Origin of the sequence: Herbidospora cretacea (assembly GCF_001570605.1) — a bacterium.
GTDB classification, from domain to species: domain Bacteria; phylum Actinomycetota; class Actinomycetes; order Streptosporangiales; family Streptosporangiaceae; genus Herbidospora; species Herbidospora cretacea.
Genome location: NZ_BBXG01000009.1, coordinates 1 through 57,671 on the forward strand (window position 1 = coordinate 1; position 57,671 = coordinate 57,671).

The window sequence follows — 57,671 nt, forward strand, 5'->3', positions numbered from 1 at the left end:
CTCAGTGAGCCGGCGAGGTCGGGGAGGAAGGCGTCGGGGCGTGCCTCGGCTAGGACCCGGTAGATGCCAGTAGCCTCATCAGCTGCCTCCAATGCCTGCTCCCGGTCGCCCAGTTGAGCAAGAGATACTGCCAAGTTTCCTTGCCTGCGTGCCCGGTCCTCGGGAGGGGCGTCACCGGGCAACATCTTGTAGATCCTGCGAGAAACAACGGCATCAGCGGCGGCCAAGGCCACAGTCGGATAGGGGATTGCTGCATCGATCTCTTGGAGCTTGTCCAGAGACGACGGAGCGTGATCCAGCGCAGTGGCCAGCAGGTCGCCTACGATGATCCCCGTTTGGAGTGCCACAGCAATCGCCGGGAGCGCGAGGTTGTCCAAATCAGCGGCGAGCATCTCTGAGATGATTTCTTCAGCCTGATCATGATGGGTGGTCGCACGAGCCAAGACCGTCAATGCGTTCGCTGCCTGGCGCGGTTCCAGATCGGTAGAACACGCGCGGCGGAGTAGCGCCGAATCTGCAAGCTGAGTGGCGCAATGGTGTTCTGCCAGCAGGTCCGGCCGCACCGGTTCCAGCCACATCCCCGCCCGCCCTGGATAAAGCTCCCGCAGCCAGCGTCCAACACGCCCGAGGCGCTCCAGATTGGCATCAGCCAAATCCGGAACACGCCTAAGCGTTTGGCTCACCACTTCCTCGTCAGGACCGCCAAGCAACGCTACGACTGCCACAAGGTGCTCAATTGTGGTCAGCGCTAATTCCAGCTTGGCCCGCTCGGCGCTGGCGGCCCACAACTTTCCTTCGTGAGCCAGCAATGACGACAGCACGCCAAGATCAATGACCGCCCGAACCCCCGGGGCTTTGGTGATACTCGCCCGGCTGTCGAGCACTGCCACGAGCGCAGCGGCATGCAGAACTAGTACTTCGGGTGAAGAACCTTCTATCACTGTGAACGACACCTGCGGCGGGTCGATCTGAAGGAGCCGCGCGAAACGGGGCACGGCGTCAGCGGCTACTTGCACCGGATCTTGGTTAGGATCCAATTCCGGGGCAAGATCCATCACGGTCGTGGCGGCCACCAAATCCCGGACCGCCACGGATGACTTCTTACCGAGCAGATTCCACCATTCCCCGGCCTGCCGAGCCACCAGCAGGACCCGTACCTCACCTGCGGCATCATCCGCGATCAGCGCGGCCATATCCGCGAGCAACGACTCCAGTTCGGCGAGGGTCTCGGCGTAATCCACCACCAGCAGCGTTGGTTCCCCCACGTCCACCGTTGCCGCCAACGCGGCCCGCTCCCGGCCTGAAGCCACCAAGACCGTTTTCCACGATGCTGCCCGACTGTCTTCGGAAAACTCCAAAGCCAACCGGGTCTTGCCCACCCCCCCAGAACCGGTCAGCAGCCGAACTGGGCACCCACCGTCAGCCTCACGCCACGCCCTTAGCCCATCCAGTTCCCTCCGCCGACCCAAAAAGGGCACCACCCCACGTTCCGGCCGCAGCAACCCTGTAAGACTCTCGTCTGAGGCAGGCAGTTCCCGTGTGCCTAGCAACTCAGCGCGTTTGTTCTCCTCCGTGGACTCCGCCTCGCTCTTCTGAACCTGCAGAGTTTCCCGCTTCTCCCAGGCGCGGTCCAGAGCAAGGCCGGCGACGGCGCTCACCACTGCGGTAGCCACCCCCACCACGCCCGCTGCGGCGGTATCGGCCGCGAGGACCCCAGCCACGGCAGCACCCGCCGTGCCGCCAACACCAGCCAGCATCAGCAGCAGCCAGCCGCGCCGAGGACGTCGAGGTCTACGCATGCCACCATGCTCAACGCAACTCGCGATGTGGCATGCAACGACACCACTAGGGCCACACAACTGTTATCAACCGGTCACTGTAAGCAAGAATTGGTCTAACCGAATCAGTGCACATGGCCAGGGCAATACAGTTCCACAGCGTCCCCGAGTTGCCTACTCGAAGCGCAGCGACCCAACGCGATATCCACGCGATGATCAGCCATCGAGGTGGTGATAAGGATGACGAATCCCCAGGCCAGGCCGGATCTCCTGTTGAGTGCAGTGGTGGTCTTGAAAACCGCTAGGGGCGGTGACGTTCCTCGTGGGTTCGAATCCCACGCTCTCCGCTTTGCTTGGAAAACGTGGTCTGACCTGGCCTTATGGGTGTCGGGTGCCTGGTGATCATTTCCTTGATGTGCAGCTGTGTGCTGCCTGATGCGGCTCTATGTCGTTGATCGCGACCTATACGCGGCATGATCTTGGTGGTGTTTTCCCGTCCGGGGGTGAATCCGAGCCGTCTGCTGTCCCGGCTCAGTGAAGGTGGCACGGCCGTGGTGCTGTGAGCTGGACACGTGCCAGGTTCACTGAGCCGACAGGTTCCAATGGCTCAGTGAACCTGGCCCCCGTAGAACCTCAGGCCTAAGGTTCAGCGACAAGAGCACGGTCTCACCCGCCTTAGCGGCGCCAGCGCCACCTCCTCTCAGCCGTCGTGCCGCATTGAGTGAGCCGGTGCCACTTTCACTGAGCCGGCACATCCGGAACGGCCGCACGGTCGTTTTCGGCCGCCGACTGGTCGGGAAATTCGGACCGCTAATGACAAACATCCCAAGTGGGGGTTTATCGGTAAAGTGCTGAAATGTGCGGGCGGTATCGGAGAAGCTGTACAGCTGGTCTGATACATCCCAAGGGAAATGTCCATGACTATCACTGATAGAGCGTTCTATGTGGGTCCACCGCAGGAGCCCGACAAATACCGGCTGATTTCCCAGGTCGGTAGCGGGGGCGAGGCGGTGTTGTGGCACGCGATGACGTCCGTGTCCGGCGAGTGGGAACCGGTCGCGGTCAAAATCCTCAACCACGACAAGCAGGTGGACGTCTGGCGGCGCCGGTGGGATGACCAGGTGGAACTGCTGCGACTGATCCAGCATCCCTCCGTGGTCGGAGTCCATCAGCAGTTCCAGGGGGCCGCCATGCATCGGCCCGGTACGGCCGCGCCGGGCGACCGGCAGCAGCTCTACCTGGTGATGAATTGGGTGGAGGGCAGGCCTCTCGCCGAATGGCGCGCCCTGCACCAGCAGCCTGAAACGTTCTTCCAAGGGCTCCGGCACCTCATGCAGGTGGCCGACGTGCTGGCCTGGCTGCACCGGGGCGACGCGACGCCGTCCCGCCGGCCGGTCATCCACGCCGACCTGACGCCATCCAACATCATCATCGACACGAACGGGCAGGCCGTCCTCGTCGATTTCGGCCTGGTACGCGTCGCGCAGCAGACCAATCAGGTGGCGGAGGGCACACGCGGCTACTGGGCGCCGGAGGTCCTGCGCGAAGGACGGTACGCGCCCGCCTCCGACCGCTACAGCTTCGGCGCGCTGACCTTCTTCGTCCTCACCGGAGAACATCCGCCCGAGGACTACGCGGAGATCCGGGACCGCCTCTCCCGCGTCCCCCTGGTGACGGCGGTGCCCGCGCACCTCGACCATCTCATGCGCATGTTCGACCCGAATCCGGACGCACGTCCTTCGCCTGACGAATGGATCCGCCGCCTCCGGCTCCACAGCACAACCACCTCGGGCCTGGCCGACGCCGCCCTGCCACCACCCCGCCCACCGGCGCGTTCACTCGACCCGCGCCGTCGCGAGTGGTGGGTCGTCGGGGCGATGGCGGCGGCGCTGCTCCTGGGCGCCCTCACGCTGTACCTGTCCGGACTTGGCGATCAGGGCGCGGGCGGACAACCGGCCGCGGCGACCACGAAAGACCCAGCTCCCAGCGCGACCCCGACGGCGACCCCGAGCCTGAGCCCGAAGCCGTCACCCGTGCCGGTGGCGGCTCCCACCGAGATGCCGGACCTCGTCGGCCAGCCGGCGGAGGAGTCCGCGGCCTTCCTCCGCGAGATGGGAATCAAGGTCACTCTGGTCCGCAAGTGGGACGAGGCGGCCGAGGACGAGGCCGTCATCGGCCAGCTTCCGAAAGCCGGCAGAAAACTGCCGACAGTGGTTCGCCTGACCACAGCGCAACGCCCGATCGTGAACTACCTCAGCGCGATCAATCCCATCGATGGTGACAGTCCGGTTTATACAACCGCATATATCGGTGACAAGTCATTCCCGCAGAGTGCCGTGTTCGGTTCCTGCACCATCCAGGACTGGATGACCTTGGGAACCGAATGGCGGAACTCAACCGAATATGACCTCAACCAGGCCTATGTGGAGTTCCGCGCGACCATCGGGATCGGTTCCGCCGGCAAGGACGTCAGCGCCAAATTCCAAGTCATCGTCGACGGAGTCATCCGGAAGGCGGTCGTCGTGGCCTACGGCCAGAGCATGGACATCGTCGTTCCGCTCACCGGAGCGCAACGGCTGATCCTCAGATCCGACTGCAACGACGACGATGACCCGGCGGCGCAGCTCTGGGGTGACGCGCGCCTTCTCAAGAAGCCCTGATGGGAAGCGCTTCCCTACCGGCAGGCGGCCATGACCGCTGAGATGAGGACATCCCCTCCAACCGAAGGAGCGCCGTTGTCCGGCACGATCACCGAAGCGTCCACCGTCACCTGTGGTCTGCGGCGTGGTGACGGTCACCTGATGGCCGTCACCGCCGACGGGCTCGTTCTCGGCCGCACCGCCGCCGACCCGGGCCGTCTGCCCGACCCGCTCGTGTCCGCCCGCCACGCGCGGGTGATCCACACGCCGCACGGCCTCCAGATCGAGGACCTGGGCAGCACCAACGGAACCTGGGTCAACGGGCAGCGCATCGTTGTGCGGCTCCTTCGCGATGGGGACATCCTGCGGCTCGGCCGGACGCTGCTGACCGCTGTCGTGCCCAAGCCCGGCGAGACGGCTCTTCCGGCCGACGCCGACAGCTGCCTCTGGCTGCTGGCCCGCTGGGAGCGGCTGCGTGCCCACGCCCCAGGCGACGACTACCTCGACCGGCTGGCCCGAGACACCGGGGTGCCCAGAAGACGGCTGGCCGAGGTGCGGAACATGCGCAACGCCATCGCCCACGCTGACGGCACCTTGCCCGCCCAGCGGGTGGCGTCGGCCCTCCGGCTGGTCAGCGAGGCCGAGAGGGCGTTGCGGGCATGACAGAGGTACGGGTCAGAGCGGCCGGGCGGCTGATCCACCTGCCCTGCGACCGCAGTCTCACCTTCGGCCGTGACCGGGGCTGCGACGTCTGCCTCGACCCGGCCGATCGCGGCATCAGCCGGGTCGCGGGATCCATCGAGCACCAGGCGGGCACCTGGTGGGTCGTCAACCACAGTGCCAAGCGGGCGTTGCACGTCGTGGACGAGACCCGGCTCGCCCTTCCGCTCCCGGTCAACGCCGAAGGCTGGCCGCTGAGCAGGCAGGCGATCGGGGGCCGGCGGATCACCGTGCTGGTGGCGGGCGAGCTCTGGACTCATGAACTGGTCGTGGAGCCCGTCGGGACCCAACACACCGACACGGCCTCGCGGAAGTCGGCCGATCCCCGCTCGACGATCTCCCACGTGCCGACGCTGACTGAGAACCGCCGGGCCGCTCTCGTGGCTTTGGCCAGCGGTTATCTCCGGCCGCATCCCGACTACGACCCCCGTCCCCTCGGCTACGAAGACGCGGCGGCACTGCTGGGGATCAAAGGCACCCAGCTGAGGAAGCGCATCGAGCAGATTCGGGGCCAGTTGACCGACGCCGGGGTGACGGGGCTCGACTCCGTCGACGCGCGCCGGGCTCTGTGTGAGTGGAGCCTGGCCATGAGGTTGATCAGCCCGGCCGACCTGAGCCTGCTCCCACCCGCGTGACCTTCACCCCGCCGAGCTGACGGTTCGGAGGCCTCGCGGGGGCATGTCCTTCAACCGCTTGTAGAGCGCGCCGGTGTCAGTAGTACGGGGGGCCGGGGGAAGGCTCGGCCGGGTCGGGTGTCCGGGTTTCTTAGCCCGGTGGCTTTGCGTTCCTTACCCGGGCGCGGTTGATCCTGGAGCCAGCCATCGCAGTGGGTGCGCGGCGCTGCCCGCCGATCCGGTCGCCGCCTGGCGGGATTAGCTGTACGCCCTGGACCTGGCCGAACACGGCGAATTCACAGCGACGGATGGAAGGACAATAGAGGGCGGCTGCTACGCCGCGTCGACCGGCACGGCACTACCGGTCCCTCATTGACCGGCGAATCGGTCAACGTCATCGTCGGCGAGCTGGCCATCCGTGCCGACATTGCTAACGCCGACACCGTACTGCCCACAGCCTGCGCTGGCGGTGCGACCGTCGCCTATGCTGCAGGCGTCCCCGTTTTGGTCATCGCCGTACACGGCCGCTGGGCACCCAACTCCCCGGTCATCCTCAGCTATATCCGTGCGGTGGACTGCTGGCGTGACAACGCGATGCGCAACGTCGGCCTCTGACCAGCGCACCAGCGTCAGGCCAAAGCCTCGCACCTATGAGGCGCCATCTCATTGACCGCCAGCCCGGGAAGTAGCCCCAACTGGGTCACGTCCCCGTTTGATCGAGGCGCTTCGCGGTTATTTGGTGCCACTTCCACTGAGCCGTGCCAAATTCACTGAGCCGGGACATCTGCGCAGGAACACTCCCGGAACGCGGCTTGATGGTGATCACACGAAAAAGCCCCCGGCCGATGTGGCCGAGGGCTAGGTGGAGCTTTGCCGGCGGTCAGCCTGCCAGCGCGGCACCGATCCGGCGGTTGGCGGATTCGGCGCCGCCGTCGACGCACTTCGCGTACACCTTGAGCAGGACGTCGACTCCGTGTCCAGCCCGTTCGGCGACGTCGGGCGGTGCCACACCGGCGTTGAGCCAGAGGCTCACCGCAGCGTGGCGGAGGTCGTAGGGGCGCCCGGCCAAAGGTGAGGCGACCTGTTCCGGGCTCAAGGCGAGGGCTCGGGCCGCCTTCCACGCTTCGCAGTAGGTGCCGATCGAGATGATCCCGCCGGTGAGGGTCCGGAAGAGGCGGCCGTCGTGGTTGGTGCCGAACTCGTCGATGTGCTCGTGCAGGATCGTCACGAGCTCCGGAGGGATGGGAACCGGGCGGCCTTCGTTCTTAGCTCGGTGCTTGAGCCCTCGGTCATCGTGACCTTCCCCGCTGTCCGTCCAGCGCTTGTTGGACTGCGGCTTGGACTTGGCGACGATCAGAAGGCCCCAGCCCTCCTCCGGAAGGTTGCAGTCCACCTTCCGCAAGGCCAGCGCTTCGGCCGGACGTAGGCCCGCGTAGTAGAGGCAGGCGAAGAACCCTTTCAAATGGCGCCCGCGCTTGACGAGGCCGACGTAGGTGACCGCCGTTAGAAGTTCCTTCGCCTGGGTGGGGTTCACGACGACGCGGCGGTCGACGACCTCACGGACTTTGGGTGGCTTCCACGCCTTAACCCTGTCAACCGGGTTGGATGCCAGGATTTCGAGCTCTACGGCGTACTGCAGGAGGTTGTAGAAGACAGATCGCTTGCGGGCGATGGTCGTCGCTCCGGCGGCGGTTCCGTCCAGCCGAAGGGTGATGGCGTCCAAACCCAGGCGAGTGACCCGGGGCTTGGCCAATTCGTCCATGGGGAGTGAATGCTTCTCCAGCCAGTCAATCGCCGACTTGATCTCTGGCGGGCGCGATTCGGTTCTGGCAGCAGGCGGGAGTGCGTACTGCCGCAAGGCGCTCCGGAGAACGGCGGTTTCCGGGTTGTCCGTCGCGTCTACTTTGACGAGGGCGGGGATCACTGTCGCCAGCGCATCCGTCATGCTGTCCCGCGTCTTCGCGGCAGCGTGAGGCCATTTCATGTCGACGTACGCGAGGGCGAAATCGTAGAAGGTCTTCTGCTTCTCCACCTTCAGCATCGAGACCGGAAGGCCCGTTTCGACGTCGAACGCCTCGCCGCGCTTGGCAGCCTGCCTCAGGTCGGACAGGAAGCTTTCCGCCAGAGCCTTGGTCTTGAAGCTGGTCGACTTGACCTGACCACCGACCTTTCTCCGGACTCTGTACGAGGGGCCGTTCTTGGTTTCGTGCCGCGTGATGTCCCAGAAGCGGACCTCATAGGAGAGGTTCACGAGACCTCCCGCAGGGAGTCCAGCCAGGTGGCGAGTTCGCTGCGGTAGACGCGGATCTCGCCGTTGGGCAGCTTGAGGCCGCGCGGGGCCTGCCCGGTCTCTCGCCAGCGGTAGAACGTCCGGCGGGAGACTCCGCCGAGCGCGTCGAGGATCTGCGGCACCGTGAGGAGCTCGTCGTGGCGGCTCACAGGGCACCGCCGACGATGGCTCGGGTGAGAGCCTGCTCGGCCAGGCTGAGCCCCTTCCCGGCATATGACCAGTCGCCGATGACGGCGACGGCGTCTTCCGGGAAGAGGGGGAGCCGGCCGGTGGTGATGGCCTCGCCGCGTCGGTGTTCCTCGCGGGCGGCCCGCAGCGCGCCGAGGGTGGTGGAGTAGCGGCGGCTCTTGGTGGAGAAGTGGCCGCGGAAACCGAGCATGTGGGCCCAGCGGTCGAGCTTCAGGTCGGCCAGGTCGTCGAGGGTGGCCAGGCGGAAGCATTCGGCGATGTGGCGGCGGGCGTGCTCCGAGATGGGCAAGGCGGCGAGGTTCTCCAGCGGCTGGATGCGCCGGTCGAGGGTGCCAGTGCTCTCGGCGGATTTGGTGGCGTACTTGGCGATGTAGCCCGCCACGGCCTGGTCGGTGAGGTCGCCGGTCAGCGTGATGGGGCGGATGTCGAGCTGCTTACCCCAGGTCAGAGTTCGCTCGGGCAAATCGTCGATGGCAGGGACGGTCACCGAGACGACACCGGCCGCGTGGTGGATGGCGTCCGTGAGCAGCGCGACTGTGGCCCAAGCCGGAGGCGGCGAGGCGGGTCCATCCGTTCCGTCGGGGCGGACGACGGCGTGAAAGTGCACTACGCCCCGGTGCTGATACTCGGCGACTTTGGCGAAGGAGATCGTGAGGACCTGGCGCAGTTCCTTGTTCGAGAGGCCCGACAGCTTGGCGACGCGACGGCGCAGCGCTTCCGTGAACCGGCGCCAGAGCTCGGGGGCCAGCGCGTTGAACAGCACGGCCTCGGTGTAGCCGTAGCAGTCGAAGCAGAAGGGCTCGCCGAGCCGCGTGTCGTTAACGGAATGCTTGGCCGGGCACGTCATCTTGACCCCGTGAGTGCAGTTTGGTGCCGCTCGACGGACGCGGCAGCGCGGTGTCTTCGTCTTCTTCGCGCCCCGGTTGTGGACGATGCCGAAGGACGGCGCGGTCAGCGTGACGAGCAAGCTCGGGTGGGTGATGACCGAGGCCGGTACGCCTTTGCCGCCGACCAGGCCGGCGCGCACCAACTGGTAGGTGTCGGCGCGATAGATCTCCGCGCAGGCGGGGCAACGGGTGGCGCGGCGGGTCTTGCAGGGGACGTTCAGCACGCCACCGAGTTCGGTACGCGTGGTGTAGCGGTGCAGGACGCCGCCGGTGGCCTGGTCGATGTGCTCGACGTGGCCGCGCAGCCGGATGGGCTGGCGGCAGCCGCCGGTGCCACGGATCTGGGAGGCCCAGCGATCGAAGCTGGGGTCGTCCAGCCGGGCGATAATCCCGGCTATCAGGTGCGCGTTGGTGTTCTGAGGCAAGATGGGGCCGTCCTCTCCAGTGTTGCTGGGTGGATGGCCCCCGGCCTGGCGCGGATCTTGGTGGATGTGTGGCCAGGCGGGGGGCGTTGTGCTTACGCGCCGAGGTCGAATCCGGTGCCGCGGCAGTGGGGACAGCTTTCGCCGTCCCCGTTGACGCCGGTCCCGTTGCAGGCGCAGCAGAGACAGCCGGTCACGGCTTGTTCTTGTGGTCCCGGGGGATGAGCTTCAGGTACACCCGGTAGGGGCGGCACCGGGTCTCCGGCGCATGGCAGATCTTGATGGGCATGGTCTAGGACTCCTGAGTCCGGTACGGCGCGGCGGTGCTGCAGATCGCCACCGCCCTCCACTCGACGGGACCGAAGTTCCGGCTGGTGGCGTAGTGGCCCCGCTCGAAGGTGATGGGCGTTTCGAACTGCGCGGCGTAGTCGTCGATCTCCGCCTTCATCACCTCGTCGGCCGCCCGGGTCGCGAAGGTGTAGACCGTGACGTCGGCCAGCACCGGTATGGCGGGGCGGGCCTCCATGAAGTCGGCCAGGGCGCGCAGGCCGGCGATCATCTCGGTGCGCTGGTCGTTGATCATCTGGTTCCCTTCAGCGTGCGGAACAGGTCGGTTGCGAGCTGGGCGGAGACACCCAGCCGGGCTTGGAGCGTCGTGGGGCTGATGGCCTCGCCGTGCTTGGCGCGGTGTTCGTCGGCCAGTCGCTGTGCGTAGGCGACGAGCGCGGTAGACGGGCCAGGAGCGGGTTCGGCCGTGCCGGAGGCGCGGCGTTCGAGCATGGAGATCGCGATGAGGAAGGCGACGGCTGGTGTCGCTGCGGTGAGCCAGCCCCAGACAGTCGGGTAAGCCTGGTGCAGATTGGCGGCCAGTGACAGGGTGATCCCGCCGGTCATGACCACGACAGGCCAGGACACCCGGCCGGTCGTGGTTCGGCCGGTCCGCTTGTCCCGTTGGCGTTCACGGGCGGCCATGACGCACGTCAGGTCGATGCAGATCGCGATGGCCCACGCCATCCAGCCGGTCTGGCCGTTCTCCAGGGCCGTTCGGCGGATGTGACTGAACGACCCGGCGCCCGCTATGAGCGCGAGGACGACGACCGGCCCGGAGTCGAGCAGCCAGCGAACGACGCGGGACACCGATTTCCTCCTTCCGAGATCGAGCCATCAGATCCGGGATGCGCGCGCCGGCCAGAACCGCACCCCAGCTCGGAGCCATGTGCGCCCATCGCTGGGTCGCTTCTTCCGCGGTCTCGTTGGCGACGAGTGAGGAGCGGGACCGGTACCACTGGCCGTTCTCGTGCGCGGCGATGGCGACGCCAGGGCTGGCGGCGGGAATCATGCGGGCCGAGTCGAGCGCGGCCGGGTCGAGGTCGCCCAGCGCCATGACGGCCGTCTCGGGGTCGTTGACGCGGTGGCAGACCCGTCCTGAACACTGGGCGCGAAGGGCGGTGACGCCCGTGCCGAGGTCGGAGCCGATGCGCTGGCCGCAGCACACGAGGTAGATGCCAAACGCCCGGCCGAGCTGAGCCACGCGCAGGAGCGCGGTGGAGATCGCGGCGACCTCGTCCTTCTCGCTCTTGTCGGCCATGAGGTAGAGCTCGGCCAGCTCGTCGATGAGGATGACGACCGGGAGCGGCTGCAGGTCGGGGTGTAACTGCCAGATGTTGCGCGCCCCGGCCGCGCGGCACATGTCCATCCGGCGCTGCATCAAGGTGCCGACCTCGGTGAGCAGGCTGAGGCACTCCGGCCGAGACGTGGCCAGGGCGGACAACCGCGGGCTGTACGGGGCGAACTCGACGCCGCCCTTGAGGTCGAAGCCGACCAGGGCGACCGGTTGCGGAGCCAGCCCGACGATGAGGGCGTTGGCCAGGTTCGACTTTCCGGACTGGGTCGCCCCGGCGACCATCCAGTGCGGCACCGTCTTAAAGTCGATGACCCAGGGACGGCCGGTCTCCAGGCAGCCGACCGTGACCTGGAGCAGTTCGGCGGGGTCCGCCGGGGCGGCGACGTTCACCAGCGGATCGCGGATCGTGACCGACAGGACAACCCGGCCCGGCCGGGGTGAGCTGACCCGGACGCCGTGCACGCGCCAGGAGTGGGCCAGCCGTTCGGCGACCTTGCTGTAGTCCTGCGGGACCTGCCCTTCGAGGGTGCGGATGGTGACCCGCCAGCCGTGCCGGGTGGGCATCGGCCACCACATCCACGGCTTGGCGTCCAAGCCCACCCGACGCCAGCGGCGATTCACCTGAACCGTGCCCGTCTCCAGCACCAGGCGCGGCACTCGCAGGAACCGGGGCCGCTGGCGTCTCTTGGTCAGGCCGCAGCCCAGGGCGATCTTCCGCCAGGTCAGTCGTACCCGGATCGAGGTCAGCAGGTAGCCGATCACGAGCCAGAACGAGGCGGTGTAGAAGTGACGCCAGGCCCAAAGCCCGGCCGCCGAAGCAGCCAGGGCGATGAGCGCGACGTGCAGCTCGTCAGACACGCACGTCCTCCCCGACGGGGAGGAGCGCGGCGGCGCGGTAGGAGATCCCCCACCGGCCATCGAAGTCCCACAGGTAGCCGACCAGGCCGACCGGGTTGATCTGCTGGCCGGCGACCACGGGCGGTTCACCGCTGATGCCGATCTTCATCAGCTCAAGCCGCCCGGCGTCGTCTTCCACCGAGACGGTGACCTCGTAGACGACCTGGCCGGTCTTGTCGAGCTTGATCTCGCCGGTCTCGCGGTTCAGAAGGCGGGGCTTGGGGTTCTTCACGCAGGTGAGCGTGAGGCGGGTCGGGTCGACCGGGATCGGGATGGTGCGCATGTGCTTCCTCCTCTGAGATTTTCTTAGAACACATAGAACGCTTGGTATTCTAAGTTGTCAAGGGATTCTTTGGCGGCCTGGTTGGCAGGCCGGTCGCGCTGTGCTGGACTGAGGGGATCACCTCATGAAGGGCAGGCCATGGTCGAGAAGACCGGGCGTCCGGGCTATCTCCAGATCGCCGACGACCTCCGGAGCCAGATCCAGTCAGGCAAGCTGGCACCCGGTGCCGCGCTGCCCTCGACGGCGGAACTCGGCGCCCGTTACGACGTCTCGGCGAGCGTCGTGAAATCGGCCATCTCCGTACTTCGCACGGAGAAGCTGATCATCGGTCAGCAGGGCAAGGGCGTGTTCGTCCGGGAGCAACTGCCGGCCGCGCCGTCCGAGGCGTCTTCGGATGGGGAGTCCGAGCTCCTGCGGCAGCTCGTCATGATGCGCGAGGCGGTCCAGGACCTCGGGCAGCGGGTTGCGGATCTTGAGAAGATCGTTTTGTCAGAGCGGAAAGGATCCGACTGATCCGGCAGAGAAGCCCGTCGAGATCTGACCGTATTGCCTGTAGTTCCTGAATGACCTCATTGTCGTCCATTTCCTGTGCCCTCAACTCTCGAACCGGCATCTCGGTGGCGCACAGGAAGTTCATCAGTGCCGACCGCATTCGGGTATCACGCGCGTTTAGCTAAACTCTTTCACTGGTAGTTGCGCACCGATTACACAGGGTCTTCACTCGTTCTAAGTACACGTCACTAGGTGCGCGACACCAGGCGCGACCCTCCTCGTGACCCATAAGGATGCAATGAAGGCAAACCGGCCAGGCTGGACCCCCGCGCGGCTGCGCGAACACCGTGAAGCCCACGGCCTCAGCCTCGAAGCGGCTGGAGAAAAACTCCGCGAAGTCGCTGAAAGGAACGAACTCGGCACGTTAGCCGCGAACTTCCAGACGCTCTGGTCACATGAGAGCGGCGCCGTATATCCCAGCCCCGCATATCGCCGGGCCTACTGCCTCATGTACCAGGCAACCGAATCAGTGCTGGGATTCCGGCGCCCACTCCCAGGTGAACGGCACCAGAGCCCGATCTCTGTCCTTCCCCGCTCCACGGACCCTGCCATCGACGCCCAGACCGCCTCTGTCATCGAACAGACCTTGGTCCAGCTCTCCGCCCGGCTCTCCCCACCCGGCCATGAGCTGGACATGCTCCGTCAACGGGTTGTCGACGCGTGGCACCGCTGTCCCAGTCCGCGGCCGATCCTCATCCTGATCGGCGGACACTCCGGCTCCGGCAGGACAGAGTTCGCACGATTCCTGGCCGATGTCACCGGCTGGGCGCTGCTCGACAAGGACACACTGACTCGCGCGCTCACCGAACGTCTGCTGACCACCCTCGGGGGCGACCCCCACGACCGGCACAGCGACCTCTACCTCACCGAGGTGCGCCCCCTGGAATACCGATGCCTCATGGACGCGGCCTTCGACAACATCGCAGTCGGGACCTCAACCGTCCTGTCGGCCAACCTCGTCGCCGAACTCCACGACGACGCGTGGCTATCCCGGCTGACCAACCGCTGCGCCGCCAAGGGCGTCGACGTCGCGGCAGCATGGGTGACCTGCGACCCCGACACGATGCGCGAGTACATCGAACACCGAGCAGCCCCACGCGATGCCTGGAAACTGACCAACTGGGACAGCTACACCGCTGCGCTCAAGCTCAACAACAGTCCTGGCGCGCACCTCACGCTCGACAACACCCTCTTCGCCGCCATCAGCCTCGCTGATCAGACCCGTGAGGCGCTCAAGCAGATCCTCACGTGAGCGATCTCTGCTGCAACTGCCCCAACGCCGCTGATGCGGTTCGATGAAGGTCGCATGAGCGATGTGGCCCTGGTAAGCCGTCCCGCCCTATCGACTGTTCTCCGCCGCCTCTGGTCACGATCGTTTCCGTTACGGCTTCGCCTGGCCGGCCATCCGAGCAACTCCTACCTACGTCTGTCCTCGCTCATGGCCCTATCGAACCACGGACGCCCAGGCTGCTGGATGAGAACTTTCTCTACGTAATCAAGCCGGCCCGCCTGCGGCGGTCCGGCGCGCGTCGGGCGGCCGCGGGCCGCGCTGCGGCTCTTCGGCCGGTCGCGGCCCGCGCCGCCCACGCGCCGACCGCATCGGGACCGCGTCATTGGAGAGTCCCTTCGGTCTGACCCCGTGACAGCATCGTGCGTTCAGAGGTCGTCCCTCTGCATAGACAAGGAACGACGAGCAAAACCGCCCTAAAGGGGCGTTGACTACGGTCCGGGCCGGAAGTGGAATCGAGTTATGAACCTTCGGATTAAAAGACGAATTTCTTAGTGCCATTTAGTTCCGTAGGCTATCTATTTCTATCATCCGGTCCGGGTTTGCCGCCGCCAAAATGCCCGACGATGATGCACAATGTTGTCCCGTATCGAAGCCCATGAGCAACCACCGAGCAACCATCAGCTACCCTGTCCGGCTTTACTGAAACGCGATCGCGTGCTCTCTACCTTGTATCCTACGCTAAAGTGTCCGAGTTACCGGGCAAGGCGGAATAATCTTTGAGGCCCACAGTAACGGGCGCGTCCCTGTCGTGCGCCGCCGGGAAGTCGGCTTCGGCTACTCATCCTCTACCTGCAGTACTACAAGACGGCCGGACCTCACCGCAGCATCGGACAGTTGTCCTCATCGCAAGCCAAACCGGACTGCCAACCCCAATCGACCTGGCCAACCATCGAGTCATGCAGAGCCATCCTCGGCGGCCGCATGCACCCGTGTCAGATAGCTGGCCGACACCACCAAGAACCGGCAGGCCAGACATCGAATCTTATTATTGAGCCCCACAGGCACAATGCCCTGCGCGAGTACAAACAGTTCTACAACCGGTATCGGACCCATCAAGCCCTCGCCCAAGCCGCCCCGCTACGTCCCGGAGCCGATCATTGATCCCGAGCGAATCGCGAGCTTGACCATCCGCCAGCGAGACTGGCTCGGCGGAATCCCTCCACGAATACTCACATGCCGCTTGAGCTGCATGGATGAGGTTTTCGGCAGGTGCAGTCTCCTTCAAGACCTTGAGAGCGCCTTGGAGTGTTCGGCGCTGCCGGTCAAGGTCAATCTTGCTCCGCCCGTCGAGCCCGAACTCGCTGACGAACGCGGTTCCCGCGATGAGCGAACGAATGATCATCAATCTGGCACAGGCGCGTGAATGAATTCACGCGCTGTGAACATCAAGGTCGTCTACGTGCACGGGGAACGCCGCGACGCCGTTGTCTACAGCACTGCGCCTGCCGATTATTCCATCCGTCCTGGTCACGACCTTGCAGGCAGGCTTCGACTCCTGACGAGGAGTAGTGCGGCAGGATGACTGGCGCTTTTTGGGAGGGCAGACCTTTGTGCGCCATTGATCGGCATAAGGTTGATCAAGAGGGTAAACACAACAGCGCTCGCGCCGCAGCTAAGCAAGCCGGGCATGCGCGGGTCCGGTCCCATGGAATCAGCTTTCCGGCCTGTGCCTGATGTAGCAGTATCCTAGCTATCTCACTTCTTTCCGAGGCCGGAAGTCAAGAGAGTTGCTCAGCGCCCGGGTGCCCATGAACCTAAATAGACTAAGCGCTTTTCCAGAAATCCTGCGCGTAACGGGGCGTGGGGTGCGGAAACTCTGCCGTAGTGGTTGACCTGGGGGTTCATGGCTCGAGCATGATGAGGTCTCGGGCATCCTGCTGACGGTGTTGTGGTCCTTTCTCTACCTCTTCCTCGGGGTGTCTTTCAGCTTCTGATCCTGCTGGGCCGGAGTGATCGGGCCAAGGCGATCGAGATCGTGGTGCTTCGCCATCAGGTCGACGTGCTGCGTCGTCAGGTGAGCCAGCCCGAGCTTCAGCCTGGAGATCGGGTCGTGCTCGCGGCCCTGTCGCGGCTGCTTCCCCGCTCCTCGTGGGATGTCTCCTTCGTCACCCCCGCGACGTTGCTGCGCTGGCACCGTGCCCTGGTGACGCGCCGGTGGACCTACCCGTCCAGATGATCTACCTGGAGGTGGTGGCAGGCTTACACTGATCATGAGTAGTTAAGTGCACATGAGTTTGCTGTGGGAATTCGTTCGCGCCCATCAGACCCTGGTGGCAGGTGCCTTCGCTGGGGTAAGCGCTGGAATCGCCGGGCTAGTCCTGATCGGTACTAGGCATGACCGGCGGGAGCGGCGGGACCTTGTCTCGGCCGACCGGTTCGAGGCGGCAGAGAAGGTCTTGATGAAGGCCTCGGAGATGGCCCTAGCGGCCAGACGCGGCGTTCATCCTCACGAGGATTGCGCCCTGCACGATCACATCCTGGGATTGGTCCGCCGCCTGCGGCAGCATCCGCGAGGCAAGGCGCTGGCACGCGCGTTGGAGAAGGTTCACCACACGATGGACATGCCTCACAGTGCCGCCGAGCTTGATCTGGACAGGTACGCCGAGCTGCTGTCCCGGCAGACCGGGCCCAGAAGCTAGTGGATATATGCCGGCCGGGCGTCGGGAGGAGTAAGCGGGCGGTGCGCTGCTGCACCTGAACCCCGAAAGAACCGCGCCCTGGCGGCGCTACCGCCCAGAAGATTCGCATCGGATACCGGGTTGAGGAACCCCAGGCAAACCGATTCGATTGGTCCCACTTCCTGAGATTCGAATCCGTGCGGCCGTCGGGACTCGGCGCCGAATCCACCTGCGCGGGGCCGATCGCTCTGGCATCCTGATGGGCTCGTCTTCTAGCGAGCCCCGATGCTCGGGCTTTCCCAGCGAACAGGAGCTTGCACCATGGCGATCCGCTACGACGACATGCACGAAATCACCGGTGCACTGATGATCGCGGTGCTAGAGGAACTGACCGTTGCCGGGCAGGCGCCCGTGTTCGCTGAGTACGTCGGTCAGGACGGTTGGTCGCGGAGTAGCCAAGAGACGCTGATGGTGATTCGACGCCAGCGATGGCGGCACCCCATGGCGCTGTCCAGCCCGTACTGGTGGGAGCAACTTCCCCAGATGCGGGCTTTCCGCACCGTGCTGGCCAGTCATCCCGAGTTGTCCAGCAGAGTTGACACTCTGATCGGGTTCGACTTCTCGGCCCAGAGGCGGGACCTGCAGCAACTCCTGATCGTGGACTTGCTGACGCCGCTGGTGGAGGCGGCCCGTGACTACGTCTTCGACCGTACGGTCTTCGACGTGGCTTACGAGCGGGTGGAGGCAGGTCTCCTCGCGGAGAATGTTCGGTGGTCGCAGATTGTGCCGCTTCTCGGCTTCGACATGGCGCAGCGGCTTCAGGTCGACCTGGGGGACGGGTTGGTCATCCGGCTGATGACCGACGTCGAACTGTCGGCGGCTGTCCAAGCTGGCCTGCCTGACCAGGCGAGCTTCGGGACCCTGAGCCGCGAGGTGTCGCGGCTGTATCAGTGCGCCGTGATCAAGGTGACCACCTACCCGATTCGCGCAGGAGAGACGGTTGATCACGTCGTTAGACCAGCGTCTATCGCTGATGACGCGTCGCGAGTCCAGATCGCCCTGCGGTTGGTCTGCGGGGGGTCGGTCACCACAGGCCGGCTGCTGGAGATGCAGCATCCCGATGACTTCCCCGCCACTCATGGGTATTCGGTTTCGCGTAGTTGGAGTGACGCGCCTGACCTGGACCGGCCAACCCTCCTTCTCGATCCGGTCCAGGTCACAGCGGTACAGCGGATGATGGTGATGCTCGCCGATCCGGCGATCACGGGTAACCGGCCGCTTCAGCTGGCGATCCGTCGGCTGATGTGGGGGGGTTCTCGCGATCAACCTGAAGATCGCCTTATCGATCTGACGATCGCCGCAGAGGCACTGTTTATCCACGGTAAAGGGAGTGGCGGAAAAGGGGGCAAGAGTGCGCCGATTGCTGCGGGTGCGGAAGCGCTGCTCGCTGGAGACCACGAGCTTGGCGTACCTGCCGCTGAAATTTCCTCGTTTGTCACCCACGCGTACAAGCGCCGAAATCATGAAGTCCATGCAGACCCCGGCACCTTCTGGCCGCTCAACCTTCTCGACGGCTCCCAGGCGCCGGACCTTCGATCTATGGTTAACGATCTAGAGCGATTGATATGTCGCGCCGTGGCTTTGACGATCCACCGGTCAGCCACTTCTCTCCAGCTTTCACCGTGACGTATTCCCGCAGGCAACACTTCGGCGGTCGGCGGGTCAGGTGCTCGGCGAGCAGACACAGGCCTCCCCATCCCACATCGACGCACGTCGCGGTTGCGGTGATCGTCATGGCCGCGTGCTGGTGGTAGATGACCGAGGTGCCGGGCTGCGGCCTTGAACCGCGTCGGCAGAACCCATCGATGTTCTCAAGGACGAATGCTCGCGGTGTCCAGGCGTCGGTGCAGCATCGATATCAAGGTCAGCACGTCGAGGGCGTCTGATCTAGAGGTGGCCCAGAGGACCTTTGGCGCGTGAGCGGTTGGATTGCGAAAGGTACTGAACAGGCCCTTCATCAGCATCACCAAGCCGTTCTGTTCCGATCGTTCCCACTCGGTCGCCAACGTGTTAAAAGCAATACGCGGACCTTGTCCGATAGAGCACGTCTTGTCCACAAGGCTAGAGCCGTCGCCGTGCTCACCGGTTAGAGTTCGCAGCTTGTCAGCCACACTCTTTGAAGCCTCTAGTACAGCGTGAAAGTAGTTACGCTGCAGCAACTCAGCACGGCAAAAGTGCAGAACGTCAGGATGGACGTTGCGTCGGTTCAACTCTGCACGTAGGTCATCTGCACGCTGCTGCGCTTCTGCCACGGTGGTGGCGGCCGTGGTACGAGCGACCTTGCCGTCGTCCCGGACTTTGTAGCCGCTGTAGAGAAGACTTTCGTTGACTGCGGTTCGCACTTGTTCGAAGGCAGGGCCAGATGTGAAACGAACCGGTCGCATCACCTCGCCAACGAGGCGCAGCATGGCGTTGCCATCCCCTTGCCGGTTCTGTCGATCGGCGACAGCGTTGAACAACCGCTTCCACTTGGTTTGCCCCTCACTGTTGGGGGGTTCGGTGACTTTGAGTGGAGCGATGAGGTTGGGGATCTGCGTTCCCGTTACCGCATCGGCCAGTGCTTTGCAGATCTGCTCTACCGAAGCGGCAGGGAATGGCGCGGGAGGGGGGTGTGCTGTCTGAGACATGGCATCCATGGTCCTCGTATGCTCCATGGAACGCTACCGATTTGCTCGGGCTGTATTTTGTTGCTCAGGCTAACGTGCTCGCTGTGTTACTTCTAAAGCTCTGATGATCTGATCTTGTTCGGGCGTCGTGACCCCGGGGATTGCACCTTCGGCCAGTTCCTTGAATCGGCCAAAGGCCCAGCGTTGCAGTTCATCGTCGGCTTGTCCTTCTGGCGGTGACAGGATTCCGTTGAGCGTATGCGCTGCGGTGCGAGTGCGGACGCCCGCGCGTATCCACGCGAGTACCTCCGGGGTATCAGCTCCAGAGCGGATGGCGAGTGGCAGTAGGTTCAGCGCTCGCATGCTCTCGTCCGGCAGGTTCCACAGGCTGTCTGGCTCGTGTTCATTGCCGTTAGTGACGATAGCTACCAGGGAGCCGGCAATGAGCGAAAGTCCAAAGCGGAAACCATTGCTGACGATAGCAATGACTCGTGGTAGCGGATCTAGTACACCACGGCGACTGTTATTTTTCACTGCCGCGGGATGAGTCTCGATAGCTACGTCAATTAAAGGCTTTCCAGCCATCCATGCCTTAAGTGTCCGACTGTATGCTTTCCAGCCAACCTGGCGATCGGAAGAACTGGTCTCATAAATATCGGCAAGGCGGCTGGATCCATAAGAATTCTTCGGCAGGATGCGTTCGAGTTGTTCGGGGGGAAGCGTATTGAGTACGTGGAGCAAGAGGTCTGCCCAAAGGGAAATCTTGTTAGGGGTTGGGCCTTCCGCGAGTCGCGCTCGTAGCTCTATATAGATCGATACTGTCTCGGGCAGCGGAAGACCAGATTGATGAGCTGCGAGTGACAGCCAAGATGGCACGCCAGCGCGCTGGATGTAGTCCTGCCCGGCTGCCTCAATGGAACCGGCGATTTCCTCAGCACGAGAGCGGGCGTTTGCTCGATGTGCCGCCCATGTCTTGCCGATGATGCCTTGTGCATCACTCTCGTTGCCCCCTGCGAATGACAGGAAGCTGAAGGCAACCTGTTCTGCGCTGGACATCGCCTCTACGCCGAAGTCGTCGGACAGCGCATTGGTTATAAGCCCGTCCAGTGAACTTCGGAGAGCGGAAGATGCATCCTCGTCTTGCAGGAACTCGGCTTGACGGACCGCCCGTCTGGCATCTTCGGCGGAATCTAGCACTACAAGTTTATTCGGCACCACTATCGCCATGGACCTTGGTGCAACGTGCGCCCTGCCCGCTCGACCGATGGCATTCAGCAGCTGGGAGCGGGCTCGGTTCTTCTTCTGCTGCTCGTCGGCCTGGTCGTCGTAGCCAATGTCAGTGCCGCCAATAATGACAGCAGTTGCTGGCATATTAAGCCCTTGTGCCATTGTGCCAGTCGCGAACATGGCGGTAGCGATGTTCTTGTCGAAGGCGATTTCGCTGGCTCGTTGTTCTTCGCTGAGTAGTGCACTGGTATGGACTGCAACGCCCTTCCTCAGCGCGGGCCTCAAGGCGGACTCTGTGCCCAATTCTAGTTCCGCAAGGACAAGGAAGGCCTCGACTGTTTCACCAAGAGCGAGTGATGCGTCTCTGAAGCCAGGTATTTCGATTGCCGCCAAGAAGCTGTCGTGCTTGCTGCGGGGAAGGAAAGCCAATACCTTTTCGCCCTCTTCCCCAAGTTGCTGTGCGATTGCAGTGGTAGCCGGCCTGCAATATCCTTTGCTGTCGAATGTTTTCGCACGACGAATTTTCAGAGGAAAACGAATGTCGGTGCTCACTACACAGTAATCTTCTTTGATGGTGCTCCGCCAGGCTCCCTGGAGCCCGGCAAGCAGGTCCACTGGTGCCAAGAATCGCTCGTTCTTGCGGTGCGGTCCGTAGCCTGCGAGGCGCGCATACGCTTCGGCGGCGGCAGTGTTACGGCGTTGCCGATCGACTCCGGCTATCGCCCGCAGCGTTCTCGTTGGCCGCCACGGCGCGTCCACCACGATGGAAGGTGAAAGTGTGGCGGCCTGGAGCCATGTGGCAAGTTCATCAGGGTTCGACACAAGTGCCGACATCAGCATTATCCGGGCCTGGGGAGCACGGTTCATCACTTCGGCGAGAACGAGTTCGGCGATCATTCCACGGCCATTGAGCTCGCCAAGAAGATGGGCCTCATCGAGGACGCACATTGCTAGTTGGTGGAATGCTTCGGGGTTCTGTCTCAGCGCCAACGAGCACTTTTCCGGCGTCATCACCAGCACCTGACGATTGTCAATCTCGGTGAAGGATTCGCCGGTAAGTTGAGTATATTCAGCGCCACCGACGAACTCGCGAACAGCAGTCGGGCCGAATACATCTGCGGTGTGCCTGCGGATCTGCCCCACGAGCGCGTTGGTGGGGGCAAGGTAGAGCACCCATCCTCTGCACAACGCCTGGCCGACAGCCAGTTCCGCTACTGATGACTTCCCTGAGCCGGTGGGCACCGAGACCACGGCATGCGCGCTGGGTCCGGGTAGGGCTTGGTCCGCATAGCTTTGGGCTGCAGGCCACAGAAGCGGTCTGGACGCGGCGCGTTTACGCTGATAGGCGACAAAGCGCCCATCGTCGTCTGGTGGTGGCGGCACGTTCCGTAGTGCGCGACTGGCGGTGCCTTCGCAGGCTGTTGCCAGTAGTAGGAGCAGATGGTGCAAGTCGGGGTGAGCCGCAGGTCTTGCCCGATCGCTTGAGCGATCCTCCAACTGTCCGGCCAGTGTCCGCAACGCGGCGCCGGATTCAGGGTTGTCCTGTCGACCAAACGTTAGCCAGTCCAGATGCTCGGCTACATGAGTGCCGATTCGTCGCCAGATCTCGTGCCGGACAGCGGTTCTCAACGGGGCCAGAGGGTCCGCTGTAGGCGGTTCGCGTTCGGTGGGGGTATTGGCGAGGCGAAGCAGGTTGAGGATCTTATCCAGGGCCCACTGGCTGATCTGGCGCTCCGGATCTTCGAGAGCGTCTGGCGGCTCACCCAGCTCACTGATAGCTAAGGCGGCGTTAGCGTCATAGCCGGCGATGAGGTAGAGCAGTCCCGACTCAATCTGCTCGAACCGCCGCACGGACCCAAAGATCCAGTACTGCTCCTCCTGTTCTGTGGACGGCTCAAGCTCGTGCGCAACCATGATCGCTTCAGCGGCGACGAATCCACACGCCTGAACAGTGCCGAACTCCAATTCCGGTCGCAGGATGGCATGTACCTCCAACGCGGTCGCTAGTCGGCGCAAGTCGTCAGCAAGAGTGACATCGGCCTGGCGGTCAATACCGAGGCGGGAGTCTTTCGCTTCCAGCCACGCGAGGGTCAGCATGCGGCGGATCTCAGCAACCGTAAGGCCTTCGACAGACGGCAGCGCCTGCAGCAGGACCTCGATACCACGGTTGAACATCAGACAACCACCTCCTCCACCGCGGCCCGCATCGCGTCTGCCACCGCGTCGAAGAACGCGTGAAACCCGGACAGCCTCACCACGATCACCCTGCGGCGTTCCAATGGCTGACCGAGCTTGGCAAGCGTCGGCCGTTCGCGGAGGAAGTCATATTCGTCTTGGTACACGATCATGGGGAGGTAGGAGGCGTTGTCCGTCCACAAGGCGTCTTTTACCTGGTCCTGGAGGTGGGAGGGCAGCACGTACCGGAATGCACTCAGCTTGGCCCTCAAATCTGGGCCGTGCACGCCCCGCTCGACCTCGACAAACAGCTTGATAGCCTCACCAAGATTCTTGCTGGCGTATGAGCAGGTCGTCTTGTTCTCACCGATCGCCACGCCCAGAACGTCCGCTTGGACGTACATCCCCACCGAGTCCAGACCTTGACGAGTGGGCGTTTGATGAACCTCCGCCAGGGCGCAGATCTGGCCGTCCACGCACGTTGTCTTGTGACGAGCGCTCAGCATCAACAGAGCGTGACCGACGCCTTCCCCCATCCAGGCATTGCGACGCATATCCCGGAACAACTCGTCCTCTTCGGTCGGAAAATCGTTCGATTTTCCGATCAGCGACAGGACCGTGCGACGCATCTCCTCACGTCGGTCAACACCGCGCGCGAGCAACTGCTCTGACAACTGAGCATCAATACCTACAGCCCCGGCAAGAGCCCCGACGAGATAACGACCAAAGGCGGCTGGTGCCGATGACTGCTCAACCCCGGTAACTGTAACGACGACATGGCTGGGACCACGCACGGCTGGCGAGAACTGGACGACCTGCCCAAGGTGATCAAGGGCCGCCTCCAAGATGTCAATGGGCGCCACGACCTGGACACTCACGGACATTGCCTCCCCTCACTTCAACCCCATCCGGGACAGGGCGCCGGCACGCGATTGACCGCGCTCTGCTGTTCAGGGGTCGCGTATACGTTGGGGAGCCGAACGACCGCAAGATCTCACGCTATTGCATCGCTCCAGCCCTGCCGACAGGTTTCGCCCAAACTGCCCACTTTTCTGCATGTCGGCCGATGAGGGACTGTAAGACACACACGACAACGACGAACGGCTCTGTCTCTCTTTCGGTGGTGGCGGAGCGTTAGGCCAAGAGGATGCGGTGGCGGAGCAGCGCGAAGCCGGCCCGGCCGTGCATCTGGCGCATGATGCGTTTGGTTTTGGTGTTGACGCCTTCGGTGCCGCCGTTGTGGAAAGGCAGGGTGACGGCCGCGCGGACGGCGTCACGGTCCTGGTCGAGGCCGCGATGAAGGCGTGCAGGTGAGGAAGATCGCAGGCCTTGGCGGTGGCGATCCACGCATCAAGACGGTCGGCGTTGCCCTCGTGTGGCCGCAGCAGATCGGCGAAGCGGCGCACGAGTTCGGCCAGGTCGATCATCTGCGGGCAGGCGGTGGTGAGGTCGTCCAGCAGGCGGCGGTGCTCGTCGTTGAGGTCGCCGGGCCGGGTGAGCAGGAGCCGGGTCAGGCGGCGGGGTGAGATGGGCGGTCGGTCGGCTTCGACCCGTCCCTGGGTGATGTAGCGGTAGAGAAGGTTGAAGCTGCCCGGGTAGCCCAGGGCCTTGATCTCGTTGAACAGATGCGAGACGGGGACGGCGGGATCGGCCGATCGGCGGCGCCGTAGATGGTCGCGGTAGGGGTCGACGAGGGTGGGCCGGTATTGCGGGGCGCGTTGCAGGCGTTCGGGTTCGCCTGCGCGGGCGTAGCGTTTGACGGTGTTGAGGGAGATGTTCAGGCGGCGGGCGCATTCCAGCAGGCCGACGCCTTTGCCGAGCAGGTCATGGATGTGATGCCAGCGCTCGCGGGTGGTGGTGGCGCGCCGGCCGTCCTGCAGGGGCGGTCCGGCCGTGGCCCAGCAGGAACTGTGTGCGGCCACTTCTTTCCCGGCGGCCTGGCCGAGGTTGTGCCACAGATGCCAGCGGTCGCTGACCTGGACGGCGTCCGGCAGCGCGCGGCGCACGGCCTCGGCGTAGGCGCCTGAGCCGTCCCGGCACACCACCTGCACCCCGGGATGGGCACGAAGCCAGGCCTCCAAGACATCGGCGGTGCGGCCAGGCAGAACATCAACGCGCCGGCGTGTCTCGGCGTCGATGAGCACGGTGGCGTATCGGTGACGCCGGCGCAGAGCGAAGTCATCCACGCCGAGCACCCGCGGCACCCGGGGCTGAGGTGTGGGCAGACGCAGCAGAAGGCGCAGCGCGGTGTGCCGGGACAGGACGACGGCCAGCGCGGATAAGGCGCGCACGCCGGCTCGTCCGGCCAGTTCACGGACCACCGCACCGATCTGCGAGGTCAGACGTGGTGTGCGCCGCTGGTAACGCTCCAGCACACCGGGCAGTTGTTCACGGAAGGTCCGGCGGCAGCCGCGCGTCGGGCAGACCAGGCGGCGGATCCGCACCACCACCAGCACCTGGCGTGCGTCGACCGGGACATCGGCAACGGTCCGGTCGTGATAGGCGTGGACTTGCGTTGTCGCAGCTCCGCACGCCGAGCAGGCGACCGGCCTGTCCGGGGTCTGCGCCCGCACTCGGATCCGCTCGCCCTCGTCCACGACGTTCTTCACCACCAGTGGCGACAATCCCGAGAACACCACGCCGACCAGCTCATCAAGATCAATCACGACTCACTGTGACGCAGCCAGACGTTTCGTCACCACCGAATCTGCGACAGAGCCGTTCAGGAGTGGACAGACCCCCGCTGGGAGCGGAACGGCGACGACAGTCCCAGCAGGCGATGTCGGAACCGGGCCGACTCGATTTAGATCTTCGCTGTCCGTGCATGACCGCTGGCGTCGAGAAGTGCCGGTGGGAGAGCGTGGGGGATCCCTCCCACCGGCTGCGTTGACTAGATCGCGGGCACGTTCACCCAGAAGCGGGTGTCATTGGTCAGGTTGGCCGAGTTGGAGTTCAGCTGGTCCCTGATCCAGTAGATGGCGTTCTTGTAGTTGTTGATGTCGGAGGTGTTGGGGTAGTTCAGACCGGTCTCGCCGTTCCGGTGGCCGGCGAACCAGCGGTCCAGCCCGTAGTAGCTTTGGCTGGCGTTGAGACACTGGACGTCCGCGCTGAGGTTGGTGTTCAGCACCGCACCGTTGTTGTACTGGCTCACGCTCTGGCCGGAGAAGCGGCTGCAGGACTGCCGGAGCATCAACCAGTTCTGCTTGAAGAGCCCGAAGTTGGCCGCGTCGCCCGACTTGTTGTCGCCGTAGGCGTAGTTGGTCTGCATGTTCTCGGTCTCGAGCATCGCGATCGCGATGTCCAAGGCGTCGCCGCCGGCGTTACGGATGGCCTGCTTGCGTGAGCCGAGTCCGCTCACCGTGTAGCAGCCCCGGTCGGAACCGCCGGTGCAGGTTCCTCCGCCGCCGCTCGAACCGCCGCCGCTGGAACCGGGGTCGGCGGAGCTGCCTCGCACGACGCAGGACTGGCTGTTCTCCCAGCCCCAGCCGTCGCCGTCGGGATCGCTGGAGCTGCCGTTGTTGCAGTAGGGGTAGCCGTTGGACGCCGTGCCTCCGCTGCTGCCACCCGAGCCGGCGGCGGGATCGGCCCGGCTGCCTCGCACGACGCAGGACTGGCTGTTCTCCCAGCCCCAACCGTCGCCGTCGGGATCGCTGGAGCTGCCGTTGTTGCAGTAGGGGTAGCCGTTGGGGGCGTTCTCCGCGCTCGCCGGCGTGACCATGAACGAGAGAGCGCCGATGACGGCCAGGAGCAGGGCCGTGAAGGCTGAGATGGTGCGTCTCATACGCAACCTCCTTCGAGGGGGTTCGATTGATTTGGCGATTCCGGGCATGCCGCAACCAGGACTGGTGCTGAAGTTCATGAGGAATAGAACTGCGGAATGGCCCTATCGCTAAACCGGGAAAGCTGCCTTCGGTCGATGTGATATCCAGCCACGAAGAGCAGAGTGCGATGTCATCGGCACAGGCCATGCGGTGGTATCGGGGTGGGTGCCAAGCCTTTTCGATGGATGGGAATATCTGCTCCGCGAGATGTGAACTCTCTGTCAGGCCATCGCCGCAGACAGGGTCGGGCGTGCTCGTTCCTTTCCTTTCATTTGATTGACGCCCTGGGGTCAGAATCCTCATGACAGCACTTAAACAGTTAAGTGTCAACGATGCTTCTGGGGCATTTCATCCGTGTTGCCCCCGCCGCGTTCCGAGGGATTTGTCCGCGTCCTGCACTAAATTGCGACGCCCGCCCGGTGATGAAAGTTTCTTTGGCCGACCGCGCGCGGGCGAGCTCGGCGGGCCAACGACGGATGCCTCAGGCGCCCGTCTGCGCAGCCGGCAGCGGGGATCCGCTTCTCCCTTCCACCAGCCAGGAGACGTCGAGGGTGGTCGGCCATGAGCCTGGGGCCGGGGTATAGGTGGCCCCCTGTGCCGGAGTGGGAGCTCAGGCTTGGATGCCGCACATGCCTTGACTTAAACGGTTAAGCGGACTTGGCTCACCGAAATCACGTTAATGACCTGCGGTTTCAGGGTGCGCGGCTTCGGCCTGGCGCCCAAGAAGGAGGCAAGAACATGCCCATGCGACAACGACACCTGGCGGTCCTCGGGGGTGCCGCAGGAGTTCTCTGCCTGGTGGCGATCCTCATCGCGGCGCCGGCCTCCGCCGCGGCGGGTTGCCAGGTCACCTACTCGGTGACCTCCCAGTGGAACGAAGGGTTCGGTGCCAACGTCGCAATCACCAACCTGGGCGACCCGCTCACCAGTTGGGAGTTGAAATGGTCGTTTCCAGCCGGACAGGCCGTGACGCACGGCTGGAACGCGGTCTTCTCCCAGAGCGGCAGCGCGGTGACCGCCGCGAATGCCTCGTACAACGGCAATCTGCCGAGTGGTGCCGTCGCCACGATCGGCTTCAACGGAAGTTGGAGCGGCTCCAACCCGGTGCCAGGTTCTTTCACCCTCAACGGGGTCACGTGCACGGGATCGGTCACCAACTCGCCATCGCCGAGCCCGACCTCCTCGCCGACCCCGACGTCCACTCCGACGTCCACTCCGACGCCCACCCCGACCCCGACCCCGACGCCTTCGCCCAGCCCATCCACCTCACCTCCGCCGCCCGACACAACAGGTTTGGTCGGCTGGGCGACCCAGGGTGGCGGTACGACCGGGGGCGGTAACGCGTCCGCCACCACGGTGACCAGCGCCTCAGCCCTGACCAGCGCGGCCTCGGGGACAGGCGCGGCCGTGATCCGGGTGTCGGGCACGATCTCCTGCTCGGGAATGCTGAGGATCGGTTCCAACAAGACGATCATCGGTAACTCGGGCGCGGCGATCGTCGGCTGCGGCCTGAACGTCTCCAACGCGTCCAACGTGATCATCCGGAACCTGACCTTCCGGAACTGGGATGACGACGCGATCAACGTCCAGTACTCGACTCGGGTCTGGATCGACCACAACACGCTGTCCAACGGCTACGACGGCGCCATCGACATCAAGCGCGCCAGCGACTACGTCACGGTGTCGTGGAATCACCTGTATGACCACGACAAGGCCATGCTGCTCGGGCACAGCGACGACAACGGCTCTGAGGACAGCGGTCACCTGCGAGTGACCTATCACCACAACTGGCTCGACGGCACCACCCAGCGCGGCCCCCGGGTGCGCTTCGGCAATCCGGTGCACGTCTACAACAACTACTACTCCGACGTCAGCGGGTACGGCGTCGCCTCCACCGAAGGCGCCGGCGTTCTAGTCGAGGGCAACTACTTCGAGAACGTCGATGACCCGTACCACCTGGGCGAGGCCTCCTCTGGCCCCGGCACCCTGGTGGCCCGCAACAACTATCTGACCGGTTCCGGCAGCGGGCAGCAAGGCGGTTCGGTCGCGTCCATCCCGTATTCCTACAGCCTCGATGGAGCCTCATCCGTCAAGTCCATCGTCACTTCGGGCGCGGGAGCAGGAAAGGTCAGTCTCTGAGCCGTGGAGCCGGCTTCTGGGGACCGAACCGAGGAAGTATCGCGTCCTCGGCGGGAAGGGGAGAACTGAACACCACTTAAAATCTTGACGCTCCCATTGGTGCTCCCTAGCCTTCTCTCATCGATATTCAGGGAGCGTCTATCGATAACGGCGCCCAGTATGACACTTGAGGAATCATCTTCGTCGGGTGTCATATTGGCGTCGGTTCAATTGCGATGCGGTTGGCGCGGAGGAGCGGCCTTGAACGAGCTGTTCGTCGCGACGACATCTCCGGCGCAGCGGGTCGACTCACCGGGATTATCACTTCGGCCGGGGCTCCGGAACCGGGCCCCATGAGAAATAGACGCCGAGTTATGCGCCGTCCTCGGCGTCACACAGCTCGCGATGACCTGGAACCGGCGGACATGAATGACTTGAAGGTCGATTTCTCGGGCTCCCGATCGGGCCGGTGGCCCATGACCGCCGCTCAGCGGAATGTGCTGGAGTGGCTCAGTCCGGATCAGCCGGGGCCATCCGATATTCTGTCGGCAGTGGTACGTGTTCCCCGGGTGTGCACCATAGATGCGGTCGGTGCGGCTTTGGGCAGCCTCATCAGCCGTCAGGAGTCGCTGCGGACCTTACTGCGGGACGGCGAGCAGCTCGTGCACGCGTCAGGAACACTGCTTGCCGAGGTGGTCGAGGCCACGGGCACCGACCCGAACTGGCTCCTGCCCGTCCGGGCTTTCGACCCCGCTGTCGACTTCCCGATCAGAGTGCGCGTGGTGACCCGGTCGGGAGCTCCGTTTCTGGTCGTCCTCCATGTCTCACACGCGGCGGCCGACCTGATGGCGATGACGATTCTGCGCACCGAACTCACCGCTCTGCTGGCGGATCGACCCCTCCCTCCCGCTACCTACCACCCCGCCGATCGCGCCACCTACGAACTCTCCCCTGCGGGGCAGCGCCAGCTGGGGAATTCAGCCAGGTACTGGGCCCGCCACGTCACCGACAGACCGCTGTGCTCGCTTGGTCTGCCTTTGCGTTTTCCCGACGCCCGCGGCCATCATCACGTCCTGCTGGGCTCTCGCCCTGCTGCGGCGGCGCTGGCTCGTGTCGCGGCGACGACGAATGCGCGGCCCGTGGCCGTTGTCATGGCCGCTTTCGCGGCAGTGCTGACGAACTGGACCGGCGACCCGGATTGCCAGCTGAACTGTCTGTGCGGCAACCGATTCTCTCCGGAGTTGCGCGACTACGTCGGCACTGTGGCTCAGGAAACGATCTTCTCGTTCACCACCTCGCCGTCGTTCTTCCAGGCGGTCTCCCTGACGAACTCGGCGGCCCTGGCCGCCTACAAATACGGCCGTTACGACGCGGTCCAGCTGTCCGAAGCGGTCAGCGAGGCGGAACGGGCGCGCGGCATGCGCTGCCACCGCGATGTGGTCGTCAATAACATGACCGGCCATTCGCGCGCGACTCTGCCGGTGGTCGGTGTGGAAGTTGCCACCGGTAACCGTGTCTTCGACCCTCCGGCGGAGTTCGACATCTATCGCCTGGACGGCAAGCTCAACTGCGGACTCGCCCTCGACACCCGCCTGGCAACCGCCGAGGAGGCCGCTGGCCTCCTTCAAGGAGTCGAGCGGCTCATCATGGCCGCCGCGGACGGCGACGTCGATCCATCGGGCTTTGGCATCCCTGCGGCGGAACGAGGGCCGGGCTGGGTACGCGCCCGCTCGTGCTGGGTCGATCTTGGCGGAGTTCAGGCGGCGGCGGACCTGGCCCTCGGCGTCGGCGTCACGCGGATCGAGGCCGTTGGCGGCAGACTCATCGCTCACGTCGGCGCGGGCATCGCTCTGTCCGCTGCCGCGAAGGCCGTACTCGCCGAGGTCTTGCGCGAAGAACGCCACGGAGTGGTCGCACCCAGCCAGTACGTGCGGGCCGTCGGCTGAGATCTCTTCTCGGCAGTGGGGCGCGTGGGGCGCTTCGTGTCGTCCGTGGCGGGTGCTTAGACGCTCACCGATGAAGCGAATCCGGCGATCTCTGCCCTTGCGGCCACGATTCGCACCTCCGGCTTAACGCACCAAAGCGCTTCCACTGACCAAACGGCGTCAGCTCTAGAAAAACCGAGTAAGTTCGCGTTAGCTTGGGACTCACGTCACCTCGGTGTAACGAGCGCGAAACGTAATGGCCGATTCACCTGCATCTTTGCAGCACTGTCATGGTGAAGTGCGCTGATGGGTCGCAACGACTGCCAGATGTCTATGACAGTGGGTGGTGGCGAAAGATCGATAAGTGACTGTTCCCTGCTCTCCAGGGGATCGTTACTGAACCGAGAAAGTACGCCAGAACCGGAGGTGCCGCGTGAAGCGACCCACGATCTCCGACATCGCCGCGGAGGCGGGCGTATCCAAGGGCGCGGTCTCGTATGCGCTTAATGGGCGGTCGGGTGTGTCCGAGGAGACTCGGCAGCGGATTCTCACGATCGCGGACCGGCTGGGTTATCAGGCCAGTATGGCCGCCAGGGCGTTGGCCGGAACGCGCGCGAGGGTCATCGGCATGGCGTTGCCGCGCCCGCCGGCCACGTTGGGCATCGAACCGTTCTATATGGAGCTGATCAGCGGACTGGAAGCCGAACTCTCCCTGCATGGATACGGTCTGCTTCTGCAGATGGTGCCAGACGAGTCCGAGGAGATCACCTGCTATCGGAGCTGGTGGCGGGAGAGCCGCGTGAGCGGCGTTCTGGTCTGCGACCTCCGGGTGCGCGACCGCCGGGTCAAGGCTCTGGGCGAAGTGGGGCTTCCCGCCGTCGCGATCGGACCGCCCAGCGCGGCGGGATCGCTCGCGAGCATCTGGTCCGACGACGGTGTCTCCATGATCGAGGCCGTGGAATACCTGGCCGCGCTCGGGCACCGGCGGATAGCGCGCATCGGGGGGATACCTCAGCTCGCGCACACCGCGATTCGTACTGACGCCTTTCTGGCGGTCGGCCGCCGCCTGGGCCTGGCCGCCACCATCGCGTCCACGGACTACTCGGCCGAGGACGGAGCGCGGGCGACGGTCCGCCTGATGGAGATGGCCGCGCCACCCACCGCGCTGATCTATGACAACGACATCATGGCGATCGCGGGCCTGTCGGCCATCCGGGAGGCCGGCCTGTCGGTTCCCGGCGACATCTCGATCGTCGCATGGGACGACTCACCGATCTGTCCACTACTCGACCCGCCGTTGACCGCGCTGACCCGGGACATAGGCGCATACGGCAGGCACGCGGCACGGCTGCTGCTGGCCGCCGTGCAGGGCGCCGGAGTCAAGGACGTTCACGATGAGCCCGCGCTCCTGACGCCGCGAGGCAGCACCGCGCCGCCGCGAGTGAGCGACGAAACAGCGGTGTAACAGTTCGACATCGACCACACCTTGGGCTTTACTTACCGGGTTTTAGTGAGCAGCATTTCGCTCACTTGGGCTAAAGCGCTTAATAAATGGCGCAGTCGGCACATCCGCGTGCCCGTTGATCCCCCAAGGACGGAGTCATGGATATGCGCAGTAAGGTCTTGACCGGCGTTGCGCTGGCCTCGATGCTGCTCGCCGCGGCCTGCGGCAGCGACACGCCCCCGCCGTTAGGCGCTTCGGCACCCCCCACGTCCGCGGCGTCGATCGACCCTGCCAAGGTCACCGGCACTGTCACGGTCCTCACCAACCGGACAGACCTCGTGACCGACGGCACGATGGAGAAGTACGCCACTGAATTCAAGAAGACCTACCCCGATGTCACGGTGAAATTCGAAGGCGTCACCGATTACGAAGGCGAAGTCAAGATCCGCATGAACACCGAGAACTACGGTGACGTGCTCTTGATTCCCAATACGATCGGTAAGGAGGATTACCCCAAATTCTTCGAACCGCTCGGCAGTGCGGCCGATCTGGACAAGAAATACGTCTACACCAGCAAGAGCAACGTCGGCGGCACCATCTACGGCATCCCCGGCTTCTCGTCCGTCAACGGCTTCGTCTACAACAAGGGCGTGTGGGAGAAGGCCGGTATCGCCGACTGGCCTACCACACCAGACGAGTTTCTCGCCGATCTACAGGCGATCAAGGACAAGGGCGGTGCCGTCCCGTATTACACCAACTACAAGGACGGCTGGCCGCTGACGGCGTGGACCAGTGCTCTCGGTTCACCCTCTTGCGACGCAAAGGCGACCGACAACCTCGCCACCGACTTGGAGCCGTGGAAGGCGGGCGGTGACCTCCACATCGCCGACACGCTTCTCTACAACATCGTGAACCGGAAGCTGTCGGAGGCCGACCCCACGACGACCAACTGGGAGGACTCCAAGAGCCAGCTCGCCACCGGCAAGATCGCGACCATGTGGCTGGGCTCGTGGTCCATCGTGCAGATGCAGGACGCGGCCAAGCAAGCGGGCCAGGACCCCTCGGTGATCGGGTACATGCCCTTCCCGGCCCAGAAGGACGGCAAGTACTGCACCATGGTGACGCCGGACTACCTGTACGCCGTCAACATTCACTCCGAGAACAAGCCCGCCGCGCGGGCCTGGCTCGAGTGGATGGTGGAGAAGTCCGGCTTCGCCGAGACCAACCAGGCGATCTCCAGCGTCGCCGGCGCCCCCCTGCCCACCGCGCTGCAGCCCTACAGCGATGCGGGTGTCGAGTTCGTCGAGCTCTCCCAGGCCGAGACCGGGAAGTTCAACAAGATCGACAACGAGTCGGAGGTCGGCATGAACAAGCCCGACTACCGGCAGAAGCTGATCGACATCGCCCGTGGCGCGGGGTCCGGCGACCTGAACGGTCTGTTCTCCGAGCTGACCACCAAGTGGGCCGACACCGTCAAGATGAGCGGCTGACCGCCGCCTCTTCCGTCATCCGCATGGGACCAGTAGCGCCATCATCCTGGACGGGCGTGCTCGCCCTACGCCCGTCCAGGGTGCCGCATCCGAAGGACACCCGATGGCCATCACCCCGTTGACCGCCAGGACCAGGAAGTCGTTCGAGCCACAACACGCGGCTCCGCCTCAGCGCAAGTGGCGGCGTCTCACCCCGTGGCTGTACCTGCTCGTTCCGCTGGCTTTCCTCGTGACCTTCACCTACGTGCCGGTCGCGAACATGATCTCCTACAGCTTCACCGACTGGGACGGATTCAGTCCCGAGAAGCAGTACGTGGGGCTGGACAACTACGCCCAGTTGTTCACCAGGCCCGAGCTGTTCCAGGTCTTCTACGTCAGCCTCTTCTACCTCGTCGCCTCTCTGCTGCAGATCGCCCTGGCGCTCTACTTCGCCACGGTGCTGAGCTTCAACATGCGCTTCCGGAACTTCTTCAAGGGAGTGCTTTTCTTCCCCTACCTGCTCAACGGCGTCGCGGTCGCGTTCGTCTTCCTGTACCTCTTCCAACCCGGCGGGACGCTCGACAGCGTGCTGGCCCTGTTCGGCATCGACAACAAGATCCTTTGGCTCGGTGACCCGGATCTGGTCAACGTCTCGCTCTCGGGGGTGTCGGTGTGGCGCTTCCTCGGCCTGAACTTCGTCCTGTTCCTCGGGGCGATCCAGTCAGTGCCCTCCGAGATCCACGAGGCCGCCGAACTGGATGGGGCCACGCGTCCGCAAGTCTTCTGGCACGTCATCCTGCCCTCCATCCGCCCCATCATCAGCCTGAGCGTGATCTTGGGGATCACCGGGTCACTGTCGGTATTCGAAATCCCGTGGATCATGACGGGCGGCTCTGGAGAGAGCAAGACCTTCGTCATCCAGACGATCAAACTGGCGTTCCAGTTCAACAAGATGGGCCTGGCCTCGGCGGCGGCGGTCGTCCTGCTCGTCGCGATCCTGCTGATCGCCTGGGTTCAGCGCCGGTTGATCCCCGACGAAGTGACGGCTGGTTCCCGATGAAAGGAAGTTCCGAGATGGCCGTGCGGGCGGTCCGCGCGAACCTGTGGTACCGAACCCCTTGGGCTCGCGTGATCGCAACCGCGCTGAAATACCTCTCCCTGGCCGGGGCCTCGGTGGTGGTGGTGCTGCCGCTCCTGACCATGCTCACCACCTCGTTGAAGACGAGGCGTGAGATGGCGGAGGGGGGAATCCTGTCTCTGCCGAGCAACTGGTTCAACTTCGACAACTACGTGACCGCGTTCAACAACGGGAACATGCTGCTGGCCTTCGGCAACACCGCCTTCCTCCTGGTGTTCTCGATCGTCGGAGCCATTTTGATCGGGACGATGGCCGCGTACGCGATCGACCGGTTCACCTTCCGGCTGCGCGGGCTGGTCATCTCCCTGTTCCTGATCGCGACGCTGGTGCCCGGTGTCACGACTCAGGTCGCGACCTTCAAGGTGATCAACGCGTTCGGGCTGTTCGACACCCGGTGGGGTCCGATCCTGCTGTACATGGGGACGGACATCGTCTCGATCTACATCTTCCTGCAGTTCATCAGGAACATCCCGGTATCGCTCGACGAGGCGGCCAAGATGGACGGCGCCTCGTCGTTCCGGATCTACCGCACCGTGATCCTGCCGCTGCTCAAGCCGGCGATCGCGACCGTGGTGATCATTAAGGGGATCATGATCTATAACGAGTTCTACATCCCCTTCCTCTACATGCCCTCGGAGGAACTAGGGGTGATCTCAACATCGCTGTTCCGGTTCAAGGGCCCCTTCGGCGCGCAATGGGAGGTCATCTCAGCAGGCGCGGTTCTCGTCATCCTCCCCACCCTGATCATCTTCTTGGTCCTGCAACGCTTTATCTACAACGGCTTCACATCAGGAGCGGTCAAATGACCTAGATCAGGACGTGGGTATCCTCCTCACCAAGCAGTCTGTGGCGTACGCGGCGATCAGTCGTGGATCGTCCGCATCGGACGAAGGAATCTGGCGCGTGAAGCGACCGACGATCAACGACATTGCCAAACGCGCGGGCGTATCGATCGGAGCCGTTTCCTTCGCCCTGAACGGCCGCCCCGGCGTGTCCCTGGAGACCCGCAGGCGGATCATCGCCATCGCCGATGAAATGGGGTGGCGCCCGAACGCGGCGGCACGCGGACTGTCCGAGTCGAGGGCGCACACCGTCGGACTGGTTCTCGCCCGGCCCGCCGACACGCTGGGCATCGAACCGTTCTTCATGAAATTCATCTCCGGTCTGGAGAGTCAGCTGACCCTCTCCAGGACGGCGTTGCTGCTCCAGGTCGTCCCCGACCATGCCAAAGAGATCGAAGCCGTAGGGGCCTGGTGGGCCGAGCGGCGTATCGACGGCCTCATCGTCATGGATCTGTGGTCGGAGGACTCCAGAGTGGCCACGTTGGAAACCATGAAGATTCCCGCGGTTCTGGTAGGACGGCCGCGACCGGATTCGGCTCTGCCCGCCGTCTGGAGCGATGACGCGGCCGCCGTGGCAGAGACCGTCGACTACCTGGTCGGGCTGGGCCATACGCGCATCGCACGCGTCGCCGGATTGCCGGCACTGGAGCACACACGGGTGCGCGGTGAGGCGTTCCGGGTGGCGCTGGCGCGTCATGGACTCGAGCCGTCGGCCATCATCGACACCGATTACACATGGGAGGCGGGAGCAGAGGCGACGACATTCCTCCTGACGAACAGACAGCGGCCCACGGCCATCACCTTCGACAACGATGTGATGGCCACGGCGGGGCTGAGCGTGGCGCGCAAGCTCGGCGTGAACGTGCCGGGGGAACTGTCGATCGTCGCGGGAGACGACTCTCAGCTCTGTGAGATGGTCTATCCGCCGCTCTCGGCGCTGTCGCGAGACGTCCAGGCCTACGGCATGAATACCGCTCGTACGCTCCTGGCCCTGCTCGACGGCAAGGAGCCCGCGTCCTACCAGGACGCGACGGCCCGACTGCGGATTCGCGGAAGCTCAGTGGCGAGATCCGGGTCCGACCGTCCGGTCTAGCATGGTGCTGCCGCGCTGGGATGGATGTCCGCTGGAGGGTCGATGGGGAACCAGGTGACGATGAGCGACATCGCTCGTCGCGCCGGCGTCTCCCGCGCGACCGTTTCCTATGCGCTCAACGGCCGGCCAGGCGTGTCGGAGGAGGTCCGGGAGCGCATTCTGCGCATCGCCAGTGAGGTCGATTTCCGGTCCAGTGTCCCGGCGAAAGCTCTGCGCGGAGCCGGAACACACGCGATCGGCATGACGCTGCGACGGCGCGGAGCCACGGTCACCATCGAAGCGGTTCGACGACGGCTGATCAGTGGAATCCAGAGTGAGCTCGCCGTGCATGGCTTCGGCCTGGTGCTCCAGTTCGTCGATGAAGGCGCGCAGGAGATGGAGGTCTACCGTCTTTGGCGCGCAGAGGGGCGTGTGGACGGGGTGATCGTGTGCGATCCGCAGATCGGAGATCCACGGCCGACCGCGCTCGCCGACATGGAGATGCCGACTGTCGTGCTCGGACAGCCCGAGCACGACGAAGGGCCTCCTCACGTATGGACCGACCCTGTGCGGGCGAGCGAGTCGGTGATCTCCCACCTCGCCGCGCTCGGGCATCGGCACATCGCCCGGATCGGTGGTCCCGAGACACGCTCCGACCCCTTCTACGCCGTCGAGACCTTCTCGGCTGTGTGCGCCGGCGCCGGGATCACGGCGACGGTCGTGATGGCCGCGCAGGGCGCCCGTGAGGGAGTCCGCTCCACCCGCCGACTACTCGTGACGCGTCCGCGGCCGACGGCCATCGTGTATGACAGCGACATCATGGCGGTCGCCGGGCTCGGTGTGGCCAAGGAGCTCGGCCTGCGGGTTCCGGCCGAGCTGTCGATCCTCGCCTGGGACGACTCTGTTCTGTGCGGGCTCGTCCGGCCGGCCATCACCGCGCTGAGCCGGGACGCCGTCGCCGATGGAGGACGCGCGGTGCAACTCCTTCTCCGCGACATTGCGGGAGAACGGCCGGCACACGTAGAGGTGCCGGTGCCGTACCTGGTGGTACGGGACAGCACGGGCCGACTGGACGACTGAGCCATTCGGCGCGTTTGGCGAACAGATCATTGACACGATGAGGTTCCCGCCGTACTTTCAAGATGCTTACTCGGTTAAGCATTGGAGTCGTGGAAGGGACGGGCGAGAGCGGACGCTCTTCGCGAAGATCCCGTACGTGCCTGGGCGAGAGCACGTAACCACACTCATATAGCCAGTTCGGCGGGTCAGATCCTGTCCGCGGCACTCCGTGTTGTGCGCGACACGCATGTCCGCCATTGGCAATACCGGTTCAGTCAACCTTGTCTCAGGGGTGATTCTCCGTGCCCTGGGCGGTGTGACCCAACTCTGAGGAGCCTTCGTGACCACCACTCATCTGCTGGACTCTCGCTGGACGCTCACAGCGGTGTCGGACGAGGTCGCCATCGCCGGCGTGCCGGCGGTCGTTCCCGGGTGCGTTCATACCGATCTCCTGGCCGCCGGGCTGATCCCCGATCCCTACCTGGACGACAACGAGGTCAGGCTCGGCTGGATCGGTCGCACCACGTGGGCTTACGAGACGACCTTCCCGTGGTCGGCCGACCAGCACGACAACACGGACCTCGTCTGCGACGGTCTCGACACGGTGGCCACCCTGCTTCTCAACGGGGTGGAGATCGCGCGTACCGCTAACCAGCACCGCTCGTATCGGTTCCCGGTGCGTCACCTCCTCGAAGAGGGAGACAACCACCTGACAGTGATCTTCGATTCCGCCTACGGGTACGCCGAGAACTACGAGCAGACGCTGGGCTCCCGGCCGGGGCCCTATGAGAAGCCCTACCAGTTCATCCGCAAGATGGCCTGCAACTTCGGGTGGGACTGGGGCCCCGCCTTGGTTACCGCGGGGATCTGGAAGCCCATCGCCCTGGAGAGCTGGACGGGGACGCGCCTCGCGGAGGTACGGCCGGTGATCACCACGCGGCCGGGCCTGGCAGGCGCGGACGGGCGGGTCGAGGTGCACGTGACGATCGACGGTCGCCTCGACAGCCCGACGATCGTCAGCGCCGAGGTCGGCGGGGTGTCGGCTGAGATCGTCCTGGCGGCAGGTGACCAGGAGGGCGTGCTGTCGCTCGACGTGCCCTCACCCTCGCTGTGGTGGCCTCGCGGCTATGGCGACCAGGCCCGCTACAAGCTGAATGTACGACTGGGGGACCAGGTCTGGACCCGCGTGATCGGCTTCCGGTCCATCGAACTGGACGGCGACGCCTTCACCCTGTCGGTGAACCAGGCGCCGGTTTTCGTCCGAGGGGTGAACTGGATCCCGGCCGACTGCTTTCCCACCCGGGTGACCCGCGAGCTCCTGGCCGAGCGGTTCGGCCAGGCGATCGAGGCGAACGTCAACCTGCTGCGCGTGTGGGGCGGCGGCCTCTACGAGAGCGAGGACTTCTACGACCTGGCCGACGAGCTGGGCCTGATGGTCTGGCAGGACTTCCCCTTCGCCTGCGCCGCCTACCCGGAGGAGGAGCCCTTCAGGAGCGAGGTGGAGGCCGAGGCCCGGCAGAACATCGTCCGGCTGAGCCCGCACCCCAGTCTCGTGTTGTGGTGCGGCAACAACGAGAACATCGAGGGTCACGCCGATTGGGGCTGGCAGGACACGCTGGGCAGCCGGTCCTGGGGCGCCGGCTTCTACTTCGACCTGCTGCCCGGCCTCGTCGCCGAGCTTGATCCGTCGCGCCCGTACTGGCCCGGAACGCCGTACTCGGGAGCGCCGGATCTGCCGCCCAACGATCCGTCCAGGGGCACCATCCACATCTGGGACGTCTGGAATCGTGAGGACTACCTTCATTACGGCGATTTCCGCCCGCGCTTCGTCGCCGAGTTCGGCTTCCAAGGGCCGCCCTCTCACGCCGTCATGCGTGAGGCGATCAGCGGCGAACTCGCCGCCGACGCGCCACTCGTCCTTCATCACCAGAAGGCCAAGGACGGCAACGGCAAGCTGCTGCGGGGTCTGCGACCGCACCTTCCCGAACCTGAGACGTTCGATGACTGGCACTATCTGACGCAGCTCAACCAGGCACGCGCGATCACCTTCGGTGTCGAGCACTTCCGGGCGCAGATGCCCGAGTGCATGGGCACCATCCTGTGGCAGCTGAACGACTGCTGGCCGGTGACGTCGTGGGCGGTCATCGATGGCGGAGGCCACCGCAAGCCCGTGTGGTACGCCCTGCGGCGGATCTACGCCGACCGCCTGCTGACGGTTCGCGACGGCGCCGTGACGGCGATCAACGACAGCGCCGAGCCCTGGGAGGGCGAGGTCACCGTGATTCGCGCCAGGCTGGATGGCACCCTCCTCGCCAAAGAGATTCTGCCGCTCTCTGCAGGTGCCAGGAGCGTTCAGCGCGTCGCCCTTCCCGAAGCGATCTCTGTATCGGACGATGCGGCGGCAGAGCTGATCGCCGCCACCGTCGGGGAGCACCGCGCTTTTGGCTTCTTCGCCGAGGACATCCGCATCGACTGGCCGGTCGCGCGGTTCGACACGCACGTGGACCGGGTCGCCGAAGGCTACCGGGTCTCAGTGCATGCCCACACCCTCCTCCGTGATCTGACGATCTTCCCCGACCGCCTCGACCCCTACGCCTCGGTGGACGACATGCTGTTGACCCTGCTCCCCGGCGAGAGCGCAGAGGTCACCATCACCTCCGACCAGGACCTGGATCCAGAGGCACTGGTCCGTCGGCCGGTACTGCGTGTGCTGAACGAGGGCATTCAGTGAACGTACTCGCCATCGACATCGGCGGCACGAAGATCGCCGCGGCCGCAGTGAACTCGGATGGAAGGATCCTCGCGCGTCACGAGGTGCTGCTTGCGGCCGCCGGATCGCCTGACCGCGCCCTCACCACGATCATCGAGGCGATCCTCGCCCGCGTCCCTGCGGACGAACTGCAGGGCGTCGGCATCGGGAGCGCCGGCCCTCTCGATGTCGCGCGCGGCGCGGTCAGCCCGATCAACATTCCCGCATGGCGTGATCACCTCTTGGTCGACGCGGTAGCCGCCTTGCTGCCCGATCGGCCGGTGCGCCTCGCCGGTGATGCCCAGTGCATGGCCCTGGGGGAGTGGTGGCGCGGAGCCGCCCTGGACCGACGCTCGGAGACCCTCCTCGGCATCGTGGTGTCGACCGGCGTCGGCGGGGGTTGGGTGCTGGACGGCGTCCCCTACCTCGGCTGCACCGGAAACGCCGGTCATATCGGTCACATCGCCGTCGATCTGGACGGCGATCGATGCTCCTGCGGTTCATTCGGCTGTGTCGAGACGATCGCGAGCGGTCCGAGCATGACGGCGTGGGCGCGGCGCCGAGGCTGGAATGGTAGCGACGCGCGCGCCCTCGCTTTGGCCGCGGCGGAAGGTCATCCCATCGCGGTGGCGGCTTTCGGCCGGGCGGCGGACGCGCTCGCCACCGCGATCCTCACCGCGGCGGTCCTCATGGACCTCGACCGCGTCGTCATCGGCGGTGGCGTCGCCGCCGCCGGCTCGGTTCTGTTCGGCCCTCTCGGCCAGGCGGTGGCGGATCGCAACTGCCTCCCCTACACCCGCCGACTGCGAATCGGCCCCACCACGCTGGGTCGCGACGCAGGCCTTCTGGGAGCTGCGGCTCTGGCCTTGGCCCCCTCCAGCCCAGCGCTGGTCCCGCACCCCCCGCACCCCCCGCACCCCCAAGGAGCATCCTTATGAGATGGACCCGATGGCTCATCGCCGCAGTGGTCGTCGCGTCGAGTTCGACAGTGGCGTCGACCACTCCGGCCACCGCATCCCCGTCGGACTTCGTCACTCGCCAGGGATCGCAGTTCACGCTCAACGGTGAACCCTTCCGCTACGCGGGCACCAACAACTACTACCTGATGTACCGCTCACCGGCGATGGTCGATGACGTCTTCGCCAGAGCGAAAGCGGCCAAGCTTTCGGTGATCCGCACCTGGGGTTCGCTCGACATCGGCAACCAGGATGGAACCAACTCGATCCACCACAAGGAGGACGGTGTCTACTTCCAGTACTGGGACGGCGCCCAGCCCGCTTACAACGACGGCGCCGACGGCCTCGAGCACCTGGACTACGTCCTGTGGAAGGCCCGGCAGTCGGGCATCAAGCTGATCATCCCCTTCATCAACAACTGGAGCGCCTTCGGCGGCATCGACCAGTACGTCCGCTGGTCCGGGGGCACCTACCACGACGACTTCTACACCAACCCCACCATCAAGAAGTGGTATGCCGACTGGGTCGGCCATCTGCTGAACCGGGTCAACACCCTCACGGGGATCAAGTACAAGGACGATCCCACCGTCATGGCGTGGGAACTCGCCAACGAGCCGCGCTGCAAAGGCTCGGGCAACTACCCCACTTCGCCCACCTGCTCCACCACCACGCTGAACACCTGGGTGGCGGAGATGTCCAAGCACGTGAAATCCATTGATCGGCGCCACATGGTGAGCGTCGGCGACGAGGGCTTCTACTGCAGTGCGTCAGGAACCGACTTCACCGACGACTGTTCCGAAGGCGTGGACACTCTGGCCTACGCCTCGATTCCCACCATCGACTACCTGTCGCTCCACCTGTACCCGGACCACTGGACCAAGGACACGGCCTGGGGCACGAAGTGGATCACTCGGCACACCTCAGACGCGCGCAGGCTGGGCAAGCCCGTCGTCCTCGGCGAGTTCGGGATCCTCGACAAGACCACTCGCAACCCGGCCTACCGCGCCTGGCTGGATGCCTTCATCCTCGGCGGCGGCGACGGCTTCAACTACTGGATGATCGCTGGGACGCAGGACGACGGCACCCTTTACCCGGACTACGACGGGTTCACGGTCTACTGTCCCAGCCCGGTGTGCCAGACCATCACCAACGCCGGCGCGATGATCCGCGGCAAGCTGCCGCTATTCCCCCCGGTGGCGGACGACGACACCGCCATCACCACCTTCGACACGCCCATCACCGTCGGCGTCACCACGAACGACATCGCCTACCTGGCCAAGGTACGCGCCGACAGCATCGACCTCGATCCGGACCAGCCGGGGCGGCAGACCACACGCGTCACCGGTTCGGGCACGTTCTCGGCCGCGTCGGGAAAGATCACATTCAGCCCGGTCGCCGGGTTCAGCGGAAGGATCGATACGAAGTACACGGTCCGCGACACGCTGCTCCGCGTCTCCAACGCGGCCACGCTTTCGATCGTCGTGAAGCCCGACCCCGGCGCCGCCATCGTCATCGCCTCCTTCGAGAACGGTGTCCAGGGGTGGGCCTCCGCGAGCTGGCAGACCGATGCCGGCACGGTCGTGGCCTCTGACCAGCACGCGACCGCCGGCACCGGCAGTCTGCGCGTCGACGCCACCGGCGGCGGCTGGTTCGGCACCGCGTTGCCCGAACCGCTCGACCTGTCGACCAAGGGCAGCGTGAAGTTCGATCTGGGCAGCACGACGACCGGGACCTCGACCAACATCGCCTTCCAGACCGGACCGGACTTCACCTGGTGCCAGTCGACATGGGGCTACCAGAACCCGGAGACCACCGGCACGGTGGAAGCGGACCTGCTTTCCGGGCTGTCGTGCTCCACACAGGATCTGACCGACGTCCGCGGCATCTATGTCTGGGCCGGTTCAGGCACGTTCTACATCGACAACGTACGAGCCGAATAGTGCCCCTCGTGCGGACGCCTAAGGGTGGCGTCCGCACGAGGTTTCAATTGAATATCCTCTTCTCATAATTTCGAAGTAGTGGTTTTGGAACGATCCAGAAGTTTTCCAGAGATCATTATTTAACTGCCGCGAAACCGTTGAAACTAAAATGGTTCAGCCCTTGACTCGGGATTGTCGGACTTCGTGTCCGGCCATCCCAACTCGTCAGGGAGACGCACACCATGAACGGCCAGCCCCCCACGCTGAGACGCCCGCGCCTCATCACCGTCTGGGCACTCGTCCTCGCGGTCGTCGTCGCGGTCGCCGGACTCAACCTGTTACGGCCACAGACCGCCTTCGCCGCGCCCGCCGGCTTCGCCTACCGCTGCGGAGTCAATTTCTGCCTCGACGGCAACAAGTATTTCTTCGCCGGCGCCAATACCTACGACGTCTTCACGTACGGCAGCGCCTGGGGTGACACCGAGACGCAGTACATGGACAAGAGCCAGATCGACGCGCATTTCGCGCGGCTGAAAGCCGACAAGGTCGACGTGCTGCGGCTCTGGTTGTTCAGCCACGAGAGCTGGCATGGATTTGAACCCGAGAAGGGTGTCTACAACGAGCAGCAGTTCGCTCTGTTCGACTACATCATCCAGTCGGCGAAGAACCACGGGGTCAAACTGCTGCCCGTCTTCGAGAACTATTGGGAGGCGTACGGCGGCATCGATACCCGGCTGCGGTGGGAGGGGCTGTCCGGCGGTCACCCGCAGCGCGCGGCCTTCTTCGACAAGACCAAGTGCCCCGGCTGCTTCACGTCGTACAAGAACTATGTCAGCTACGTCCTCAACCGCACGAACCACTACAGCGGAGTGAAGTACAAGGACGAGTCGACGATCTTCGCGTGGGAGCTGATGAACGAGCCTCGCTACCAGGACGTCAGCGCGGCCGAGAACACCAGCGGGACCACGCTGCGCAAGTGGGTCGACGAGATGGGGGCCTTCATCAAGGGCATCGACCCCAACCACATGCTCGGCACCGGCCTCGAAGGCCACGAGACGAGATACGGCTTCGGCGGTGATGAGGGCAACCCCTTCATCTACATCCACCAGTCGCCCTACATCGACTTCACCTCGGCCCATCCCTACCCGACCGAGTCATGGGCCGACCTGGACATCAACGAGACCAAGGCACTGATCCGGACCTGGATCTCCGAGTCGCACAACATCGTCGGAAAGCCCTTCTACATGGGCGAGTTCAGTACGCACAACGTCGATCGCACCACATGGTGGAACGCGATCTTCCAGGAGTTCGAAGCGGCCGGCGGTGACGGTACCGGCTTCTGGTGGTACCAGAACCGCAACGTCGACGGGAAGTTCGGCGTCTCCGAAGGCGCGCCCGAGCTGGCGGCTTTCCGCAGCCACTCCGCCCGTCAGGCCGCCAAGAACGGGCCGGCCCCGAGTGGTTCCCCTTCGCCGTCCCCCTCGCCATCGGCGAGCCCCAGCCCGTCCCCGTCCCCGTCCCCGTCCGCGTCGCCTTCGCCGACCCCGTCACCCACACCCACCTCGTCGAGCGGGTTCGTGAAGGCGTCGAACGGTTCCTTCGTCCTGGACGGCCAGCCCTACAAGTTCGGCGGCACGAACAACTACTACCTGCACTACAAATCGCCCGCCATGGTCGATGACGTCTTCGCCGACGCCCGGGACGCGAACCTCAAGGTCGTCCGGGCATGGGCCATGATCGACCGCGGCTCACTGGATGGATCGGTGCCCAATGTCGACGGCGTGGGGCACAAGGACGGCTACTACATGCAGTACTGGGATCCGTCCAGCGGAAAGCCGGTCGTGAACGACTCGGCGACGGGCCTGCGACAGCTCGACTACATGATCGCCTCGGCGAAGCGGCACGGCGTCAAGCTGATCCTCACGCTGACGAACAACTGGAAAGAGTTCGGCGGCATGGACCAGTACGTGCGCTGGCGGGGCGGGCAGAACCACGACCAGTTCTACACCGACTCAACCATCAGAGGCTGGTACAAGAACTGGGCGTCGACCCTGATCAACCGCACGAACAGCGTGACGGGAACCAAGTACAAGGACGATCCGACCATCTTCGCCTGGGAGCTCGCCAACGAGCCCCGTTGCTCCAACGGCAACCTGGGATCCTCCGGCTCCTGCACCACCCAGACAATCGTCAACTGGGCGAGCGAGATGTCGTCGTACATCAAGGGCCTGGACCCCAACCACATGGTCGCGGTCGGCGACGAGGGTTTCCTCAAGCGGAACAACCAGAGCGACTGGGCCTACAACGCCGGTGAGGGTGTCGACCACGAGGCGCTGACCTCGTTGTCCTCAGTCGACTTCGGCACCTACCACCTCTATCCCAACCACTGGGGGAAGAGCGCCGACTGGGGCACGCAGTGGATCAAGGACCACAACACCGCCGCCGTCGGCTACAACAAGCCCGTCATCCTTGAGGAGTTCGGCTACCTGGACCAGGGCCAGCGCGATGGGGTCTACCAGTCGTGGACCGACGCGGTACGCACCGGAGGCGGCGACGGCTGGAACTTCTGGATCCTGACCGGCGTCCAGGACGACGGCTCCCTCTACCCGGACTACGACGGCTTCCGTGTCACCTACCCCTCGAACACGTCCACAGTGCTGAAGAGCGCCGCCACAGCGCTCGGCGGAAGCCCCGACCCGAGCCCGTCTCCTTCGCCGTCCCCGAGCCCCTCTCCCAGCCCGTCGCCGTCGCCGAGCCCGTCTCCCTCTCCCGGGGGGGCCTGCACGGTCACGTACACGATCTCGGACTGGGGAAACAGCTTCAACGCCGAGGTCACCATCAAGAACAACAGCGCGGCTGCGATCAACGGCTGGACGCTGAAGTGGTCGTTCCCCGGTAACCAGACGATCAACAGCGTGTGGAATGCCAAGGTCACCCAGAGCGGTAAGGCGGTAACGGCCGTCAACGAGCCGTGGACGGCGGTCATCCAGGCCGGCGGAACCGTCAGCTTCGGTATGAGCGCCAACTCCGTCGCGGGCACCAACGGTGTCCCGGCGAGCTTCACGCTGAACAACGCCACCTGCGCGAAGGGCTAGCCCGCGAGCTGAGGGCCGGAGCTCCGGCCCTCAGCTCACCAGGCGACTTCACGCGATCCACGTTCTTCCGGGCATCTCGGCGCACGGGGTCGTCGGCGCGCGGTTAGGCACCACACCACCGGTAGTCAGACGGCTGATGCCGGAAAACCGCCAGCCCTCTCCATGGTCTTCGACTCCACCCAAGGCGACACCTCGTCGTGGAGGCTGGCTTTCCGCACGGCTACCACCTTGACACCCACTCTCACACTGAGGGCCAGCTCGTCTATGCGGCCGCAGGAGCCTTGGCCACTACGACTGAACGCGGAACCTGGGTCGCCCCGGCCAACCGCGCGACGTGGACGCCGCCCGGATTCGGGCATTCCCACCGCTTCTATGGCGAGACCGACGTCCGTCTGCTCACCATCCTGGCCGAACTATGCAGCGCGCTCGTGCCCCGTCCCGGGCTGTTCGCGGTGAGCCCTCTGCTGCGAGAAGCCCTCCTGGCGAAGAGCGGGTCCTTCCCCTGCGCAGCGTGGTGTACAGCCCCATGAGCCGCGGCAAGCTCTACCTGCTCGGCGACGCGGCACACATCGTCCCTCCGATGAGCGCGAAGGGAATCAACCTCGCGCTCAATGACGCCGAGGTGTTCGCCCGCGCCGCGATCCAGCAGATCCAACAGGGCGATTCGCGTCTACTCGACAGTTACTCCGACACCTGCCTCAGCCGCATCTGGAACTACCAGGCGTTCGCGGCATGGATCACCGAAATCATGCACAACGTCGGCGACACCTCCTACGCAGGAGAGTTCCGCTAGCAGTTCGCCCGCGCGGAACTACAACGCCAGTTCACCTCTCCCACAGCAACCAGCTCTTCGGCGAATTCACCTCCGGGGTGAACTGACGACGCGACGAACTTCTGCGCCGGCGTTGCTCCGCGGGGTGCCGGGCACAGGAATGCGCGTTCTCCGCCGATGTGCGGCTGGCCAGCCGCACCGGCTTCGCGCTGCTCCGCCACCGCATCCTCTTGGCCTAACGCTCCGCCACCACCGAAAGAGAGACAGAGCCGAATCTGCGACAGAGCCGTTCAGTGGACAGACCCGCCGATGAACGCACAGGCGGGACACATGGCGAAGGCTGAAGCGGTCCAGGTCGATGGAGACTTCGATGTTGCCCGGACCCGCCTCACCTACCCCTAGCCACCTTTGATGAGGGCTACTGGGAGCAGGGCAGGGTCGCTCAGACAATGGCGAGCTTCTCCAAACGCGCCACGCAGTCGTTGATCATGGCTGGGGGCATGCGCTTGGCGGCGGCTTCGGCCGCTGACTCAGGGGCGGCGCCGTACTGCCACCAGACCTGGCCGGTGGTTCGGTCGGTGACGAGGAAGCGGTCCTTGACGGCCGGTCCTCGCACGATGAGGGAGACGGTGTCGGGCCGGGAGACGGCGGCGTGGACCATGCTGTGGTGCGGGGTGTAGCCGGGGCCGGGCTGTTCGGTGCGGACCATGAGGGGCTGGAGGGCGGCGACGTCGATGGTGTTGTCGAAGTCGTCTTCGGTGCCGTACAGGCTGGGTATGTGGCGGCCGGACAGCAGGCGGGCGGAGTAGGTCCAGCGGTGGTTGTGGGGTCGGTCGTAATGGTCGGGGCCGAACAGATGCAGCCGGACGCGGAAGCCGGACGGGTCGTCGTGCAGGACCAGCTTGTCCAGGATGTCGTAGTGCTTGCACAGGCTCGGGAGGCGCTCGTCCCCGTACACCGGTTCGACGACCTGCCGCAAGGCGGTCGTGGTCCTGGGCTGGCGGAGAGCAGGCCCCAGTGAGCGCCCTACGGAACGATGCGAAGCACCGGACGCTGGTCGGCTATCCCGAGAAGTTCACGGACCCGGGAGGCAGGCCAGGCGAGCTGGCCTGCCAGATCGTGCATGGTGAGCCCTGTCTGCTCGGTAGCGAGTTCGAAGGCTTGCCGGAGGAGAACTGGAAGTTCCCCTGGATAGCCGGTAATCGACTCGGACGTGAAGCCGGGTTGGCTCCGGAGCTCATGAAGTCGCTGATAGCCGCGGCTGGCGGCTGAGTCGGACAGCAGGCCGACCTCGCGGCAGCGATAGAGGAGCGAGTCGACCGACACTCCCCATTTGTGGCGGAGCTCCGCCAGACGGCGCAGATCCAGTCGGCCTGGTAGCTCGGAGAGGATGCTGTCCCGGGGGGTGAGGAATTCTGCGGCGAAGCTGTCCGCTTCGCGTTCTTGCCGGGAGTCGCCTGCGGGAGCGTCGCCGTGCAAGATCAGATGGCCGAGTTCGTGAGCTGCGGTGTAGCGGTAGCGGTGAATGTCGTCGTATCGGTTGGCGGTGAGCACGATGATCGGCCGGGGTAGTTGAAGCGTGGAGAACGCGTCCACGGTCGCCACGTCTTTGTCCGCAGGAGGAAGCACCACGATGATCCCGTGTGCCTCAAGGTGTCGGACGAGGTGGGAAATCGGGCCGGTTCCAAGCCCCCACCGCTGTCGCAGAGCTTGAGCGGCACGTACTGGGTCACGGGACAGCTCTGTACCAGGGTGGACTTCTCCGCCTGAGAATCCGGGTAGGTCGACAGGAGGGAACGTGACTTGTTTCTCCAGGGCCAAGGCCAGCTCCCAGACCTGTTCGACCAAGGCCATGGCTTTGGCCCGCTGGTACACCCTGGCTGATCGCAGGCTTCGGAAGTAGGTCATAGAGCCGTCCAACTTGCCGTGCGGCCGGCCCGCCAGGAAGAACTGCATCGGAACACCGAGCACGTCGGCCAGTCGTGGGACCAGATCCCATCGTGGGCGGTTCGTCCCTGTTTCGTATTGGCCGATGGCGGCTGGGGAGACATCGATGCTGTCCGCGAGCTCCTTCTTCGTCATCCCGGCAAGGTGTCGCGCCTGCGTCAACCTGGCTGGGTCGAACGCATCGAGGATCGCCTGAGGACTCGACGACTCATCGAGACCGGACTGTCCCGAAATGCGTCGGCCCTGCTTGCTACTGCTCATGATCCTCAGCGGATGCGGTCTCCTCGTCCGCCTCACTGTTGACGGGGAAGACCGCTTCGTTCTTCCGCTCGATCTCGGGCCGCGGGGTGATCGTAAGGTCGGGCAGCGTTCCGTGGTCGAAGCGCTCGGTGGATTCCAGCTCCGGAGTCGCAACACTGCGGAGACGGCCATCGGGCCGGGTCAGCTGGATCAGCTCTTTATCGATCCACTTGAGACGCCCGAAGGCGTCAACGACGACAGCCTCCCCCCAATACAGCTGGATGGGGCCAGCCTTGTCGTTGGCCGCGTGGGCGATCAGAATCAGCCGCGTCCCCTCCGGCAGGTGAGTCAGAACGGGCTCGGGGCCGGTGTCCTCGGGTGTGTCCCAGATGGGGTCCTGTACGTAGGAAGGCTTCGGGCCGAACTGGTTGAACAGGCTTTCCACAAGTCCAGAGAGCCGGCTCTCACCAATACGCGCGTCCTCGATAGGGGTCGTGTTGTCCTTGGCGTACCGGAAAGGGAAGAGCAGGTTCTCGCCGACCAGGACGAGTTCGTACGGGGCGGCTTTAGGCTTGACGATCTGGACTTCCGGAAGGTCACGGAAGTTCTCGACGAGCCTTTCGTAGCGAAGGGTCATCAGCGTCGAGCCGAAGGTGAATCGCTTCTTGCTGCCCGACACCTCCTGGGCGTCCTGGGCGTTCGCCACGGCTTGGAGAAACGACTTGGACACCAGGTCTCGTATCGCCCCGGCCTGCTCGCCGAAACGTCTGGTCGCCCAGTTGGAGCTCTCGTCGCCGCTCACGCAGACCTCTCCTTCGCTTGGGTTCGGTGCTCGGGAACTAGCCAGGGACTTTAGTTTTCAACATCATACTCCCGTAATCGCTTCAGTCGGCAACTCGTCCATGGGCGTCCAGTAGTTGATCGGGACGCTTGCCGTCAAGCGTCTCGCCGACGCCGGAAGCGCATAAGGCGAGCCGGGTTGTAGTCGCTGCGGAGCCCGGTCCGTTTTAGAGACCCCAATGAGGGCTTCGGGTGGAGAACGTGGCGGCTCACGTGCTGCAGCACTTGGCGCATCTGCTGCACAACGATCCCGTGGTCGCCGTGGCGTTCGCGGTGACACCTGCTGTCGTCCAGCGGCTGCGCCGGATGCCGTCCCGAACTGGTCACGGCCTGGATGTCAGCAGCAAGGTAACGGCTGTAAGGGCGGCGAGCGGGACCCAGGGGGCGGTGAAGCCGCCGGTCAGGTCGGTCAGCAGGCCGAGGACGGTCGGTGCCAGGATGACGGCAACCTGGTTGATCGCCATCGCCAGGCCGAGGGCGAAGCTGGTGTGGCCCGGCGGCGCTGATTCGGCGGCGTAGGCGATCCACGGGCCGTACCAGCCGATCCCAAGAAGCCGAGCCACGTGCCGTTCCCGATGCTGTAGCAGAGGTGAGCGGCTCCGAGCTGTGTCAGTAGCTGCCCGCGACAGCGTGACGGCGATGGGTGAAGCGGGTGAGCTCGGCGATCGCCAGCTGGAGCTGAACGCCGACGTCCAAGTTTCCGTCAGGGACGGGATGCAAGCTGATCTGGCCGCCGCTGGCGTGGGCGAGTTGCTGAACGACCGGTCAGGCCCAGGCCGATGCCGTCGTGGCTGCCGGGAGCGTGCCAGAACCGGTCGAAGGCGAGGCATGGTCGGCCACGCGCATGCCCGAGCCGGGCCTTCTGGGCATTGGGCTGAGGGCAGATCATTCGCTGTCAGCCCTCATCGTGGAGGAACTGTCTGACGGCGGATTTAGGACGCAGGTTGAGGCCGCGATGGATATCGCAGACGGGCCTCCTTGTCACGACAATGATGTGATTTGCATCACACTGCGAGTATTGCGATCGGTGAAGAAGGCAACGGTTTATGGCGTGGATTGAACGTTTGCGGATATTTGTGGTTGTTCCTGGCGATGTGTATCAATCTAGACCCGATTTTCCTGCCGGGTGCCTGCGAAGTTCTCGCGAAGTTGCGCTCAGTTGCGGTCAGTACCGCAACTACCTGCCCCAAATAGCCTTCAGGTGTGGGCTACCTTCCGAAGGCGGTGTTTCGTCTTCGAAGTTGTGTGCGTCGAAGTGAGTAATGGAAACGCGTAGGCTGTCCGTATCCACTCCGGTGTCATCGCTAGTCGGTCTTCATGCATGGGGCCGACCGGTTTGGCCCTTCGGTCTGTCCCTCGGTTAAAGGGCCAAGAAGGAGGAAACTCAGCGATGGTGGCTGGTAGGCGCCGTAAGCGGCAGCTTTCTGGCGGAGAGGGGGCTCTGCTTGTGGTTCGGGCAGTCCTCATCTTCCTGGACTGGGTTTTTAACGGAGGGGGACTCAGGTAGGGGGCTAGCCTCCTGAGTCCGTTCTACTCTCCGCGGGCCCCGAATGATCCTCGGATCGTTCGGGGCTTTCTCTTGCCCGTCAGCTTATTGCTGATCAGTGATTTTGTTGCCTGTATGCGTGCGCGCCTCACCGTTATGCATGCATGCATAAGCGCAGTCTACGCCAGGCTTGACACCCAAATACACCGCTCAATCTCGGCTATACGTCTATGGGTTCCAAAGTCCACAGCACGCGCTGTAGGCCCTGCCGGGGCGAGGCGGGTCTGCTGGTCGTGGCGATCAGATGAGCGCGAGCTTTTCCAGCCGGGCTATGCAGTCGTTGATCGTGACGGGGGTCATGCGCTTCACGGCTGCTTCGGCCGCAGATTCGGTGGCGGCGCCGTACTGCCACCAGACCTTGCCGGTCGCGCGGTCGGTGACGAGGAAGCGGTCCTTGACGGCCGGACCTCGCACGATGAGAGAGATGGTAGCGGGCCGGGCGACGGCGGCGTGGACCATGCTGTGGTGCAGGGTGTAGCCGGGGCCGGGCTGTTCGGTGCGGACCATCAGGGGCTGGAGGGCGGTGACGTCGGTGGTGTCGTCGAATCCGTCTTCGGTGCCGTACAGGGTGTGGGTGTAGCTGCCGGACAGCAGGCGGGCGGAGTAGGTCCAGCGGTGGTTGTGGGGCCGGTCGTAGTGGTCGGGACCGAAGAGGTGCAGTCTGACTCGGAAGCCGGACGGGTCGTCGTGCAGGACGAGCTTGTCCAGGATGTCGTAGTGCTCGCACAGGCTCTGGAGGTGCTCGTCGCCAGACACCGCCTCGACGGCCTGCCGCAGCGCGGTCGTGTCCTGGGCCAGGGCCGAGAGCAGTTCCCCGGTGGCCGCCTCGACCTGGGCGGCGTCGTTCCAGTCCAGTTCGCGCAGGGCCCGGGTGTAGGAGTCGATCAACGTCATGCTGGTTCTCCTAGTGTGGAAGAGACAGTGGTGACGGTTCGGGCGAGCAGTGTTCGGTGCCGGTCCGGCAGGCGTGGATCAGGCAGTCCTTGATGTCGCTGCCGGCGAGATGGGCGACGGCGAATCCGGCGGAGAACGCGGCACCGGCGCCGTGGGTGTGCGCGATCGGTCCGGTGCATGCGGGCTCGTGGTGGAAGCCGGTCTCGGTGCGGGCGAGCACGCCGTGTCGGCCGAGGGTCACGAGCGTGATCTGCGGGCGTAGCTGCTCATAGACGCTGTCGGCGGCTCTCTCGGCTGCATTCACCTGGTTGTCGGGAAGGCTGGTCTGGACGGCGAGGAGGTTGGTGCCGACAGCGGCTTTCTGGATGGCTGGGTGGATCGGATCGCCGCCGAGGTTCAGCATGATCGGGCCGTCTGAACGGGTGACGTGCTCGAGGGCTTGGACGGCCGCGTCGGTGATGATTTCGTAGCAGTCGATGTAGGCGAGCCGGGCCGGGGCGAGCAGGGACATGTCCGCGTCGAGAAGGTCAGCGGTCGCCGAGCTGAGATGGGCGAACCACGTTCTGGTGCCGGTCCGATCAGTGATGACCGTCAGATTCGGCGTGACGGTCCCCGGTCGGGCGGAGATGCGGTGTCGGACCCCGTAGCGCTCCAGTTGCGCGAGGAGGTCGAGGCCGACGGCATCTTCGCCGACGTCATTTCCGCTGAGGGCCACCCGCAGGCCCTGGCTGGCAGCGGTGATGGCGGTGATGGGTCCGTCGCCGGCCAGGGACTGGAGGGCATCGTGGACCTCGGCGCCGGTGTCGGCCGCTGGGTAGCGGTCGACGGTGAGCAGGCGGGCGGCGGCGAGGTAGCTGAAGCAGGAGAGGTCCACGATGCTGGTCATGTCAGGACCAGCCGCGCTCGGAGTACACGTCGCCCTTGATGCAGTGGGCCAGCGCGTCGGCGGCGTAGGGGATCATCTGGTCGGGGAGCGCGTCGAGGGGGAACCAGCGCCACTCGACGCATTTGTCGGGCTCCATGTTGGTGATCTCGCCGGTCCACTGTTCGGCCTCGTAGAACAGGGCGGTGCGGGCGTCGTTGGTGTAGTGGTGCATGAGGTGGGCGAACTGGACGTCGCCGGGTTCGATCGTGACGCCGATCTCCTCGGCGGCCTCGCGGAGGGCTCCCTGGCTGGCCGACTCGCCGGGGTCGAGGTGGCCGCTGGGCAGGTGCCAGGACCCGTCGGCGTAGCCGGTGTTCTGGCGCTGGCCCAGCAGGACCTGGTCGCCCCGGCGGAGGATGAGGTGCAGGTCCACGCAGGTCTTGTAGCGCTCGCTCGACATAGGTGCTCCTTGGTGGGTCAGTTGGCCGGGGTGGATTTCCACAGCCGGCAGACGGGGACGATGTCCGGCTCGGTGCAGGAGGCGGCGCCGTCGATGAGTTCCTCGGCGGGACAGCCGCCCATGCACGAGGTGGTGGCCTTGCAGTCGCCGCAGGCGGCTTTGGTGAGGGCTCCGGTGAACAGGTCGAACTCGTTGGGGCCCTTGTTGATCTCGATCTGGCCGTTCGTGCTGGTGGCGTAGTTCAGTTCGGTGTCGAACAGGAAGGAGCACACGTAGGCGCGTCCGTCGGGGAAGATCGAGATCCGGTCCAGGGTCCGGCCTATGCAGCCGCGATAGCCCTCTTCCTCGTAACGGGGCATCTCGGAGCGGCGCGCGAAGGTCGGCTGGTACCAGACGCGGGTGCGGTGCTTGGCGGCGATCAGGGGAAGTTCGTCGCAGAACTGGAGCCACTCGGTGGGGTTCATGCCCCAGGACTCGTTGTCGTGGCCGCGTCCGATGACGGAGAAGACGTGGAACTTCACCAGGCTGACACCGAGGTCGTCGGCGATGGTCAGCAGGTTCAGGCAGTCGCTCTGGTTGGCCTTGTTGACGGTGCAGATGATCCGGGTGTCGAAGCCGCGCCCGGTCAGTTCCCGGATGGTCTCCAGCGTGGTGGCGAAGGTGCCCTCGCCGCGGACGGCGTCGTGGGTGGCGGGTGATCCGCCGTCCATGCTGATCTGCACGTAGGCGAAGTCGGAGGGCTCCAGGCGCCGGAACTTCCTGGCGGCCGGGCCCAGGCCGTTGCTGGTGGTGATGACGTGCTCGTACCCGAGCTCGCCCGCCAGCCGGATGGTGTCCTCGTAGCGCGGGTGCAGGGTCGGTTCGCCGCCGAGGATGGTCAACTTGGAGCCGCCCATCTGCCGCCAGGCCGTGAGGTTGTTACGGATCTCCTCGAAGGGCATCTTGAGGGCGCGTTCCAGCCGCTGGCCCATGTAGCAGGAGCCGCAGCGGAGCTGGCACGCCTCGGTGATGTAGAGGTAGACGTTGCGGAACCTGCCATAGGGCACGCGGTCGATGCGCCGGACCTCGGGGTCGTCGGCAGAGACTGGCATCCTGGCGTGGCCGTAGGCATCGCTGCCGGTCCTGATCGCCGGCATCGGGAGGTCGACGGAAGTCACTGGCTACTCCTGGTCGAGGGACAGTTGGAGACTGCGTCCAGAGCGACGGCGAGGACCTCGCAGGCCGGAGGGTGGCTGTCGACCGTGCGCCACGGAATCCCGTGACCGGTCAGAGCCGTGTAGATCTCGGGCAGGCGGCTGGTGAAGCGCTGGGTGCGGGAGCTGAGCCGGTCCGGGTTGTCGTCTTGGCGCTGAAGCAGGGTGTTGCCACATCTGGCGCAGGTATCGGCGGTGGTGACCTGGGCTGGCTTGTGTGGTTGTCCCGTGGCGGTTGGCTCGCAGTGGAGGCAGACGCGCCGGAGTTGAGCTCGTTGCAGAGCGGTTGCCCAGTCGGCGCGGAGGTGGATCACCGTCGCGGAGACGTCCAAACGGGTCAACAGGTCCGCCAGGTGCCGGGATTGCACACCGTTGCCGGGGTAACCCTCGAACACCACAGGTGTTTCACCAGGCTGGAAGGGACCGGAGATGGCGTCGTGAACGAGCTGGGTGGCGATGTCGTCCGGGAGCCAGCCGAGGGAGTCCCGGCTCGTCCCTTTGAGAACAGCCGTCTCAGCTTCGGGAAGGCTCTGGACGTACTCGCGTAATCGGAACAACCGTGCGTTGCGCTTGGCTACGAGTTGCTCGGACAGGGTGCTCTTTCCGCTCGCTGGCGGACCGAAGAGGATCACCACCGGCCCCGTCACGACACCCTCCCGTTAGCCCTGAAGTAGCGGATCTGTCCTGCCGGGGCCAGGCCGACCGCGTGCAGGTCGGACAGAAGGTCGGTAGCGCTGTCCGGAACGATCGCGCGCACCACCGGGGCGTGATGGCGGAGCCCGGCGGCGAGGGCAGCGGCGATCAGCGGCGCGGCAACGTCGGACCGCTCGGTGGCTGGGTCGATGAGGACATCAGCCAGCAATGCCTCAGTGGGTTCGGCAGGGTCCATATGGGCCAACGGGTACATCAGGGCGGCTCCGCGGAGTTGATCCCCGGTTCCGGCGGCGATGAGAAGGCCGTCGCTGACGAAGCGTTCGTCTGCGGTCCAGCGCAGGTAGGTGTCCTCGGCGACCTGCTGCCCATGCTCAGGGTGAATGGACTGGTAAAGGCGGCTCAGGGCGTCGGCATCGGAAGCTTCGGCCTGCCGTACTCCCACACGGCCGGGGTGAGGAACATCCGGCAGGGCAGTGAGGTCGGCTTTCAGCAAGGTGGCGGTGGAATGGAGCTGCCATCCAGCCCGCTCGAAGAATTCGCACCCGTGTTTGCGAGCCTCCGGGATTTCGGCGGTGAGCAGGCTTGCTCCACCGTCGTGGCATCTAACCGCCTGCTGCAGCAACGCCGTACCGAGTCCGCGCCGCTGCCATTCTGGAGCGACGATGGGACCCCACAGCCGCGCCGACAAGCCGGGTGCCGTCCCATGCCGAAGCGCAGCAGCGCCGGCCAGTGTGCCGTTCGGCAGACGGGCCAGGAGCATCGTCGTCGGCTGGGCATTGCCGTTGCGGCGGAGCCGGGAGCGTACTAGAGCAGAGGTCACCGGCCGTTGGTCGGGCCAGCCGCGCATGGCGGCGTACCCCAGGTCCGCAAGCTTCTCGTCCAGCGCGGTGCCGGGCAGATAGACAACGCTACTGATTGGCGGTGTCATGGGCGCCTCGGTCGGGTGGCTGCTATGCCGACGCAGACGCTGCCGCGTCCGGTCAGAAAGGCGGGATGGAGAGCCAGCGCGGCCGTGGGAGGGGCGCTACGGGTGAACACGCGAACCTGGCCGAACCTGCTGCGAAAGACGCTGGCGATTTGGTTTTGAGAGGCGAACGGGCTGGGCCGGGACGGACGGCGAAGCCGCTGTCGGGCGAGATCCATCCGCTCTGCCGAGGTCGCGGGCCACGTAGTGGCCGTCAGGGCCTGTCCAACTCGGCCGATCCGGTCGTACTCAAGGTGGCCGGCAAGCCCGGCGACGCGGGTGGTGTAGAGCAGCAGGCCGTCGTCGGAAAGAAGACCCGCCAGCCGGGCGAGCACCGCTTGGCGGTCGGCCGGGCCGGGCAGCAGTGACAGCAGTCCATCGGTGACAACCAGGTCGAACGGCCCAGCTATCCCGCAGAGCTCAGGTGCTTCGGATTGCAGGGCGGCAACCTGCACACCGGTTTCCTTCGCCCAAGCGTTGATCAGAACCAACGGTGTGGGACAGGAGTCGGCCACCGTGATCCGCATGCTGGGCTGAAGCTCGGTGAGGACCTGCGGCATGGTCTCGTCCGAGGAGCCGCACACCAGGGCTTCCGACGGCTGCCTGCCGGCCAGCGCACGCTGATAGAAAGCGCTGTGCCAGCGGGGGTTGCCCTTCAGACCCGTTCGCCGGAACAGCCGCCACGAGGCGTGGTAGCAGAAACAGCCCCGGGCGCAGTTCTCGCGGGCGGCGGTCCAGGCGCCTCTGATCGTGAGAGAGCCCGTCATTGTTTCCGCCCTATGAGGTGGAATAGACGGGCGACCTGTCGGTAGGGGTC

The 57,671-nt window shown here is 64.9% G+C and carries 46 protein-coding genes, 1 tRNA gene and 1 pseudogene (1 of these 48 running past the window's edge); 23 read left to right on the forward strand and 25 right to left on the reverse strand.

Translation table 11 applies throughout. The annotated features are described in order from the left end of the window. Positions 1 to 1,799, reverse strand: a 1,799-nt coding sequence (locus AW270_RS19085; protein WP_157522223.1) for a hypothetical protein, incomplete at its 3' end; no start/stop codon positions are given. A gap of 242 nt (positions 1,800 to 2,041) precedes the next feature. Between AW270_RS19085 and AW270_RS38865 the strand changes: the two genes are divergently transcribed. From AW270_RS38865 to AW270_RS38870, 5 genes are all read left to right on the forward strand, one after another. Beyond that, positions 2,042 to 2,125 (forward strand) — tRNA-Ser (locus tag AW270_RS38865). Positions 2,126 to 2,695: 570 nt separating this feature from the next. Then, positions 2,696 to 4,438: a protein kinase domain-containing protein gene (locus AW270_RS19090; RefSeq protein ID WP_169807339.1), complete on the forward strand. Its 1,743-nt coding sequence runs from the start codon at positions 2,696 to 2,698 to the stop codon at positions 4,436 to 4,438. A 75-nt stretch (positions 4,439 to 4,513) separates the two neighbouring features. After that, the gene (locus AW270_RS19095; protein ID WP_061296197.1) at positions 4,514 to 5,080 is read left to right on the forward strand and encodes an FHA domain-containing protein; all 567 of its coding nucleotides are present in this window, start codon (positions 4,514 to 4,516) and stop codon (positions 5,078 to 5,080) included. Continuing rightward, on the forward strand, positions 5,077 to 5,772 hold the full coding sequence (locus AW270_RS19100; protein ID WP_061296199.1) for an FHA domain-containing protein: 696 nt from the start codon (positions 5,077 to 5,079) through the stop codon (positions 5,770 to 5,772). The genes AW270_RS19095 and AW270_RS19100 overlap by 4 nt, the downstream gene beginning before the upstream one ends. Positions 5,773 to 6,123: 351 nt before the next feature. Continuing rightward, positions 6,124 to 6,366 (forward strand): site-specific integrase, encoded by a 243-nt coding sequence (locus tag AW270_RS38870; protein WP_157522226.1) that lies wholly within the window; start codon positions 6,124 to 6,126, stop codon positions 6,364 to 6,366. 265 nt (positions 6,367 to 6,631) lie between these two features. Here AW270_RS38870 and AW270_RS19105 read toward each other — a convergent pair whose 3' ends face one another. From AW270_RS19105 to AW270_RS19135, 7 genes are all read right to left on the reverse strand, one after another. Beyond that, complete coding sequence (locus tag AW270_RS19105; protein WP_061296202.1) at positions 6,632 to 8,002, reverse strand: tyrosine-type recombinase/integrase; 1,371 nt, start codon at positions 8,000 to 8,002, stop codon at positions 6,632 to 6,634. Next, positions 7,999 to 8,190 (reverse strand): helix-turn-helix transcriptional regulator, encoded by a 192-nt coding sequence (locus AW270_RS40590; RefSeq protein WP_061296204.1) that lies wholly within the window; start codon positions 8,188 to 8,190, stop codon positions 7,999 to 8,001. Before AW270_RS40590 ends, AW270_RS19105 begins: the two co-directional genes overlap by 4 nt. Then, positions 8,187 to 9,542 carry a replication initiator gene (locus AW270_RS40595; protein ID WP_061296206.1) on the reverse strand — a complete coding sequence of 452 codons (1,356 nt, stop codon included), beginning with the start codon at positions 9,540 to 9,542 and terminating at the stop codon, positions 8,187 to 8,189. Before AW270_RS40595 ends, AW270_RS40590 begins: the two co-directional genes overlap by 4 nt. A gap of 289 nt (positions 9,543 to 9,831) precedes the next feature. Next, complete coding sequence (locus AW270_RS19120) at positions 9,832 to 10,122, reverse strand: hypothetical protein (protein ID WP_061296209.1); 291 nt, start codon at positions 10,120 to 10,122, stop codon at positions 9,832 to 9,834. Continuing rightward, positions 10,119 to 10,592, reverse strand: a complete 474-nt coding sequence (locus tag AW270_RS19125; RefSeq protein ID WP_369408999.1) for a DUF2637 domain-containing protein — start codon at positions 10,590 to 10,592, stop codon at positions 10,119 to 10,121. Before AW270_RS19125 ends, AW270_RS19120 begins: the two co-directional genes overlap by 4 nt. Beyond that, complete coding sequence (locus AW270_RS42150) at positions 10,498 to 12,021, reverse strand: FtsK/SpoIIIE domain-containing protein (protein ID WP_369408996.1); 1,524 nt, start codon at positions 12,019 to 12,021, stop codon at positions 10,498 to 10,500. The genes AW270_RS19125 and AW270_RS42150 overlap by 95 nt, the downstream gene beginning before the upstream one ends. After that, on the reverse strand, positions 12,014 to 12,343 hold the full coding sequence (locus AW270_RS19135; protein WP_061296214.1) for an SCO3933 family regulatory protein: 330 nt from the start codon (positions 12,341 to 12,343) through the stop codon (positions 12,014 to 12,016). Before AW270_RS19135 ends, AW270_RS42150 begins: the two co-directional genes overlap by 8 nt. Positions 12,344 to 12,481: 138 nt before the next feature. Between AW270_RS19135 and AW270_RS19140 the strand changes: the two genes are divergently transcribed. The 5 genes from AW270_RS19140 (at position 12,482) to AW270_RS19160 (ending at position 18,490) form a co-directional block, all read left to right on the forward strand. Next, positions 12,482 to 12,856, forward strand: coding sequence for a GntR family transcriptional regulator (locus AW270_RS19140; protein WP_061296216.1), 375 nt, complete (start codon positions 12,482 to 12,484; stop codon positions 12,854 to 12,856). 277 nt (positions 12,857 to 13,133) lie between these two features. Next, positions 13,134 to 14,147 carry a P-loop nucleotide/nucleoside kinase family protein gene (locus AW270_RS19145; RefSeq protein ID WP_061296218.1) on the forward strand — a complete coding sequence of 338 codons (1,014 nt, stop codon included), beginning with the start codon at positions 13,134 to 13,136 and terminating at the stop codon, positions 14,145 to 14,147. A 2,014-nt stretch (positions 14,148 to 16,161) separates the two neighbouring features. Continuing rightward, positions 16,162 to 16,362 (forward strand): hypothetical protein, encoded by a 201-nt coding sequence (locus AW270_RS19150; RefSeq protein ID WP_157522229.1) that lies wholly within the window; start codon positions 16,162 to 16,164, stop codon positions 16,360 to 16,362. A 52-nt stretch (positions 16,363 to 16,414) separates the two neighbouring features. Continuing rightward, positions 16,415 to 16,825, forward strand: a complete 411-nt coding sequence (locus AW270_RS19155) for a hypothetical protein (protein ID WP_061296223.1) — start codon at positions 16,415 to 16,417, stop codon at positions 16,823 to 16,825. A gap of 300 nt (positions 16,826 to 17,125) precedes the next feature. Continuing rightward, positions 17,126 to 18,490: a hypothetical protein gene (locus AW270_RS19160; RefSeq protein ID WP_061296225.1), complete on the forward strand. Its 1,365-nt coding sequence runs from the start codon at positions 17,126 to 17,128 to the stop codon at positions 18,488 to 18,490. Between the two features lie 185 nt (positions 18,491 to 18,675). Here AW270_RS19160 and AW270_RS37815 read toward each other — a convergent pair whose 3' ends face one another. From AW270_RS37815 to AW270_RS40600, 5 genes and pseudogenes are all read right to left on the reverse strand, one after another. After that, complete coding sequence (locus tag AW270_RS37815) at positions 18,676 to 19,500, reverse strand: TIGR02391 family protein (RefSeq protein WP_218009280.1); 825 nt, start codon at positions 19,498 to 19,500, stop codon at positions 18,676 to 18,678. A gap of 60 nt (positions 19,501 to 19,560) precedes the next feature. Further along, complete coding sequence (locus AW270_RS37820) at positions 19,561 to 22,872, reverse strand: DEAD/DEAH box helicase (protein WP_082801666.1); 3,312 nt, start codon at positions 22,870 to 22,872, stop codon at positions 19,561 to 19,563. Further along, on the reverse strand, positions 22,872 to 23,750 hold the full coding sequence (locus AW270_RS19170; RefSeq protein WP_157522232.1) for a hypothetical protein: 879 nt from the start codon (positions 23,748 to 23,750) through the stop codon (positions 22,872 to 22,874). The genes AW270_RS37820 and AW270_RS19170 overlap by 1 nt, the downstream gene beginning before the upstream one ends. A 256-nt stretch (positions 23,751 to 24,006) precedes the next feature. Continuing rightward, a pseudogene (locus tag AW270_RS37825) lies at positions 24,007 to 25,538 on the reverse strand (ISL3 family transposase). Between the two features lie 224 nt (positions 25,539 to 25,762). Beyond that, on the reverse strand, positions 25,763 to 26,653 hold the full coding sequence (locus AW270_RS40600) for a carbohydrate-binding domain-containing protein (RefSeq protein ID WP_061296237.1): 891 nt from the start codon (positions 26,651 to 26,653) through the stop codon (positions 25,763 to 25,765). Between the two features lie 838 nt (positions 26,654 to 27,491). Between AW270_RS40600 and AW270_RS37835 the strand changes: the two genes are divergently transcribed. The 13 genes from AW270_RS37835 (at position 27,492) to AW270_RS19255 (ending at position 47,272) form a co-directional block, all read left to right on the forward strand. Continuing rightward, positions 27,492 to 28,832 carry a pectate lyase family protein gene (locus AW270_RS37835; RefSeq protein WP_245674769.1) on the forward strand — a complete coding sequence of 447 codons (1,341 nt, stop codon included), beginning with the start codon at positions 27,492 to 27,494 and terminating at the stop codon, positions 28,830 to 28,832. 404 nt (positions 28,833 to 29,236) lie between these two features. After that, a complete protein-coding gene (locus tag AW270_RS19200; protein WP_169807341.1) occupies positions 29,237 to 30,757 on the forward strand; it encodes a condensation domain-containing protein in 1,521 nt (506 codons plus the stop codon). A gap of 412 nt (positions 30,758 to 31,169) precedes the next feature. Continuing rightward, a complete protein-coding gene (locus AW270_RS19205; protein ID WP_061296240.1) occupies positions 31,170 to 32,201 on the forward strand; it encodes a LacI family DNA-binding transcriptional regulator in 1,032 nt (343 codons plus the stop codon). Positions 32,202 to 32,338: 137 nt separating this feature from the next. Beyond that, positions 32,339 to 33,670, forward strand: coding sequence for an ABC transporter substrate-binding protein (locus AW270_RS19210; RefSeq protein ID WP_218009281.1), 1,332 nt, complete (start codon positions 32,339 to 32,341; stop codon positions 33,668 to 33,670). A gap of 103 nt (positions 33,671 to 33,773) precedes the next feature. Then, positions 33,774 to 34,709 carry a carbohydrate ABC transporter permease gene (locus tag AW270_RS19215; RefSeq protein ID WP_082801668.1) on the forward strand — a complete coding sequence of 312 codons (936 nt, stop codon included), beginning with the start codon at positions 33,774 to 33,776 and terminating at the stop codon, positions 34,707 to 34,709. Between the two features lie 14 nt (positions 34,710 to 34,723). Beyond that, complete coding sequence (locus AW270_RS19220; protein ID WP_061296245.1) at positions 34,724 to 35,593, forward strand: carbohydrate ABC transporter permease; 870 nt, start codon at positions 34,724 to 34,726, stop codon at positions 35,591 to 35,593. Positions 35,594 to 35,606: 13 nt separating this feature from the next. Next, positions 35,607 to 36,722 (forward strand): LacI family DNA-binding transcriptional regulator, encoded by a 1,116-nt coding sequence (locus AW270_RS19225; protein WP_245674770.1) that lies wholly within the window; start codon positions 35,607 to 35,609, stop codon positions 36,720 to 36,722. Positions 36,723 to 36,764: 42 nt separating this feature from the next. Beyond that, positions 36,765 to 37,781 carry a LacI family DNA-binding transcriptional regulator gene (locus AW270_RS19230; protein WP_061296247.1) on the forward strand — a complete coding sequence of 339 codons (1,017 nt, stop codon included), beginning with the start codon at positions 36,765 to 36,767 and terminating at the stop codon, positions 37,779 to 37,781. Between the two features lie 319 nt (positions 37,782 to 38,100). Beyond that, complete coding sequence (locus tag AW270_RS19235; RefSeq protein ID WP_061296249.1) at positions 38,101 to 40,491, forward strand: glycoside hydrolase family 2 protein; 2,391 nt, start codon at positions 38,101 to 38,103, stop codon at positions 40,489 to 40,491. Further along, positions 40,488 to 41,447 (forward strand): ROK family protein, encoded by a 960-nt coding sequence (locus tag AW270_RS19240; RefSeq protein WP_063819263.1) that lies wholly within the window; start codon positions 40,488 to 40,490, stop codon positions 41,445 to 41,447. The genes AW270_RS19235 and AW270_RS19240 overlap by 4 nt, the downstream gene beginning before the upstream one ends. Before the next feature lie 26 nt (positions 41,448 to 41,473). Then, positions 41,474 to 43,405, forward strand: coding sequence for a cellulase family glycosylhydrolase (locus tag AW270_RS19245; protein ID WP_061296252.1), 1,932 nt, complete (start codon positions 41,474 to 41,476; stop codon positions 43,403 to 43,405). 221 nt (positions 43,406 to 43,626) lie between these two features. After that, on the forward strand, positions 43,627 to 46,479 hold the full coding sequence (locus AW270_RS39945) for a cellulose binding domain-containing protein (protein ID WP_061296255.1): 2,853 nt from the start codon (positions 43,627 to 43,629) through the stop codon (positions 46,477 to 46,479). 415 nt (positions 46,480 to 46,894) lie between these two features. Then, the gene (locus AW270_RS19255) at positions 46,895 to 47,272 is read left to right on the forward strand and encodes an FAD-dependent monooxygenase (protein ID WP_218009282.1); all 378 of its coding nucleotides are present in this window, start codon (positions 46,895 to 46,897) and stop codon (positions 47,270 to 47,272) included. A 421-nt stretch (positions 47,273 to 47,693) separates the two neighbouring features. Here AW270_RS19255 and AW270_RS19260 read toward each other — a convergent pair whose 3' ends face one another. The 12 genes from AW270_RS19260 to AW270_RS19315 form a co-directional block, all read right to left on the reverse strand. Continuing rightward, positions 47,694 to 48,230: a hypothetical protein gene (locus AW270_RS19260; protein WP_061296257.1), complete on the reverse strand. Its 537-nt coding sequence runs from the start codon at positions 48,228 to 48,230 to the stop codon at positions 47,694 to 47,696. 47 nt (positions 48,231 to 48,277) lie between these two features. Further along, positions 48,278 to 49,459 carry a helix-turn-helix domain-containing protein gene (locus AW270_RS19265; protein ID WP_174549874.1) on the reverse strand — a complete coding sequence of 394 codons (1,182 nt, stop codon included), beginning with the start codon at positions 49,457 to 49,459 and terminating at the stop codon, positions 48,278 to 48,280. Further along, on the reverse strand, positions 49,449 to 50,240 hold the full coding sequence (locus AW270_RS19270) for a hypothetical protein (RefSeq protein WP_061296259.1): 792 nt from the start codon (positions 50,238 to 50,240) through the stop codon (positions 49,449 to 49,451). Before AW270_RS19270 ends, AW270_RS19265 begins: the two co-directional genes overlap by 11 nt. 361 nt (positions 50,241 to 50,601) lie before the next feature. After that, positions 50,602 to 50,841: a hypothetical protein gene (locus AW270_RS19275; RefSeq protein ID WP_061296261.1), complete on the reverse strand. Its 240-nt coding sequence runs from the start codon at positions 50,839 to 50,841 to the stop codon at positions 50,602 to 50,604. Positions 50,842 to 52,064: 1,223 nt separating this feature from the next. Continuing rightward, complete coding sequence (locus AW270_RS19280) at positions 52,065 to 52,718, reverse strand: hypothetical protein (RefSeq protein ID WP_061296263.1); 654 nt, start codon at positions 52,716 to 52,718, stop codon at positions 52,065 to 52,067. 10 nt (positions 52,719 to 52,728) lie between these two features. Further along, on the reverse strand, positions 52,729 to 53,604 hold the full coding sequence (locus AW270_RS19285; protein ID WP_061296265.1) for a carbohydrate kinase family protein: 876 nt from the start codon (positions 53,602 to 53,604) through the stop codon (positions 52,729 to 52,731). A 1-nt stretch (position 53,605) separates the two neighbouring features. Further along, the gene (locus tag AW270_RS19290) at positions 53,606 to 54,043 is read right to left on the reverse strand and encodes an NUDIX hydrolase (RefSeq protein WP_061296268.1); all 438 of its coding nucleotides are present in this window, start codon (positions 54,041 to 54,043) and stop codon (positions 53,606 to 53,608) included. A gap of 17 nt (positions 54,044 to 54,060) precedes the next feature. Then, entirely contained in the window at positions 54,061 to 55,200 is a 1,140-nt protein-coding gene (locus AW270_RS19295) for a radical SAM/SPASM domain-containing protein (RefSeq protein ID WP_061296270.1), read from the reverse strand. Next, positions 55,197 to 55,883, reverse strand: a complete 687-nt coding sequence (locus AW270_RS19300; RefSeq protein ID WP_061296272.1) for an adenylate kinase family protein — start codon at positions 55,881 to 55,883, stop codon at positions 55,197 to 55,199. The genes AW270_RS19295 and AW270_RS19300 overlap by 4 nt, the downstream gene beginning before the upstream one ends. Next, on the reverse strand, positions 55,880 to 56,818 hold the full coding sequence (locus AW270_RS37845; protein ID WP_082801670.1) for a GNAT family N-acetyltransferase: 939 nt from the start codon (positions 56,816 to 56,818) through the stop codon (positions 55,880 to 55,882). The genes AW270_RS19300 and AW270_RS37845 overlap by 4 nt, the downstream gene beginning before the upstream one ends. After that, a complete protein-coding gene (locus tag AW270_RS19310) occupies positions 56,815 to 57,621 on the reverse strand; it encodes a class I SAM-dependent methyltransferase (RefSeq protein WP_061296276.1) in 807 nt (268 codons plus the stop codon). The genes AW270_RS37845 and AW270_RS19310 overlap by 4 nt, the downstream gene beginning before the upstream one ends. After that, on the reverse strand, positions 57,618 to 57,671 hold the final stretch of the coding sequence (locus tag AW270_RS19315) for a methyltransferase domain-containing protein (protein WP_061296278.1). Its footprint extends 723 nt past the window's final position; 54 of the gene's 777 nt are visible here — the last part of the coding sequence; the start codon falls outside the window, past its right edge; the stop codon is at positions 57,618 to 57,620. Before AW270_RS19315 ends, AW270_RS19310 begins: the two co-directional genes overlap by 4 nt.

Coding starts and splice junctions, on each gene's coding strand:
- AW270_RS37820 (WP_082801666.1), bottom strand. CDS start 22,872: ATGTTCAACCGTGGTATCGAGGTCCTGCTGCAGGCGCTGCCGTCTGTC.
- AW270_RS19120 (WP_061296209.1), bottom strand. CDS start 10,122: ATGATCAACGACCAGCGCACCGAGATGATCGCCGGCCTGCGCGCCCTG.
- AW270_RS19265 (WP_174549874.1), bottom strand. CDS start 49,459: ATGAGCAGTAGCAAGCAGGGCCGACGCATTTCGGGACAGTCCGGTCTC.
- AW270_RS19200 (WP_169807341.1), top strand. CDS start 29,237: ATGAATGACTTGAAGGTCGATTTCTCGGGCTCCCGATCGGGCCGGTGG.
- AW270_RS19160 (WP_061296225.1), top strand. CDS start 17,126: ATGGCGATCCGCTACGACGACATGCACGAAATCACCGGTGCACTGATG.
- AW270_RS19155 (WP_061296223.1), top strand. CDS start 16,415: ATGAGTTTGCTGTGGGAATTCGTTCGCGCCCATCAGACCCTGGTGGCA.
- AW270_RS19220 (WP_061296245.1), top strand. CDS start 34,724: ATGGCCGTGCGGGCGGTCCGCGCGAACCTGTGGTACCGAACCCCTTGG.
- AW270_RS19090 (WP_169807339.1), top strand. CDS start 2,696: ATGACTATCACTGATAGAGCGTTCTATGTGGGTCCACCGCAGGAGCCC.
- AW270_RS19255 (WP_218009282.1), top strand. CDS start 46,895: ATGCAGCGCGCTCGTGCCCCGTCCCGGGCTGTTCGCGGTGAGCCCTCT.
- AW270_RS19210 (WP_218009281.1), top strand. CDS start 32,339: ATGGATATGCGCAGTAAGGTCTTGACCGGCGTTGCGCTGGCCTCGATG.
- AW270_RS19290 (WP_061296268.1), bottom strand. CDS start 54,043: ATGTCGAGCGAGCGCTACAAGACCTGCGTGGACCTGCACCTCATCCTC.
- AW270_RS19100 (WP_061296199.1), top strand. CDS start 5,077: ATGACAGAGGTACGGGTCAGAGCGGCCGGGCGGCTGATCCACCTGCCC.
- AW270_RS40600 (WP_061296237.1), bottom strand. CDS start 26,653: ATGAGACGCACCATCTCAGCCTTCACGGCCCTGCTCCTGGCCGTCATC.
- AW270_RS19135 (WP_061296214.1), bottom strand. CDS start 12,343: ATGCGCACCATCCCGATCCCGGTCGACCCGACCCGCCTCACGCTCACC.
- AW270_RS19230 (WP_061296247.1), top strand. CDS start 36,765: ATGGGGAACCAGGTGACGATGAGCGACATCGCTCGTCGCGCCGGCGTC.
- AW270_RS19140 (WP_061296216.1), top strand. CDS start 12,482: ATGGTCGAGAAGACCGGGCGTCCGGGCTATCTCCAGATCGCCGACGAC.
- AW270_RS37845 (WP_082801670.1), bottom strand. CDS start 56,818: ATGACACCGCCAATCAGTAGCGTTGTCTATCTGCCCGGCACCGCGCTG.
- AW270_RS19145 (WP_061296218.1), top strand. CDS start 13,134: ATGAAGGCAAACCGGCCAGGCTGGACCCCCGCGCGGCTGCGCGAACAC.
- AW270_RS19310 (WP_061296276.1), bottom strand. CDS start 57,621: ATGACGGGCTCTCTCACGATCAGAGGCGCCTGGACCGCCGCCCGCGAG.
- AW270_RS19215 (WP_082801668.1), top strand. CDS start 33,774: ATGGCCATCACCCCGTTGACCGCCAGGACCAGGAAGTCGTTCGAGCCA.
- AW270_RS19285 (WP_061296265.1), bottom strand. CDS start 53,604: ATGACCAGCATCGTGGACCTCTCCTGCTTCAGCTACCTCGCCGCCGCC.
- AW270_RS19280 (WP_061296263.1), bottom strand. CDS start 52,718: ATGACGTTGATCGACTCCTACACCCGGGCCCTGCGCGAACTGGACTGG.
- AW270_RS39945 (WP_061296255.1), top strand. CDS start 43,627: ATGAACGGCCAGCCCCCCACGCTGAGACGCCCGCGCCTCATCACCGTC.
- AW270_RS37815 (WP_218009280.1), bottom strand. CDS start 19,500: ATGGATGCCATGTCTCAGACAGCACACCCCCCTCCCGCGCCATTCCCT.